54 protein-coding genes (2 of these 54 running past the window's edge) are annotated in these 56,937 nt (G+C 61.8%); 28 read left to right on the top strand and 26 right to left on the bottom strand.

The window, feature by feature from the left end; translation table 11 throughout:
• The 9 genes from AC3WS7_RS13570 to polA all read right to left on the bottom strand — a co-directional run.
• Positions 1-1,301 carry the 5' end (the start) of an efflux RND transporter permease subunit gene (locus AC3WS7_RS13570; RefSeq protein ID WP_492656723.1) on the bottom strand. The gene continues 1,804 nt to the left of window position 1, outside the view, so the window shows 1,301 of its 3,105 coding nt (coding positions 1-1,301); it begins with the start codon at positions 1,299-1,301; the stop codon falls past the left edge of the window.
• Positions 1,302-1,313: 12 nt separating this feature from the next.
• Positions 1,314-2,537 (bottom strand): efflux RND transporter periplasmic adaptor subunit, encoded by a 1,224-nt coding sequence (locus AC3WS7_RS13565; RefSeq protein ID WP_492656722.1) that lies wholly within the window; start codon positions 2,535-2,537, stop codon positions 1,314-1,316.
• A 44-nt stretch (positions 2,538-2,581) separates the two neighbouring features.
• Positions 2,582-3,988, bottom strand: a complete 1,407-nt coding sequence (locus AC3WS7_RS13560) for an efflux transporter outer membrane subunit (protein ID WP_492656721.1) — start codon at positions 3,986-3,988, stop codon at positions 2,582-2,584.
• Positions 3,989-4,016: 28 nt separating this feature from the next.
• A complete protein-coding gene (locus AC3WS7_RS13555) occupies positions 4,017-4,727 on the bottom strand; it encodes a CerR family C-terminal domain-containing protein (protein ID WP_492656720.1) in 711 nt (236 codons plus the stop codon).
• 81 nt (positions 4,728-4,808) lie between these two features.
• Positions 4,809-5,222: a hypothetical protein gene (locus AC3WS7_RS13550; protein ID WP_492656719.1), complete on the bottom strand. Its 414-nt coding sequence runs from the start codon at positions 5,220-5,222 to the stop codon at positions 4,809-4,811.
• Positions 5,212-6,030 carry a ZIP family metal transporter gene (locus AC3WS7_RS13545; protein WP_296470337.1) on the bottom strand — a complete coding sequence of 273 codons (819 nt, stop codon included), beginning with the start codon at positions 6,028-6,030 and terminating at the stop codon, positions 5,212-5,214. The genes AC3WS7_RS13550 and AC3WS7_RS13545 overlap by 11 nt, the downstream gene beginning before the upstream one ends.
• A complete protein-coding gene (locus AC3WS7_RS13540; protein ID WP_492656718.1) occupies positions 6,027-6,929 on the bottom strand; it encodes a dienelactone hydrolase family protein in 903 nt (300 codons plus the stop codon). The genes AC3WS7_RS13545 and AC3WS7_RS13540 overlap by 4 nt, the downstream gene beginning before the upstream one ends.
• 94 nt (positions 6,930-7,023) lie before the next feature.
• Positions 7,024-8,844, bottom strand: a complete 1,821-nt coding sequence (locus AC3WS7_RS13535) for a methyl-accepting chemotaxis protein (protein WP_492656717.1) — start codon at positions 8,842-8,844, stop codon at positions 7,024-7,026.
• A 68-nt stretch (positions 8,845-8,912) separates the two neighbouring features.
• A complete protein-coding gene (gene polA, locus AC3WS7_RS13530) occupies positions 8,913-11,726 on the bottom strand; it encodes a DNA polymerase I (RefSeq protein WP_492656716.1) in 2,814 nt (937 codons plus the stop codon).
• A gap of 143 nt (positions 11,727-11,869) precedes the next feature.
• Between polA and AC3WS7_RS13525 the strand changes: the two genes are divergently transcribed.
• From AC3WS7_RS13525 to AC3WS7_RS13510, 4 genes are all read left to right on the top strand, one after another.
• On the top strand, positions 11,870-12,865 hold the full coding sequence (locus AC3WS7_RS13525) for a homoserine kinase (protein WP_492656715.1): 996 nt from the start codon (positions 11,870-11,872) through the stop codon (positions 12,863-12,865).
• A complete protein-coding gene (locus AC3WS7_RS13520; protein ID WP_296470352.1) occupies positions 12,862-13,656 on the top strand; it encodes a BPSS1780 family membrane protein in 795 nt (264 codons plus the stop codon). Before AC3WS7_RS13525 ends, AC3WS7_RS13520 begins: the two co-directional genes overlap by 4 nt.
• A complete protein-coding gene (locus tag AC3WS7_RS13515; protein ID WP_492656714.1) occupies positions 13,637-14,395 on the top strand; it encodes a FecR domain-containing protein in 759 nt (252 codons plus the stop codon). Before AC3WS7_RS13520 ends, AC3WS7_RS13515 begins: the two co-directional genes overlap by 20 nt.
• Before the next feature lie 148 nt (positions 14,396-14,543).
• On the top strand, positions 14,544-16,760 hold the full coding sequence (locus tag AC3WS7_RS13510) for a PhoX family protein (protein WP_492656713.1): 2,217 nt from the start codon (positions 14,544-14,546) through the stop codon (positions 16,758-16,760).
• A 118-nt stretch (positions 16,761-16,878) separates the two neighbouring features.
• On the opposite strand, the gene AC3WS7_RS13505 is transcribed toward AC3WS7_RS13510, so the two are convergent.
• A complete protein-coding gene (locus AC3WS7_RS13505) occupies positions 16,879-17,199 on the bottom strand; it encodes an antibiotic biosynthesis monooxygenase family protein (protein WP_296470361.1) in 321 nt (106 codons plus the stop codon).
• Between the two features lie 16 nt (positions 17,200-17,215).
• Positions 17,216-19,648 carry a UvrD-helicase domain-containing protein gene (locus tag AC3WS7_RS13500; RefSeq protein WP_492656712.1) on the bottom strand — a complete coding sequence of 811 codons (2,433 nt, stop codon included), beginning with the start codon at positions 19,646-19,648 and terminating at the stop codon, positions 17,216-17,218.
• A gap of 190 nt (positions 19,649-19,838) precedes the next feature.
• On the opposite strand from AC3WS7_RS13500, the gene AC3WS7_RS13495 reads away from it, so the two are divergent.
• Together AC3WS7_RS13495 and AC3WS7_RS13490 are read left to right on the top strand one after the other, a co-directional pair.
• Entirely contained in the window at positions 19,839-20,816 is a 978-nt protein-coding gene (locus AC3WS7_RS13495; protein WP_492656711.1) for a GMP reductase, read from the top strand.
• 107 nt (positions 20,817-20,923) lie between these two features.
• A complete protein-coding gene (locus tag AC3WS7_RS13490) occupies positions 20,924-21,793 on the top strand; it encodes an NAD(P)-dependent oxidoreductase (protein WP_296470370.1) in 870 nt (289 codons plus the stop codon).
• Positions 21,794-21,864: 71 nt separating this feature from the next.
• Here the strand turns inward: AC3WS7_RS13490 and AC3WS7_RS13485 are convergent, their stop codons facing one another.
• Positions 21,865-23,796, bottom strand: coding sequence for a DEAD/DEAH box helicase (locus AC3WS7_RS13485; RefSeq protein ID WP_492656710.1), 1,932 nt, complete (start codon positions 23,794-23,796; stop codon positions 21,865-21,867).
• A 231-nt stretch (positions 23,797-24,027) separates the two neighbouring features.
• On the bottom strand, positions 24,028-24,609 hold the full coding sequence (gene orn, locus AC3WS7_RS13480; RefSeq protein WP_296470376.1) for an oligoribonuclease: 582 nt from the start codon (positions 24,607-24,609) through the stop codon (positions 24,028-24,030).
• A 36-nt stretch (positions 24,610-24,645) separates the two neighbouring features.
• On the opposite strand from orn, the gene AC3WS7_RS13475 reads away from it, so the two are divergent.
• The 3 genes from AC3WS7_RS13475 to rsgA are packed head-to-tail and all read left to right on the top strand — an operon-like array spanning position 24,646 to position 27,213.
• Positions 24,646-25,935 carry a M48 family metallopeptidase gene (locus AC3WS7_RS13475; protein WP_296470379.1) on the top strand — a complete coding sequence of 430 codons (1,290 nt, stop codon included), beginning with the start codon at positions 24,646-24,648 and terminating at the stop codon, positions 25,933-25,935.
• Between the two features lies 1 nt (position 25,936).
• Positions 25,937-26,275, top strand: coding sequence for a 4a-hydroxytetrahydrobiopterin dehydratase (locus AC3WS7_RS13470; RefSeq protein WP_492656709.1), 339 nt, complete (start codon positions 25,937-25,939; stop codon positions 26,273-26,275).
• A gap of 8 nt (positions 26,276-26,283) precedes the next feature.
• Complete coding sequence (gene rsgA, locus AC3WS7_RS13465; protein WP_492656708.1) at positions 26,284-27,213, top strand: ribosome small subunit-dependent GTPase A; 930 nt, start codon at positions 26,284-26,286, stop codon at positions 27,211-27,213.
• Between the two features lie 10 nt (positions 27,214-27,223).
• Here the strand turns inward: rsgA and AC3WS7_RS13460 are convergent, their stop codons facing one another.
• The 6 genes from AC3WS7_RS13460 to rpsP all read right to left on the bottom strand — a co-directional run bounded on the left by AC3WS7_RS13460 (position 27,224) and on the right by rpsP (position 31,046).
• Positions 27,224-28,144: a cobalamin biosynthesis protein gene (locus AC3WS7_RS13460; protein ID WP_296470388.1), complete on the bottom strand. Its 921-nt coding sequence runs from the start codon at positions 28,142-28,144 to the stop codon at positions 27,224-27,226.
• 13 nt (positions 28,145-28,157) lie between these two features.
• Complete coding sequence (locus tag AC3WS7_RS13455) at positions 28,158-28,835, bottom strand: CoA pyrophosphatase (RefSeq protein ID WP_492656707.1); 678 nt, start codon at positions 28,833-28,835, stop codon at positions 28,158-28,160.
• Between the two features lie 96 nt (positions 28,836-28,931).
• A complete protein-coding gene (gene rplS / locus AC3WS7_RS13450; protein WP_296470393.1) occupies positions 28,932-29,303 on the bottom strand; it encodes a 50S ribosomal protein L19 in 372 nt (123 codons plus the stop codon).
• 115 nt (positions 29,304-29,418) lie between these two features.
• Entirely contained in the window at positions 29,419-30,165 is a 747-nt protein-coding gene (gene trmD, locus AC3WS7_RS13445) for a tRNA (guanosine(37)-N1)-methyltransferase TrmD (RefSeq protein WP_492656706.1), read from the bottom strand.
• Between the two features lie 11 nt (positions 30,166-30,176).
• On the bottom strand, positions 30,177-30,740 hold the full coding sequence (gene rimM, locus AC3WS7_RS13440; protein WP_492656705.1) for a ribosome maturation factor RimM: 564 nt from the start codon (positions 30,738-30,740) through the stop codon (positions 30,177-30,179).
• 54 nt (positions 30,741-30,794) lie between these two features.
• On the bottom strand, positions 30,795-31,046 hold the full coding sequence (rpsP, locus tag AC3WS7_RS13435) for a 30S ribosomal protein S16 (protein WP_094479784.1): 252 nt from the start codon (positions 31,044-31,046) through the stop codon (positions 30,795-30,797).
• 118 nt (positions 31,047-31,164) lie between these two features.
• Here rpsP and AC3WS7_RS13430 point away from each other — a divergent pair, with 118 nt between their 5' ends.
• Positions 31,165-31,698: a GNAT family N-acetyltransferase gene (locus tag AC3WS7_RS13430; protein ID WP_296470404.1), complete on the top strand. Its 534-nt coding sequence runs from the start codon at positions 31,165-31,167 to the stop codon at positions 31,696-31,698.
• A complete protein-coding gene (locus tag AC3WS7_RS13425) occupies positions 31,695-32,168 on the top strand; it encodes a hypothetical protein (protein ID WP_492656704.1) in 474 nt (157 codons plus the stop codon). Before AC3WS7_RS13430 ends, AC3WS7_RS13425 begins: the two co-directional genes overlap by 4 nt.
• Here AC3WS7_RS13425 and AC3WS7_RS13420 read toward each other — a convergent pair.
• From AC3WS7_RS13420 to AC3WS7_RS13390, 7 genes are all read right to left on the bottom strand, one after another.
• Positions 32,149-33,159, bottom strand: coding sequence for an inorganic phosphate transporter (locus tag AC3WS7_RS13420; RefSeq protein WP_296470409.1), 1,011 nt, complete (start codon positions 33,157-33,159; stop codon positions 32,149-32,151). The two genes, AC3WS7_RS13425 and AC3WS7_RS13420, sit on opposite strands and share 20 nt — an antisense overlap.
• A gap of 19 nt (positions 33,160-33,178) precedes the next feature.
• On the bottom strand, positions 33,179-33,826 hold the full coding sequence (locus AC3WS7_RS13415) for a DUF47 domain-containing protein (protein WP_296470413.1): 648 nt from the start codon (positions 33,824-33,826) through the stop codon (positions 33,179-33,181).
• A 93-nt stretch (positions 33,827-33,919) separates the two neighbouring features.
• Positions 33,920-34,288: a DMT family protein gene (locus tag AC3WS7_RS13410; protein WP_296470416.1), complete on the bottom strand. Its 369-nt coding sequence runs from the start codon at positions 34,286-34,288 to the stop codon at positions 33,920-33,922.
• A gap of 76 nt (positions 34,289-34,364) precedes the next feature.
• Entirely contained in the window at positions 34,365-36,950 is a 2,586-nt protein-coding gene (acnB, locus tag AC3WS7_RS13405; protein ID WP_492656703.1) for a bifunctional aconitate hydratase 2/2-methylisocitrate dehydratase, read from the bottom strand.
• A 65-nt stretch (positions 36,951-37,015) separates the two neighbouring features.
• A complete protein-coding gene (locus tag AC3WS7_RS13400) occupies positions 37,016-37,591 on the bottom strand; it encodes a hypothetical protein (protein WP_492656702.1) in 576 nt (191 codons plus the stop codon).
• Between the two features lie 14 nt (positions 37,592-37,605).
• Positions 37,606-38,670 (bottom strand): HpcH/HpaI aldolase/citrate lyase family protein, encoded by a 1,065-nt coding sequence (locus tag AC3WS7_RS13395; RefSeq protein WP_492656845.1) that lies wholly within the window; start codon positions 38,668-38,670, stop codon positions 37,606-37,608.
• Between the two features lie 76 nt (positions 38,671-38,746).
• Positions 38,747-39,736, bottom strand: a complete 990-nt coding sequence (locus AC3WS7_RS13390) for a malate dehydrogenase (protein ID WP_296470425.1) — start codon at positions 39,734-39,736, stop codon at positions 38,747-38,749.
• Between the two features lie 188 nt (positions 39,737-39,924).
• Here AC3WS7_RS13390 and AC3WS7_RS13385 point away from each other — a divergent pair, with 188 nt between their 5' ends.
• The 17 genes from AC3WS7_RS13385 to trpB all read left to right on the top strand — a co-directional run.
• Positions 39,925-40,731 (top strand): GntR family transcriptional regulator, encoded by an 807-nt coding sequence (locus AC3WS7_RS13385; RefSeq protein ID WP_492656701.1) that lies wholly within the window; start codon positions 39,925-39,927, stop codon positions 40,729-40,731.
• A gap of 105 nt (positions 40,732-40,836) precedes the next feature.
• Positions 40,837-41,280: a succinate dehydrogenase, cytochrome b556 subunit gene (gene sdhC / locus AC3WS7_RS13380; protein WP_296470430.1), complete on the top strand. Its 444-nt coding sequence runs from the start codon at positions 40,837-40,839 to the stop codon at positions 41,278-41,280.
• Between the two features lie 23 nt (positions 41,281-41,303).
• Positions 41,304-41,669, top strand: coding sequence for a succinate dehydrogenase, hydrophobic membrane anchor protein (gene sdhD, locus AC3WS7_RS13375; protein ID WP_296470433.1), 366 nt, complete (start codon positions 41,304-41,306; stop codon positions 41,667-41,669).
• Between the two features lie 27 nt (positions 41,670-41,696).
• Complete coding sequence (gene sdhA / locus AC3WS7_RS13370; RefSeq protein ID WP_296470434.1) at positions 41,697-43,487, top strand: succinate dehydrogenase flavoprotein subunit; 1,791 nt, start codon at positions 41,697-41,699, stop codon at positions 43,485-43,487.
• Positions 43,488-43,525: 38 nt separating this feature from the next.
• Entirely contained in the window at positions 43,526-44,230 is a 705-nt protein-coding gene (locus AC3WS7_RS13365) for a succinate dehydrogenase iron-sulfur subunit (RefSeq protein WP_310341583.1), read from the top strand.
• A 21-nt stretch (positions 44,231-44,251) separates the two neighbouring features.
• A complete protein-coding gene (locus AC3WS7_RS13360) occupies positions 44,252-44,530 on the top strand; it encodes an FAD assembly factor SdhE (RefSeq protein WP_492656700.1) in 279 nt (92 codons plus the stop codon).
• Between the two features lie 10 nt (positions 44,531-44,540).
• Complete coding sequence (gltA, locus tag AC3WS7_RS13355) at positions 44,541-45,851, top strand: citrate synthase (RefSeq protein WP_296470437.1); 1,311 nt, start codon at positions 44,541-44,543, stop codon at positions 45,849-45,851.
• A gap of 239 nt (positions 45,852-46,090) precedes the next feature.
• Entirely contained in the window at positions 46,091-47,026 is a 936-nt protein-coding gene (locus AC3WS7_RS13350) for a LysR family transcriptional regulator (RefSeq protein WP_296470440.1), read from the top strand.
• Between the two features lie 33 nt (positions 47,027-47,059).
• Positions 47,060-48,508: a 3-isopropylmalate dehydratase large subunit gene (leuC, locus tag AC3WS7_RS13345; RefSeq protein WP_296470524.1), complete on the top strand. Its 1,449-nt coding sequence runs from the start codon at positions 47,060-47,062 to the stop codon at positions 48,506-48,508.
• 22 nt (positions 48,509-48,530) lie between these two features.
• Positions 48,531-48,659 carry an entericidin A/B family lipoprotein gene (locus AC3WS7_RS13340; RefSeq protein WP_094479754.1) on the top strand — a complete coding sequence of 43 codons (129 nt, stop codon included), beginning with the start codon at positions 48,531-48,533 and terminating at the stop codon, positions 48,657-48,659.
• On the top strand, positions 48,656-49,306 hold the full coding sequence (gene leuD / locus AC3WS7_RS13335) for a 3-isopropylmalate dehydratase small subunit (protein ID WP_492656699.1): 651 nt from the start codon (positions 48,656-48,658) through the stop codon (positions 49,304-49,306). Before AC3WS7_RS13340 ends, leuD begins: the two co-directional genes overlap by 4 nt.
• An 83-nt stretch (positions 49,307-49,389) precedes the next feature.
• Positions 49,390-50,460: a 3-isopropylmalate dehydrogenase gene (gene leuB, locus AC3WS7_RS13330; protein WP_492656698.1), complete on the top strand. Its 1,071-nt coding sequence runs from the start codon at positions 49,390-49,392 to the stop codon at positions 50,458-50,460.
• 297 nt (positions 50,461-50,757) lie between these two features.
• Positions 50,758-51,888 carry an aspartate-semialdehyde dehydrogenase gene (gene asd, locus AC3WS7_RS13325; RefSeq protein WP_492656697.1) on the top strand — a complete coding sequence of 377 codons (1,131 nt, stop codon included), beginning with the start codon at positions 50,758-50,760 and terminating at the stop codon, positions 51,886-51,888.
• Between the two features lie 173 nt (positions 51,889-52,061).
• Complete coding sequence (locus AC3WS7_RS13320; protein WP_492656696.1) at positions 52,062-54,680, top strand: motility hub landmark protein FimV; 2,619 nt, start codon at positions 52,062-52,064, stop codon at positions 54,678-54,680.
• A 39-nt stretch (positions 54,681-54,719) separates the two neighbouring features.
• Positions 54,720-55,502 carry a tRNA pseudouridine(38-40) synthase TruA gene (gene truA, locus AC3WS7_RS13315; protein WP_492656695.1) on the top strand — a complete coding sequence of 261 codons (783 nt, stop codon included), beginning with the start codon at positions 54,720-54,722 and terminating at the stop codon, positions 55,500-55,502.
• Positions 55,499-56,209 carry a phosphoribosylanthranilate isomerase gene (locus AC3WS7_RS13310; protein WP_296470459.1) on the top strand — a complete coding sequence of 237 codons (711 nt, stop codon included), beginning with the start codon at positions 55,499-55,501 and terminating at the stop codon, positions 56,207-56,209. The genes truA and AC3WS7_RS13310 overlap by 4 nt, the downstream gene beginning before the upstream one ends.
• A gap of 86 nt (positions 56,210-56,295) precedes the next feature.
• Positions 56,296-56,937: the 5' portion of a tryptophan synthase subunit beta gene (gene trpB / locus AC3WS7_RS13305; RefSeq protein ID WP_296470462.1), read on the top strand. The gene runs 618 nt beyond the window's last position; the window shows 642 of its 1,260 coding nt (coding positions 1-642); it begins with the start codon at positions 56,296-56,298; the stop codon falls past the right edge of the window.

Raw genomic sequence — 56,937 nt, 5'->3', positions numbered from 1 at the left:
ATCACGGCCAGGCCAATTTCGTCAGCCGCCTCCATCGCGGCCTGGTAGGGGGTCTTGCCCATGCGCAGGTGGCGCTCGATGTTCTCCACTTCCACGATCGCATCGTCCACCAAAATACCGATCACCAGCGACAGCGCCAGCAGCGTCACGATGTTGGTGGTGAAACCCATGTAGTTCATGCCGATGAAAGCCGGAATGGCCGACAGCGGCAGCGCCACGGCGGACACCAGCGTGGCGCGCCAGCTGCGCAGGAAGAACCACACCACAATCACCGCCAGCACCGCACCTTCGTACAGCATGGTCATGGAGGCATCAAACTCTTCCTGCACCGGGGTCACAAAGTCGAAGGCCTGGGTCAGCTCCAGATCGGGGTGCTGCGCCTTCAGGTCGGCCAGTGCCTTGGTCACTGCAGCGCCCACTTCCACTTCACTGGCGCCCTTGCTGCGGGTGATCTCGAAACCCACCACCGACTTGCCGTTGAGCAGTGCCAGGCTGCGCTGCTCGGCCACCGTGTCTTTGACGGTGGCCACTTCGTCCAAACGCACCCGTTTGCCGCTGGACAGGCTCAGCTCCAACTGCGACAACTCTTCCACCGTGGCCACCGTGGCCAGGGTGCGCATGGGTTGCTCCGATCCGCCCAGGTCGGCACGGCCGCCCGCGCTCTCGGTTTGCACCTGCTTGAGCTGGCGTGACACATCGGCCGCGGTGGCGCCCAGCGCCTGCAGCTTGAGCGGGTCCAGTGCCACCTGCACTTCGCGCGTGACACCCCCCACACGGGCCACCGAGCCCACACCGCGCACACCCAACAGAGCACGCGAAATGGTGTTGTCCACAAACCAGCTCAGCGCCTCATCGTCCATATTGCTGGAGCGGATGGTGAACGCCAGGATGGGCGCGCCCGACAGGTTCATCTTGCTCACGATGGGGTCGCGCACATCGCTGGGCAAATCGCTGCGCACGCTTTGCACCGCGCTGCGCACATCGTCCACCGCTTCTTGCGTGGGCTTCTCCAGGCGGAACTCGGCAGTCACCGAGACACTGCCATCCCGCACGCTGGTGTAGATGTTTTTCAGGCCCTGCAGCGGCGCAATGGCGTTCTCCAGCTTGCGCGCCACTTCGGTTTCCAGCTGCGCCGGTGCGGCACCGGGCAGGCTGGCAGACACGGTGACGGTGGGCAGCTCCAGGTCGGGGAACTGCTGCACCTTCATGGCGTTGAAGGACATGATGCCCGCCAGCGTCAGCAGCACAAACAGCATGACCGCCGGTATCGGGTTTTTAATCGACCAAGCAGAAACATTCATATGTTTTGCTCCTTATTTGCTAGCTGCTTGCGCAGGTTTGGCGGGGGCTACAGCCTCTTTTTGCTTGGAAACTGCCTTGGGCGCCTCCACCACCTTGACCAAGTCGCCCTCGCTCAGGAAGCTGCCGCCAGTGGCGACCAGCTTGTCCTCGGGCTTCACGCCACTCTGCACTTCAATCTGGTCGCCCACCACGCGGCCGGTCTGCACCTTGAGCTGGGCAATGCGATTGTCCGGGCCCACACGGTAGACGTAACTGAAACCATCACGCACCACCACGGCGGTCTGCGGCACGGTCAGCGCGCCGGAGCTGCCCAACTCAAACTCGCCCCGCGCATACATGCCGGGCTTGAAGGCTCCTGGAGCCGTCTTGCCACCGACCACAGCGCTGCTCAGGTCCACATAGACCAGGCCGTTGCGCGTCGCCGCGTCCACCGTGGGTGCCAGCATGCGCACGCGGCCCTTGACCTGCGCCCCTGTGGGCGAGGTGACCACCACGTTGGTGCCCACTGTGATGCGCCCCAGCTCGGCCGAGGTCACCTCCCCGCGCCACTCCAGGCGGCCCTGGCGGATCAGCTTGAACATCTCGGTGCCCGCCCCCACCACGGAGCCCACCGAGGCGGTGCGTGAGGAGATGGTGCCGCTGTCGGGGGCCAGCAGCTCGGTGTGCTTGAGGCGCAGCAGCTGCGCATCCAGCTGGGCCTTGGCCGACTCGACGCGCGCCTTGGCGGTGAGTTCGGCGGTGAGGTACTGGTTGACCTGTTGGGCGCTGAGTGCGCCGGTGCCCTGCACGGCACGGGCGCGGTCCGCGTTGGCCAAAGCTTCGGCTGCATTGGCCTGCGCTTCGGACACGGCTGCACGCGCCAGCGCCACGTCGGCCTGCACACTCTCGGCCGCAAAGGTGGCCAGCACCTGGCCCTTGCGCACGTTGTCGCCCACGGCGGCGTGCAGCTCCTGCACGCGCAGCCCGTTCACCTCGGTGCCCACACTGGCCTCTTGCCAGGCGGCCACGCTGCCGTTGGCGGCCAGCTTGATGGGCAACATCCCGCTTTGCGCCTGGATGGTGGTCACGGTGAGGGAAGGCTTGGCCACGGCACTGGCGCCAGGCTTGGCTGCATCCGCATCGGCTGCCTGGCTGCGGGTGGCAAACAGGCCCAAACCGGCCAGGGTGATCAGGCCGGCAGCCATCAGACCCAGGGTCAGGGGTTGGAAGGGAAGGCGGTTCATCAGACGGTTCATGGTGTGGTCTCGCTACAAATCAATCAAAGAGGGGGTTGCGTGGTTCAGTTGCCGGGCTCAAAGCCGCCGCCCAGCGCGCGGTACAGGGCCACCCACGCGCGGTTGCGCTCCAGCGCCAGCGCCAGCTGGGCCGACTGGGACGCCAGGGCCGAGCGGCGTGCGTCTTCCAGCTCCACCAGGCTGGCCAAGCCTTGGCCGTAGCGGCCTTCGGTGGCGGCCAGCGATTCGGCATACCCGCGGGTGGACACCTCGGCGTCCTGCTTGCGGGCGTCGGTGCTTTGCAGGTTGACCAGCGCCTCTTCCACCTCGCGCACGGCCTGGCGCACCTTGGCGCGGTACACGGCCACGGCCTGGGTGTAGTTGGCCTCGGCGGCCACCACATTGGCCTTGCGCGCACCGCCATCAAAAATCGGCAGGGTCAGCGCCAGCGGACCAAAGGACCAGGTGTCCAGATTGGTCTCAGTGCCCATGCTGCTGTAGCGCAGGGCCCCCACATTGCCGCTCAGGGTCAGGCGCGGGTAACGCTGGGCCTTGGCACTGCCCACCTGGGCACTGGCCACCACCACATCACGCTCAGCGGCAAACACATCGGGGCGCTGGGTGAGCGTCTGGGCGGGCACGCTTGCTATGGAAACAGGAGCTGCTTGCGCAGGTTTGGTGAGGGCTGAGGCCAGTTTTTGCTTCAAATCCACCTCGGGCACACCGGTCAGCGCCACCAGCGCCTTGGTGTCAATTTCGCAGGCGGCGGTTTGCTGCGTCACACGGCTGCTGCCATCGGCCGCACTGGCGCGGGCCAGGGCCGCCACAGACGGCGCGGTAAAGCCGGCCGTGGCACTGATGCCGGCCAGGCGGGCTGTCTCTTGGCGCGAGGCGGCGTCTTTGCGGGCCACCTCCAGCTGCTGGTAGCAGGTGGACAGGCTGTAGTAGGTGTTGGCCACCTCGGCGGCCACCGCCACGCGGGCATCGTGCCACTGGGCCTGGGTGCCCTGGAGCTGGGCGTCGGCGGCCTTGCTCACCGCGCGGTTGGCTCCTACCAGATCGAGCTCCCAGGCGGCTTGCAGACCAATGGTCTGCGTGGTGGCCACCGGCACATTGGGTTGGCTCACACCACGGCTGGCCGCCACGGAGGCATCCACCTTGGGCAACAGCGCGGCGCTGGCGGTGGTGCGCTGGGCCCGTGCGGACTCCACGCGGGCCATCGCCTGGGCCACCGAGGGGCTCACCGCCTGCGCGGCTTCAATCAGCGCCACCAGCACCGGGTCGCCCTGCTGCTGCCACCACTGGGACAGGCTGCCCACGGTGCCCTGGTGCGGCAGCGGCGCCTGCCACTGCGCGGTGACCGGGGCCTCCACCTGGGTGGCGGGCATGGTGATGGCGCAACCGGTCAGCGCCAGAGTCAGGACGGACAGCGTGGCCAGTCCAGGAACGCGTCGGGAATGGGGCAAATGCATGGTTGTGGGAGCTAGTAGGTAAGAGAAATCAGGACTGGGCAGGCACAGGCGGCAGGGCACGGCGCTGGCGCTCGCCCGCCACCATGGCCAGGGCGGCCTGCAGCATGTGGTCTGCATAGGCATCAATGGCTGCGGGCGAGCCAATCAGCGCGGGGCGGATGGCCTGGATGACGTCGCTGCCCACATGCAAGATCATGCCCAGCCCGACGATGGAAAACGCCAGGCGGTGCACATCGTCGTCGGCCTGTGTGACACCCAGATGGCGGCACAGCATCTGCACCAGCGCCATGTGTGCGGGCTTGATGTTGTTGTCGATCTCGGCCTGCCACAGGCCCGTGGGCTCCAGCATTTCACGGATGTGCAGCTTCATGCAGTTCTGCATGGCCACGCCGTTTTTCATGGGTTCGGTGAAGGTGTTGAGCATCGCGCGCAGCGATTCCGCCAGGCTTTGCGCGGGATGGTCGATGCTGGCGGGCTCCACGCTGGGGTTGCTGCGTGGATCGGTAAAGACCGCGCGGTACAGGCCGGCCTTGTCACCAAAGTAGTAGCTGATGGACGCCACATTGACCTGGGCCGCCAGCGCGATCTCGCGGGTGGAGGTCTTGGCAAAGCCTTTGTCAGCAAACAGCACCAGCGCAGCATCCAGCAAGCGGGTGCGGGCCTCTTGCCCATCGCTGCGCAGGGGCTTGGCCAAGGCAGCGGCGGGCAGGCCGGATTCGGGGTGGGGGACTGCGGACATGCCGCGGATTGTAGTGAGTTAAATCAAACGTTTGATTTAACTAGGCCCAAAAACCCATTTCAAAACGGGGTTTTGGGGGCTTCAGCAGGCGTAGGACTCGCGAAAACGGGCCTCGCCCCCGAAGCGGCATTGCCAGGCCTGTGCCGTCAGCTCCAACACTGCACCGTTGGCAAACCGCAGTTCCAGATGGTTGGGCACCATGCGCACCACTGGCAAGGGGATGGACAGCAGGGACTGCCCGTCTTGGGTCAGGCGCCCTTGCGCGATGCGCCCCGCAGCAAAGCCGTCCCACTGCTGGACCTGGGCCTGGTGCAGGTCCAGGATCACCCCTTGCGCGTAGCCCCAGGCCGATGGGGCCTCACCCGGCTGCGCGCCAAGGGCACGTGCCGTCACGGCGGACAAATGCAGCGTCACCCGGTCCGCATGCTGGTGTGCCTCGGAAACCTCACTCTCGCTGAGCTGCCACTCCCACATCAGCGAACCATCAATGTGCATGTGCCAGGCCACTCACCACGGTGACCAGCGCGATACCCGCCATCAGCCAGGCAATCTGGGCCGTGGTTTCACGGGCGCTCAATCGCTTCTGCAACTGGGGGATCAGGTCGGCCAGGGCCACATAAATGAAACTGCTGGAGGCCACGACCAGAAAAAACGGCAGGTAGTCCTGCAACTGCTCCACCAGCCAATACCCGCTGAGCCCGCCAATGGCGGTAACCGCCCCGGCCAGCGACACCTTGGTCAGCGCTGCACGGCGGCTGGCCGTGCCAGCCCGCAGCACCACCAGGTCCCCCATGTGGTGTGGCACCTCATGGGCCAGCACCGCCAGCGAGGCAATCACGCCCAGCCGCATGTCGGCCATAAACGCAGAGGCAATCAGCACCCCATCGCCAAAGCAATGCACGCTGTCGCCCGCCAAGACAGCCCAGGTACCCGCCATGGACCGTTCGGGCTGCGCCGGGCGGTGGGCATGTGCGTGCCCGTGGTGCAGATGGCCATGGTCGTGCCCATGGCCATCATCGGTGTGGTGGTGTTCATGGCCGTGGTGCCAGAGCTCGGCCTTGTCCAGTAAAAAGAAGAAGACCAGCCCCACCAGCAGCACCAGGAACAGGTCCCGCGCACCGGCCTGGCTCTCAAAGGCTTCCGGCAGCAAATGCATGAAAGCGGTGGCCATCAGGGCGCCGGCTGCCAGGCTCAACATGTGCTGGGTATAGCGCCCCAGTGCCCCAAAACTCAGGGCGGCAGCCAGCCACACACTTCCTATGCCGGCCGCCAAGGTGCCCATCAAAATCGCAATCAGAGTCAAGCCACGCCCTTTGTCTTGAACCAGGCCAGCGCGCGGGCAAAACCGTCTTCTGCCGCATCTTTGCGGTAACTGGGGCGGTAATCAGCATGGAAGGCATGGGGCGCTTGCGGGTAGACCACAAACTCCGAAGCCTGTGCTGCTGCATTGCCCTTGGCTGCGGCCAATGCTTCTTTCATTTCATTCACCGTGGTCAGCGGAATACCGCCATCCTGCCCGCCATACAAACCCAGCACCGGCGCCTTCAATGAAGCAGCCAGCTCCAGCGGGTGCTTGGGATTGACCGCATTGCTGGCACCGACCAAACGGCCGTACCAGGCCACACCGGCCTTGACGTTTTTGCTGTGCGCGGCATACAGCCAGGTGATGCGACCGCCCCAGCAGAAACCGGTGACAGCGACCTTCTTCACGTTGCCACCGTTCTCACCCGCCCAGGCCACTGCCGCGTCCAGATCACCCATCACCTGGTCATCCGGTACCTTGGACACCACTTCAGCCAGCAACTTGCCGATGTCGGTGTACTTGGCAGCGTCGCCTTGGCGGGCGTACAAATCGGGAGCGATAGCGAGATACCCTGCTTTGGCGAAGCGGCGGCAGGTATCGGCGATGTACTCGTGCACGCCAAAAATCTCTTGCACCACCAGCACGATGGGCAGGTTCTTTTTGCCCTCGGGGGCAGCGTAATAAAACGGTACGGTGGAGCCATCCACATCAAAAATGCCCTCCCCCGCGGCAAGACCGGTGGCCGGTGTCTTGATGGCGGTCTGCGCCTTGATGGGCATGGCAGTGGCGGCGTACCCCACCCCCAATGCAGTTTTCAGGGCGGTGCGACGGGTGGCGCCGGCTTCGGTGGAGCTGCCAGGCAGCAGGGAGTTGACTTGGCTCTTCAAAGCATCAAACACGGAATTCTCCTCGGGTTGTAAAGACGCAACCCGCAGTGTAGGCACAAGCCCAAATCGGATGCACTGTGCGGGTCTTTGGCGGACCCGCGCAAGCTCAGAAAGTTTCCCAGTCGTCGTCACCTCCGGCTGGGGTGACGCGGGTCGTGGTCTGGGGCACCACCTTGGCAGTGGTGTTGACCACGGGCGGTGGAGTGCGGGGTGCGGGCTTCTTGGCAGGAGCCCCCTTGGCGACCACCGGCTTGGGTGTCGCGGCACGTGCCGCGGGGCCGGCATCGCTACCGCCCCGACGCTCGGGGCCTTTGAAGGGGGGCACCTTGGGCGTCGCCGATCGCACGGGCACCGCGGCCAGCTCCACCCCATGCGCAGACACAGCCCCCACCTTGAACACGGCCACGGCCTGCTTCATGCGGTCGGCCTGCTCGCGCAGGCTTTCCGCCGCCGCAGCACTTTCTTCCACCAGCGCGGCGTTCTGCTGCGTCATCTGGTCGAGGTTGCCAATGGCTTTGTTCACACCGGCAATGCCTGAGCTCTGCTCGTTCGCTGCCGCGGTGATTTCGCCAATCACATCGGCCACGCGGCGCACACTTTGCACGATCTCCTGCATGGTGGCACCGGCATCGGTCACCAGCTTGGTGCCCGACTCAACCTTCTCCACCGAGGTGCCGATCAGGCCCTTGATCTCTTTGGCCGCTTCGGCGCTGCGCCCAGCCAATGAGCGCACTTCACTCGCCACCACCGCAAAACCACGGCCCTGCTCACCCGCACGCGCGGCTTCCACGGCTGCGTTCAGGGCCAGGATGTTGGTCTGGAAGGCGATGCCATCGATCACGCTGATGATGTCGCTGATCTTCTTGCTGCTGGCGTCAATTTCCTGCATGGTGCTGACCACCTGGGTCACCACCTCACCGCCGCGCTGGGCCACGCTAGAGGCACTGGCGGCCAGCGCGCTGGCCTGACGGGCGTTGTCGGCACTTTGCTGCACGGTGATGGTCAGGCCATCCATGCTGGAGGCCGTGGCCTGCAGATTGCTGGAGGTCTGCTCGGTACGCTGGGCCAGGTCGTTGTTGCCGGTGGCAATTTCGGCGCTGGCAATGGCGATGCTGTCGGTGCTGCTGCGCACCTGCGACACCATGCCGGCCAAAGACTCGTTCATGGTGCGCAAAGACACCAGCAAGGTGCCAAATTCGTCGGCACGGTTGGTGGAGATCACCGAGCTCAGGTCGCCCTGGGCAATACGCGCTGCCAGGTCATTGGCCTGGGCCAGGGGCTCGCGGATCGAGCGCACCAGCCAAGCCGTGCCCGCGAAGATCGCCGCAACAATCACCGCCAAGCCCACCATGATGCCCAGACTATTGGTGCCCCGGCGTCGCTCGGTGTCTTCTTTGGCGTCATGCAGCTGCTTTTTCTGCAACTCCACCATTTCTTTCTGGGCCGCAATGTAGGCAGACATGGCGGGAAGGTATTGGCCGTTCATGATCTTCAGGGCCTCGTCGGGATTGCCGCCGGTCTTGGCATCGCGGGCCTTGGTGCGCAGTTCAATCACTGATTTGCGCAGATCGCCTATTTTTTTCATCTGCGCCTTGTCCGCCTCGGTCAAGGGCATGCCTTCGATTTTCTTCTGCAACTCGCTGATCTGGGCCGAGGTCGCGTTGATGGGCTCTTTGAACGACTCATTCACCGCGTTGCCCTCTGCCAGCATGATGGCCTGGTTGCGCGCCGCGTTGGTCATGGTCAAACCATTCCACTCTGTGGAGATTTGCACCAACTCTTCCATCTGGGACTGTTTCGCTCGCCCCTCGGACAGAATGTTTGCGCTACGCAACAGCCCCACGATGGCTACCGCACAAATGCCGACAATCACCAGCAGGATAAATGCCCACAACTTGGTGGCAATCTTCAGTCCATTGAGTCCCATACGTCGACCTCTTTAGTTTAGTTATCCATATCCATGCGACAGGGGGCGTCGCCAGCCGATCGTCTACCTTAATGGGCCTGATCCCAATTAGGGCCAACCCCAACTTCAGCCAGCAGTGGCACCTTGAGCGCCGCCACCCCGGCCATCAGGCGGGGGATCTCCGTCTTGAGCCAGTCCACCTCGGCCTCCGGCACCTCAAACACCAGTTCATCATGCACTTGCATGATCATCTTGGTGCCCCTATTTTGCGCATCCAATACTTGCTGCACCTTGACCATGCTCAATTTGATCAAATCGGCTGCCGTGCCCTGCATGGGCGCGTTGATGGCAGCCCGCTCCAGCCCCGCCAACTGCGCCCCCTTGGCGGACTGGATACCCGCCAGTTGCAGGCGCCGGCCAAACACCGTTTCCACATACCCCTGCTCTTTGGCCAGCGCGCGGGTGGACTCCATGTACGCCTTGACGCCCGGATAGCGCTCGAAGTAGCGCGCGATGTAGTTTTTGGCCGCCGTGTTGTCGATGCCCAGATTGCGCGCCAGACCAAATGCACTCATGCCGTAGATCAGGCCGAAGTTGATGACCTTGGCGTAGCGGCGCTGCTCGCTGCTTACCTGGTCCACCGGCACCCCAAACACTTCGGCAGCGGTGGCGCGGTGCACGTCCAGTCCGTCGTGGAACGCTTTGAGCAAGGCCGCATCGTCGCTGATATGCGCCATGATGCGCAGCTCGATCTGGCTGTAATCGGCACTGGCAATCACCTTGCCCGGCGCCGCCACAAAGGCTTCACGCACGCGCCGACCTTCTGCGGTGCGGATCGGGATGTTTTGCAGGTTCGGATCATTGCTGGAGAGGCGCCCGGTCACCGCCACGGCCTGTGCGTAGTGCGTGTGCACGCGGCCTGTGCGCGGGAGCGCCAGCAGGGCCAGCTTGTCGGTGTACGTCCCCTTGAGCTTGGACAGGCTGCGGTGCTCCAGCAGCTTGGCCGGCAGCGGGTAGTCTTCGGCCAACTTCTCCAACACCTCTTCGTCGGTACTGCGCGCACCGGTCGCGGTTTTCTTGACCACGGGCATGCCCAGCTTGTCAAAGAAAATTTCGCCCAGCTGCTTGGGGCTGCTGAGGTTGAACGGTTGCCCTGCAATCTCGTAAGCCTCGGTCTCCAGCTGCAAGATGCGCTGGCCCAGTTCATGGCTTTGGGTGGCCAGTGTGGGGGCATCAATCAGCACCCCATTGCGTTCGATGCGGTACAGCGCTTCGCTGCTGGCAATCTCGAGTTCGTAGATGAACTTCAGCTTGTCATCAGCCTCGAGCTGCGGCCACAACGCCAGGTGCACGTCCAGCGTCTGGTCCGAGTCTTCGCAGGAATACTCGGAAGCCTTGGCGATGTCCACCTGGTCAAAGCCGATCTGGTGGGCACCCTTGCCACACAGGTCTTCAAAGCTGATGCCACTGCGACCCAGGTGGCGCTCGGCCAGGCTGGACAGACCGTGCGGCATGTGCACTTCCAGCACATAACTTTGCAGCATGGTGTCGTGCACATACCCCTGCACCTCGATGCCATGGTTGGCGAACACGTGGCGGTCGTATTTGATGTGCTGGCCCAGTTTTTTGGCCAGCGGGTTTTCCAGCCAGGGCTTGAGTTTGGCCAGTACCTCGTCGCGGTTCAGTTGCTCGGGTGCATCGGGGTAGCGGTGGGCCAAGGGAATATAGGCCGCGTGGCCAACTGCCAGGCTGAAGCTGATGCCCACAATCTCGGCGCGCATTTCGTCCAGCGAAGTCGTTTCGGTGTCCAGCGCCACCAGCTCGGCCGCCTGCAACTTGGCCAGCCAGGCATCAAACGCCTCCCAGGTCAGCACGGTGTCGTAGTTCAGGTTGCTGGCGCGGGGGGCGGGTTCTGCCGCGGGATCGGTGGGTTCGTCAAACAGGCCCGGCGCAGCGGTGGACGCTTTGGCAGCTTTGGATGGCTTGGCCGCAGGCGCAGGTGCATCCCCGCCACCACCGCCCAGAGACTTGGCCAGGCCCTTGAAGCCATATTTCTCATAAAAAGTGACCAGAGCCTCCGTATTCTCTGCGCCAACAGCTATCGAATCCATAGCAGGCAGATCGGGCAGCCAGTCTTTCAAATCACAATCGGTCTTGATGGTCAGCAGGCTGCGGCCCGTGGGCAGCCAGTCCAGCGTCTTGCGCAGGTTCTCGCCCACCACACCGCCAATCTTGTCCGCGTTGTCCACCACGGCCTGCAGCGAGCCGTATTCCAGCAGCCACTTCACCGCCGTCTTGGGGCCCACCTTGGGCACACCCGGCACGTTGTCCACGGTGTCGCCGACCAGGTTCTGGTAGTCCAACATCAGGTGGGCGGGAATGCCGAACTCCGCCTGCACGCCGGCCAAGTCGCGGCGTTTGCCGTTCATGGTGTCGATGATGGTGATGTGTTCGTTGACCAGCTGGGCCAAGTCCTTGTCACCGCTGCTCACGATCACCTCGATGCCCTGGTTGGCCGCGGCAACCGCCAGCGTGCCAATCACGTCGTCGGCCTCCACGCCGGGCACGTCCAACACGGTCCAACCCAGATGACGCACAACCTCGTGAATGGGCGCAATCTGGCTGCGCAAATCGTCGGGCATGGGGTCGCGGTGCGCCTTGTATTCGGGGTAGATCGCGTCGCGGAAGGTGGGGCCCTTGGCGTCGAACACGCAGGCCACGTAATCGGCCGGCACTTCCTTGCGCAGGCTGTTCATCATGTTGATCATGATGCGGATGGCACCGGTCTTTTGCACCGTGCCGTCAGGCAGCTTGATGCTCATGGTCTCGCCACCGGCAAAAAAAGCGCGGTACAGGTAGCTGGAACCATCGACCAGCAGCAGGGTTTTACGGGTTTCACTCATAAAGCTATTGTGCCCCCACGCTCCGCCGCTGCGCGGGTCGCTGCCCCCCAAAGGGGGCTAATTTTGCTTGGGGCGGCCCTGCGCAAAATTGACCTTCGCCCGCGACAGGTGGGGGGCTCGTTGCCCCACCCTACAATGCGCCCATGGCGGTTTACACAGAGGTCTCCTTCGACGAGGCCAGCACTTTCCTCACATCCCTCAAGCTCGGCAACCTTCAATCCCTGGAAGGCTGCGCGGGGGGTATTGAAAACACCAACTACTTCGTCACCACCGACCAGGCGCCCTATGTGCTGACCCTGTTCGAGCGGCTGAGCGCAGAGCAATTGCCGTTTTACCTGCGGCTCATGAAGCACCTGGCCTTCCACGGCATTCCGGTGCCCGACCCGGCCGCCAACCGCGATGGCGACGTGCTGCACAGCCTGAACGGCAAGCCCGCCGCCGTGGTGAACCGCCTGCGGGGCAAGAGCGAGCTGGCCCCCGGCGTGGAACACTGCCGCCAGGTCGGCGCCATGCTGGCACGCATGCACCTGGCCGGGCGCGACTTCAGCATGCAACAGCCCAATCTGCGCGGCCTGTCCTGGTGGAACGAGACCGTGCCCGTGGTGCTGCCACATCTGGAAGCCGCCCAGGCCCAGCTGCTGCAGGCCGAGCTGGCCTACCAGAACCACATTGCCGAGGGCAGCGCCTACACCGGCCTGCCGCGCGGCGCCATCCATGCCGACCTGTTCCGCGACAACGTGATGTTTGACAGCAGCAGTGGCGCCCCGGTGCTGAGCGGCTTTTTTGACTTCTACTTTGCCGGCACCGACGCCTGGCTCTTCGACTTGGCCGTGTGCCTGAACGACTGGTGTATCGACCTGCCCACCGGCGTGGCCGACCTGGAGCGTTCTGCCGCATTTGTGCAGGCCTACACCCACGTGCGTCCGCTGAGCGCGCAGGAGCGTGAGCTGCTGCCCGCCCTGCTGCGCGCCGGTGCCCTGCGTTTCTGGATTTCCCGCCTCTGGGATTGGTATTTGCCGCGAGAAGCTTCCATGCTCAAACCCCACGACCCCACCCACTTCGAGCGCGTACTGCGCCAGCGCGTGGCCCAGCCCCTGACCCTGGCGCAGTTGGAACAGCACATGGCGGTGGCCGCATGAAGCTGCGCATCGTGCCGGCCCGACAGGGCGCGGTGTGGGTGAAGATGGGCATGCGCACCTTCTTCAAACAGCCGCTGGCCCTCTCGGGCCTGTTCTTCCTGTTCATGGCGGCCATGTCGGTGCTCAGCATGGTGCCGGTGCTGGGCAGCATCGTGGCCCTGGCCCTGCTGCCTGCGGCCACCCTGGGCCTGATGGCGGCCACCCAAGAGACCACCAAGGGCAAGTTCCCCATGCCTGCCGTGCTGGTCAGCGCTTTCCGCGCCGGGCAGCAACAGCTGCGCGGCATGCTGGTGCTGGGCGGGCTGTATGCGCTGGGCTTTTTGCTGGTCATGGGCCTGTCGGCGCTGGTGGACGGCGGGCAGTTTGCACGCCTGTACCTGGTGGGTGGCGAACTCAGTACCGAGCTGCTGATGCAAAGTGACTTTGAGTGGGCCGCCCTGGCTGCCATGGCGCTGTACCTGCCTTTGTCGCTGCTGTTCTGGCATGCCCCTGCGCTGGTGCACTGGCACAGCATTTCTCCCGTCAAGAGCCTGTTCTTCAGCTTTGTGGCCTGCATGCGCAACTTCTGGGCCTTCGCAGTATTCGGCCTGACCTGGCTGGCAGCCTTTTTGGGCATGGGCCTGGCGGTGGCCATTGTTTCTGCGCTGCTGGGGAGTCCACAACTGGTCGGCGCCCTGCTGTTTCCCATGGGCATGGCCATGGCGGCCATGTTCTTCACTTCGCTCTATTTCACGTTTGACGACACCTTTGAAGTCAGCCCAGGAGACCCGCATGACCCAGCACACCCTTGACGGCCGCAGTGACAGCGAAGTGCTGTGGTTCCAGCGCCGCGGCTTTTTGCAGGCCGCCGCTGCGTGGACCAGCATGGGCGGCTTTGCTGCCGCGCACGCCCAGTCGCGCAGCAATGTGGTGGAACTGGTGGGTGACGCTACGGTGAATGGTCGGCGCCTGTTGTCCCAGCAAGGTGTGCAAAGCGGCGATGAAATCGTCACCGGCCCGGGCTCCCGCCTGGTGTTTGTGATTGGCAACTCGGCCTTCCATGTGCGGCAAAACTCCCGCATGACGGTAGAGCGTGGTGCCAGCCTCAACGCCGTGAGCCTGCTGCGCCTGGTGACCGGTGCCGTGGTCAGCGTCTGGGGCAAAGGCAGCAACCGCCAGATCGTCACCCCCACCATGACCGCCGGTATCCGCGGCACCGGCGTCTACACCGAGATTTTTGAGAACCAAGGCGGACGCAGCTACTTCTGCAACTGCTACGGCACGGTAGACATGTCCTCGGGCAACGACAGGACCGTGAGCCGCTCCAACTACCACCAGGCTTTCTGGGGTGAAGTACAGCCCAAAGACGGCCGCAGCCTGACCCCAGCCAAAGCCCTGAACCACACCGACGAAGAGCTGGAGTTTTTGGCCCAGCTGGTGGACCAGCGTACCGCCTGGCAGGTACTGGGCCGCAAAGGGGTGAAGGACGGCAAGGGCTACATGGACGAAAAGCCCGACCAGCCCCACCCGGCCGAGAGTCTGACCCGCTAAAGCGCCCTGTGGCCCCACAGGGTTTGGCCTTGCGAGCGGCGGCCTTGCAAGATACCGAAGCAGCACCCCGCCAGCGCGCCCCACTGTCACACAGCTGAAACATCACCGACGCATGCTACGCAGGCTTGTTTAACTTGAGGCCTCTTGCATGACCGACACCACCCGCTCCTCCAGCGACTTCTTCAACAACGAAGACTCCAACACCACCGCCAATCCGCATATCGACCACATCATGACCGCCCGCCTGAACCGCCGCGGTCTGCTGCTGGGCGGCATGGGTGCAGCAGCCACCTCGCTTTTCGGCGCTGGTGCGCTGACCGGCTGCGCCACGGCATCGACCGGTGCAGGCACTGCGGCTGGCATGACAGCCCCCCTGTCCTCCTTGGGTTTTGCTGCGGTGGGCAAGAGCCTGGCCGACAAAGTGGTGGTGCCTGCGGGCTACAACGTGCAAGTCATCTATGCATTGGGTGACCCACTCAAGGCCAGCACTGCCGCCTTCAAGAACGATGGCACCGACACCGACTGGGACAACCGCGCCGGTGACCACCACGACGGCATGGAGTACTTTGGCCTGGACGCCAACGGCAAACCTTCTGCCAACGGCACCACACGCGCTGTGTTGGCCGTGAACCACGAAGCCACCACCGACCAGAAACTCAGCTCTTTCTTCATCCACAGCAACGGCGGCACCAGCACCCTGCCCCGCCCGGCCTCCGAAGTGGACAAGGAACTCGCCATCCACGGCCTGTCCGTGGTGGAAGTGGCGGCAAACAATGGCCAGTGGACCTACAAGCCGGCCTCCAACTACAACCGCCGTGTGACCACCATGACCGAGGTGCTGATCGCTGGCCCGGCCAAGGGTAGCGAGCACCTGGTGACCCAATTCAGCCCCGACGCCACCCGCGCCCGCGGCACCCTCAACAACTGCGGCACCGGCAAAACGCCCTGGGGCACCTTTGTGTCGGGCGAAGAAAACTGGTTTGGTTACTTCCACCGCGATGCCAAGGACGACGAACGCCGCGGCAAGAAGGACAAGCAGGTTGCGGGACTGGTGCGTTATGGCCGCCCTGCGGGTGCCGCCAGCCGCCACGGCTGGGAGAGTGCAGGCAGCGCAGACAAGTACGTGCGCTGGAACAACGGCGCCCTGGGTGCCAACGCCAAAGCCGACTACCGCAACGAGATGAACACCTTTGGCTTCGTGGTGGAAATGGACGCCTACGACGGCAGCCAGCCCGTGCGCAAGCGCACCGGCCTGGGCCGCTTTGCCCACGAGAGCGTGAGCTTTGCCAAGGCCGTGGCCGGCCAGCCTATCGTGGCCTACATGGGTGACGACTCCCGCGGCGAATACATGTACAAGTTTGTCTCTGCCGCCAAGTGGGATGCCGTTGACGCCAACGCCAGCAACCGCATGGCCGTGGGTGACAAGTACCTGGACAAGGGCACGCTGTATGTCGCCAGCTTCAGGGACGACGGCACCGGCAACTGGATCGAGTTGTCCATGAACAACCCCGTGGTGGTGGCCAACCCTGACTTCGAATTCAAGTCCGATGCCGACGTGGCCATCTTCACGCGCCTGGCCGCTGATGGCGTGAGCGCGACCAAGATGGACCGTCCTGAGTGGGGTGGCATCAACCCCCGCACCGGCGATTTCTACATGACGCTGACCAACAACAGCAACCGCACCGTGGACGGCGACATGGGCGCCGATGCGGCCAACCCGCGTGTCTACAGCGACATGAAGGGCAGCAAGGAAAGCAAGGGCAACGTCAACGGCCACATCATCCGTGTGGCGCAGGCCAACCCGGCTGATACCGCGTTCAAGTGGGACATCTACCTGTTTGCCTCGGAAGCCGATGCCGACAAGTCCAAGGTGAACCTGTCCAACCTGACCGACGAGAACGACATGTCCGCGCCCGACGGCTTGGCCTTCAGCCAGGCCACCGGCCTGTGCTGGATCCAGACCGACGACAGCGCCTACACCGACAAGACCAACTGCATGTTGCTGGCCGGCGTTCCCGGCAAGGTGGGTGACGGCGGCAAGAAAACCCTGGCCTACAAGCGCCCCGATGGCAGCGAAAAGCGTGTGGACACCTACATGGGCAAGTCGCAGTCGCCAGACATTCTCAAGCGCTTCCTGGTAGGCCCGGTGGACTGCGAAATCACCGGCCTGTGCGAAACGCCAGATGGCAAAGCGATGTTCATCAACATCCAGCACCCCGGCGAGAACACGCCCATGGCCGAGATTGGCAACCCTGCCAAGTACACCAGCCAGTGGCCTGCCAACGCCGGCTACGGTGCCGGCCAGCGCCCCCGCTCGGCCACCATCGTCATCACCAAGAAAGATGGCGGCGTGATCGGTAGCTAAGCTGTTTGCCCCGCCTTGCGGGGTGGCAACATCAGCGGGCTGCAGCAGTGCAGCCCGCTATTTTTTTGATAGCTGCTCGCGCAGACGCTGCGCGGGCTAGAGGCCGATTTGTCTCTTATCAGAGTGCGTAGTCGCGCTCCACCTTTGCAATGCGGGTCTTGAATGCCGCGTACCACTTGGCGTGGCCCAGCTGCTGCGCCACCTGGTGCTCGGCGTTGGCCTTCCAGGCGCGGATGGATTCGAGGTCTTTCCAGTACGACACCGTAATGCCCAGCCCATCACGCGCGGACTCCACGCCCAGAAAGCCCGGCTGCTGCGCGGCCAGTGCCACCATCTTGTCGGCCATGTCGCCATACCCCTCGTCCACCGCGGTGCGCAGGCTGGTGAAGATGACCGCGTAGTAAGGCGCGGGTGGGGTGTTGGCAATGTCCAGGCTCATGGGAGTCTCCAGAAAGTCAGGGTACGGGCGTGAGTTTGGCCACGCTCAGGGCCAGCCACTTGGTGCCGTGGCGGGGGAAGTTGATCTGCGCGCGCGCATCGTCGCCCGCGCCCTCCAGGGTGAGCACCGTGCCCTCGCCGAACTTGGCGTGGAACACCTTCTGCCCCTTGCGCAGGCCAGTGGGTTCCTCTTTGCGCACCACCTCTTTCTGAGGCGCAGAATAAGTGCCAAATGTGCCTCCAGCGCCCGTGGAATATGCGCGAGCAGCTCCTGAATTCGTAGCATAGCCACCGCCACCCCAGCTGTTGCCGGAGCCGCCATAGCCCCCACTGCCAAATCCCCCCCCCGTCGGCATGGCTTGCTGTTTGGGCGTGAGGTACTTGAGGCATTCCTCGGGCAACTCGTCAAAGAAACGGCTCTTGAGGTTGAAGCGCGTCTGGCCGTGCAGCATACGAGTCTGTGAGTGCGAGAGGTACAGGCGTTTGCGCGCACGCGTGATGGCCACATAGGCCAGGCGCCGTTCTTCCTCCAGGCCATCATGGTCGCTCATAGAGTTCTCGTGGGGGAACAGGCCTTCCTCCATGCCGGTGATGAACACACAGTCGAATTCCAGTCCCTTGGAGCTGTGCACCGTCATCAGTTGGATCGCGTCCTGCCCGGCAGCGGCCATGTTGTCGCCCGCTTCCAGTGCCGCGTGGGTCAGGAAGGCTTGCAGCGGCGAGAGGGTTTCGCCGGTGTCGCCGAACTCGTCAGGCACGCTGTCCAGCGCCGCACCGCTCAAGCCCTGGCTAGCCGGGCTTTGGGTCACGGCATGGGGCGCACTCACCAACTGCACCATGCCCGGTGCCTCACGGCCAAAGCCTTCCTGCATCACAAAACTCTCGGCAGCGTTGACCAGTTCGTCCAAGTTCTCCACGCGGTCTTCGCCTTCGCGCTCGTTGCGGTAGTGCTCCAGCAGGCCGCTGTTGTCCAGCATCAGCTTGATGATGTCCTTGAGGTTCAGGCCCGCAGTCTGCTCGCGCAGCACGTCCAGCTTGGCGACAAAACCCGCAATCACCGCACCGGGGCGGCCGCTCAGGGTGCTGACGGCATCGTGCAGCGAGCAGCCCGTGGCCTTGGCCTCGTCCTGCAATAGCTCCAGGCTGCGTGCGCCAATGCCACGTGCTGGGAAGTTCACCACGCGCAAAAAGCTGGTGTCGTCGTTGGGGTTCTCCAGGAGGCGCAGATAGGCCAGCGCATGTTTGATTTCGGCACGCTCAAAGAAGCGCAAGCCCCCGTACACGCGGTACGGAATGCCCGCGTTGAACAAGCCGGTTTCAATCACCCGGCTCTGCGCATTGCTGCGGTAGAGCACGGCAATCTCTTTGCGCTCCACGTCGTCGCGGATGAGTTGCTTCATCTCGTCCACCATCCATTGGGCCTCGGCAAAGTCGGTGGGGGCCTCGTACACCCGCACCGACTCGCCAGCGCCCTGCTCGGTGCGCAGGTTTTTGCCCAGGCGGCGGCTGTTGTGGCTGATGAGCGCGTTGGCGCTGTCCAGGATATTGCTGTAGCTGCGGTAGTTCTGCTCCAGTTTGATCTGCTGGCGCACCTGGAACTCACGCACAAAGTCGGTCATGTTGCCCACGCGCGCGCCGCGGAAGGCGTAGATGCTCTGGTCGTCATCGCCCACGGCCAGTACCGCGCCACCGCCCTGGTCATTGCCGCCCTGCCCTACACCGGCGATCATCTTGATCCAGGCGTATTGCAGCTTGTTGGTGTCCTGGAACTCGTCGATCAGGATGTGGCGAAAGCGCCGCTGGTAGTGCTCGCGGATCGGTGCGTTGTCGCGCAGCAGCTCGTAGGAGCGCAGCATCAGCTCACCAAAGTCCACCACACCTTCGCGCTGGCACTGGTCTTCGTAGAGCTGGTAGACCTCGATCTTCTTGCGCGTATCGGGGTCACTGGCCACCACATCCTTGGGGCGCAGCCCCTCTTCCTTGCAGTTGCCGATGAACCAGCCCAGCTGTTTGGGCGGAAAGCGCTCGGTGTCGATGCTGTACTGCTTGCACAGGCGCTTGATGGCGGACAGCTGGTCCTGCGTATCGAGAATCTGGAAGGCTTGGGGCAGCCCCGCATTCTTGTAGTGCGCCCGCAGAAAGCGGTTGCACAGGCCGTGGAAGGTGCCAATCCACATGCCGCGCACATTCACCGGCAGCATGGCTGAGAGGCGTGTCATCATTTCCTTGGCCGCCTTGTTGGTAAAGGTGACGGCCAGAATGCCGCCGGGCGAGACGTAGCCGTTCTGCAGCAACCAGGCAATGCGCGTGGTCAGCACCCGGGTCTTGCCCGACCCAGCCCCCGCCAGAATGAGCGCGTGCTCGGCCGGCAGCGTCACGGCAGCCAGTTGCTCGGGGTTGAGGTTGTGTAGCAGGGGGGAGGTGTTGCCAGGGGCGGCGAGGGAATGCATGCCCCGATTGTAGAAAGGCACAGCGCACCGCCTGTTTGGGCTCCATACAAAAAACCATATACCGCCCGCCCCCCAATCCGCCTAGAATCGCGCACCGGGCCCAAGCAATTGGGACCCGGTTTTTTTATGGCCGGGTCCGTTCCAAGCGCCCATCGTTTTGAACCTGAAACTTTGGATAGGAGCTTGGGCCATGGAAATTTTTGACTACGACAACATCCTCTTGCTGCCCCGCAAATGCCGGGTGGAGAGCCGTTCCGAATGTGATGCCAGCGTCGAGCTCGGCAATCGCAAATTCCGCCTTCCCGCAGTACCCGCCAACATGAAGACCGTGGTGGACGAGTCCATCTGCGAATGGCTGGCGCAAAACGGCTACTTCTACGTGATGCACCGCTTTGACCTGGACAACATTGCGTTCATCCAGGCCATGCACGCCAAGGACCTGTTTGCCTCCATCTCGCTGGGCGTGAAAAAACCGGACTACGCCACGGTGGACCAGTTGGTGCAATTGGGCATCACCCCCGAGTACATCACCATCGACATCGCCCACGGCCACTCCGACAGCGTGCGCGACATGATCGTCTACCTCAAGAAACACCTGCCCGGCAGCTTCGTCATCGCGGGCAATGTGGCCACACCCGAGGCCGTGATCGATCTGGAAAACTGGGGCGCCGACGCGACCAAGGTGGGCGTGGGCCCGGGCAAGGTCTGCATCACCAAGCTCAAGACCGGGTTTGGCACCGGCGGTTGGCAACTGAGTGCCGTGAAATGGTGCGCCCGCGTGGCGACCAAACCCATCATTGCCGACGGCGGCATCCGCAGCCACGGCGACATTGCCAAGAGCATCCGCTTTGGCGCCAGCATGGTGATGATTGGTTCGCTGTTCGCGGGCCATGAAGAGTCGCCCGGCAAGACCGTGGAAGTGGACGGCGCCCTGTACAAGGAGTACTACGGCTCCGCCAGCGACTTCAACAAGGGCGAGTACAAACACGTGGAAGGCAAACGCATCCTGGAACCCGTCAAGGGCAAGCTGGCCGACACCTTGATCGAGATGGAGCAGGACGTGCAAAGCTCCATCAGCTATGCCGGCGGCAAAAAGCTGATGGATATCCGCAAGGTGAACTACGTGACCTTGGGCGGTGACAACGCAGGCGAGCACCTGCTGATGTAGGCGACACGGACACGGGCTGTCAGGGATTCGACAGCCTTTGATCCCCCTCTGACACCCGCCTTGCGGCGGCTGGCGCTATTCTTGTAGCGAGGAGCACAAGAGTCACCATGAAAATAGCATTACTCGGCATCGGCCTCATGGGCTTGCCCATGGGTCGCCGCCTGTGTGAGGCCGGGCATTCGGTTCACGTCTGGAACCGCACCCGGAGCAAGGCCGAGGCGCTGGCACCGCTGGGAGCCACCATTCACACGACCCCTGCCCAGGCGGTTCACGGCGCCGAGTTGGTCATCCTCATGCTGGACCACGGTGGTGTAGTGAGCCACGTGTTGTTTGAGCTGGGTGCGGCGGCCGGCATTGCGCCCGGCACGCTGTTGGTGGACATGTCGTCCATCAAACCCATCGAAGCCAAGGACCATGCAGCCCGCCTGAGCGAGTTGGGTGTGGACTACCTGGATGCGCCCGTGTCCGGCGGCACCGTTGGTGCCGAACAGGGCACGCTGGCCATCATGGTGGGCGGCAAGGCCAGCAACTTTGAACGCGCGGTGCCGGTGCTCAAGGTGTTTGGTCGCCCGACCCATGTAGGCCCCATTGGCTCTGGGCAACTGACCAAGCTCGCCAACCAGATGATTGTGGGCGCCACCATTGGCGTGGTGGCGGAAGCCCTGCTGCTGTGCGAGCGTGGCGGTGCCGACATGGGCAAGGTGAAGGAAGCCATCTCTGGTGGCTTTGCCGACAGCCGCATCCTGCAGGTGCACGGCCAGCGCATGGTGGACCGTGACTTTGCGCCGCGCGCGCGCATGACCGTACAAATCAAAGACTTGCGTAATGCCCTGGCTACGGCCAATGAAGTGGGATTTGACGCACCGATTACCGCCTTGTTCGAGCAACTCTACGCCCAGGGCATCGACCACGGCCTGGCCGACCTGGACCATGCAGGCCTGTTTGTGGAGCTGGCCAGCCGCAATGGCATGGCCTGACACACCACACCACGTTCAGACGAAAAAAAGGCCTCTTGCGAGGCCTTTTTGACTGGGCGAACCAGGACAGATTAGTCGGTGTTGCGAGCGGGACGCTTCTTGGCGTCACGGGGCACAAACACCTTGCCGCCGTTGCCGGGCTTGGCAAAGCCGGTAGGCTTGCCGAAGGCAGGCTTGCGGGCCGCAAAGTCGCCGCGCGGTGCGCCGAAGTCACCGCGAGGGGCGCCGAAATCGCCACGGGGGGCATGGAAGTCACCGCGAGGCTGGAAGTCGCCACGGGGAGGACGTGCATCACCGCGGGGAGCGCCTTGGCCAGCAAAGCGGTCGTTGAAACCGCCCTTGCGTTCGTAGCTGAAGCCTTCTTTGGCTGCGCCACCGAAATCACGGGCACTGTCGCCAAAACCACGGCCACCGCCTTCAGGGCGTCCACCGAAACCACGGTTGCCACCACCAAAGCCGCCGCCATTGCCGCGGTTGCCACCAAAGCCACCTTCACGGGGGCCGTTGCTGAACTTGCGGTCACGGTCGCCGCCGAAGCCGCCGCCGTTGCCACGGCCAGCAAAGCTTGGGCGTGATTCTGGTGCACGCTGCTGGGGCTCCAGACCAGGAATGGTCTCGGCCTTGATCGGCTGGCGGCTGTAGGCTTCGATGTCGAAAATCTTGCGGCGATCGCGCATTTCGGCAAAGGTGATGGCCAAACCATCGCGACCGGCACGACCGGTACGACCGATACGGTGGGTGTAGTCCTCGGCCTTCATCGGCAGGCCAAAGTTGAACACGTGGGTGATGGTGGGCACGTCAATACCGCGGGCTGCCACGTCCGTTGCCACCAGGAATTGCACCTGGCCTTGGCGCAGCGCCATCAGGCGGCGGTTGCGCAGGCCCTGGCTCAGGGCACCGTGCAGGGCCACGGCGTCAAAGCCGTCTTGCTGCAGGTCGTTGGCCAGGCCGTCGCACTCGATTTGGGTGCTGGCAAAAATGATGGCCTGGTTGATGCTGGTGTCACGCAACCAGTGGTCCAGCAGCTTGCGCTTGTGCTGGGCGTTGTCGGCCCAATGCAGCACTTGCTTGATGTTCGCGTGTTTTTCCTGCGGGCTGTCGATGGTCACGCGCTGGGGTTCGCGCATCACGCGGGCAGCGAGCTGCTGAATGCGGGGGGCGAAGGTCGCGCTGAACATCATGGTCTGCTTGCGGCCAATGGTCAGCTGGTTGATTTCAGCCAGGTCATCGGAGAAGCCCAGATCCAGCATGCGGTCGGCTTCGTCCACCACCAAGAACTGGACTTGATCCAGCTTGATTTGCATGGAGCGTTGCAGGTCCAGCAGACGGCCAGGTGTGGCCACCACCAAGTTGGCGTTTTGCAGCTTGGCAATTTGCAACTGGTAAGGCATGCCGCCCACGATGTTGGCCACGCGCAGACCACGGCAGTGTTGCACGAGGTCGATCGCATCGTGTGCCACTTGCTGGGCCAGTTCGCGGGTGGGGCAAACGATCAGGGCGCCAGGGGTAGGTGCTTTGAAGTTGCGGACATTGGTGGGGTCCTTGCGCTTGGGGCGCTTGGGCGCGGGTTCACCCTTGGCCAGGGCTTCAGCGGTCAGGCGATCAAACTCGGCGCGCTCATCGGCTTCGGCTTGGGCCAGTTGGGTCAGCAGGGTGTGCAGCACGGGCAGCAAGAAGGCGGCCGTCTTGCCAGAGCCGGTCTGGCTGGACACCATCAGGTCGATGTACTTGGCAGCCTGGTCTTTGGTCGCGCCGGAGCCCATGGCCAAAGGAATGGCCTTGCTTTGCACAACGGTGGGTTGGGTATAGCCCAGGTCTTTACAGGCTTGCACCAGTTCAGGGGCCAAGCCCAATTCGACGAAGCCGTTGGGGGCCTCGACGGTTTCCACTGCGTCAGCAGCGTCCAGCTCGGCGGTTTCGCCAGTGGATTCCACGGTATTGGCGGGAACGGAAAGGTTTTCGGCAGGCGCGAATTCGCCTGTCACTTCAAAAGCGTCAGTCATATTTTTTCTCACACGCGAGCGCCGCAAGTTGTGCGACTGCTCCGTCAATGGTTAAAAAACATCAACCATCAAACGGAACCTGCTCTGCCCCGCCGTGGGGGTCTCAGTGCTGGGGGCGTATATCGCTTGGAAAAGCGAGCCCGGTGAATGAAGGGAGATGTACAAGATTCGCTGGCCGCCAACTGCGTTACCAGCGAAGCCTGCGATTATGGCATGGATTCGGGTTTCTACCTAATCCAATTTTAAAAAGTGGGTCCGGTAGTGCGCCAGTTCGTCCACCGACTCGTGCACATCGGCCAGCGCCGTGTGCTTTTGTTGCTTCTTGAAGGACTCGGCCACACCGGGCTTCCAGCGTTTGGCCAGCTCCTTGAGTGTGCTCACGTCCAGGTTGCGGTAGTGGAAGAACGCCTCCAGCTTGGGCATGTACTTCACGAGGAAGCGGCGGTCTTGGCCAATGCTGTTGCCACACATGGGCGAGCCGTTGGCGGGCACGTACTGCCCCAGAAAAGCGATCAGCGCCGCTTCGGCCTCGGCTTCGGTGGTGGTAGAGGCCTTGACCTTGTCGATCAGGCCGCTCTTGCCATGGGTACCCTTGTTCCAGGCGTCCATTTTGTCCAGTTGGGCATCGGTCTGGTGGATCACAAACACAGGGCCCTCCACGCGGTTTCCAAGGTGGGGATCGGTCACTATGACGGCGATCTCAATGATGCGGTCGACCTCAGGATCGAGGCCGGTCATTTCGCAGTCCAGCCAGACCAGGTTTTTGTCGGATTTTGCCAATACAGGGCTTGTGGGGGTGTTGGATTCAGCCATGCCGGCATTGTCGCCGATGGCCTAAACTCTCGCGCCATGACAGATGCTTCCCCCGTGCCCAACTATTCCGTGCTGATGACAGCCCTCTTTGCCCTGGCTTTGATGGCCAGCGTCATCCTCAAATTCTGGCTGGCCACACGCCAGGTGCGCCACGTGGCCCTGCACCGCGACACGGTGCCCGCCGCCTTCCAGGATCAGATCAGCCTGGAGGCCCACCACAAAGCCGCCGACTACACCATCGCCCAAGGGCGCCTGGGCTTGCTGGAACTGGCGTTTGGTACGGCCGTGGTGTTGGGGTGGACGCTGCTGGGCGGTCTGTCGTGGCTGAACCAGACGTTGTTGGAATGGATGGCCCCGGGCGTGCTGCAGCAGGTAGCGCTGCTGGCCGCGTTCATGGTGATCGGCTCGGTGCTGGACCTGCCCTTCACGCTGTACCGCACCTTTGTGCTGGAGCAGCGCTTTGGCTTCAACAAGACCACGCCCAAACTTTGGCTGCAAGACTTGCTCAAGTCCAGCTTGGTGGGCGCCATCATCGGCCTGCCGATTGCCGCCCTCGTGGTGTGGATGATGGGTGCCACGGGCGCTTACTGGTGGGTCTGGACCTGGGGCGTGTGGATGGGTTTCAATCTGCTCATGCTGCTGGTCTACCCCACCTGGATTGCGCCGCTGTTCAACCAGTTCAAGCCGCTGGATGACGCGGCGCTCAAAGACCGCGTGAGCGCCCTCATGGCACGCTGCGGCTTCACCTCCAAAGGCTTTTATGTGATGGACGGCAGCAAGCGCAGCGCACATGCCAATGCCTACTTCACCGGCTTTGGTGCCTCCAAGCGCGTGGTGTTCTACGACACCCTGCTGGCGCAGCTAAGTCCGGCCGAGGTAGACGCGGTACTGGCGCATGAGCTGGGGCACTTCAAGCACAAACACATCGTCAAGCGCATGGTGTCGCTGTTTGGCCTGAGCCTGCTGGGTTTTGCGCTGCTGGGCTGGGTCAGCCAGCAGGTCTGGTTCTACACGGGCCTGGGCGTCGTGCCCAGCATGACCGGCGCCAACGATGCGCTGGCCCTGCTGCTGTTCATGATGGTGCTGCCACTCTTGGGCAGCTTTGTCGGCCCGGTGTTTGCGCAGCTGTCGCGCAAGCACGAGTTCGAGGCCGATGCCTATGCGGTGGCCCACACCAGCGGTGCCGACCTGTCCTCCGCGCTGCTCAAGCTCTACAAGGACAATGCATCCACGCTCACACCCGATCCGGTGTACGTGAAGTTTTACTACTCGCACCCGCCCGCTTCCGAGCGCCTGGGCCGCATGCTGACCCCTGCAGGAACCTGACATGACCCAAGATTTGGAACAAAAAATGCCACCAACCCCAGTGCGCACTGCGCTGACAGCTACACAAATCATAGCAAACCTGGCCAAAGTGGAAGGCTGGAAACTGCATGGCGATGGCGCTGACGTGGCCATCGAAAAGACCTACCGCTTCGACAACTTTCTCAAGACGATGGCGTTTGTCAATGCGCTGGCTTTTATTGCCGAGCAGCAAGACCACCACCCCGAACTGCTGGTGACTTACGGCAGTTGCAGCGTGCGTTTCAACACGCATGACGTGCATGGCGTGTCACGCTCCGACTTTGAATGCGCCGCGCTGGTTGACGCGCTGCTGCCAACCTAAGGCCCGCTTTGGCTGCGCCCCAACTGGAACCCGGAATCGTCGTGGCAGGCCACGGCCGCCACGTGTGGGTGGAAACCCCCGATGGCCGCCGCCTGATCTGCCACCCACGTGGCAAGAAAAGCCAGACCGTGGTCGGTGACCAGGTGCTCTGGCAGGCCACGCAAGACGAGGGCACGATTGAGAAAGTGTTGCCGCGTCGCAACCTGTTTTACCGACAGGACGAGATCCGCACCAAGTCTTTTGCTGCCAATCTGGACCAGGTGCTCATCCTGATTGCGGCCGAACCCGAGTTTTCCGAGAGCCAACTGTGCCGCGCGCTGATTGCCGCCGAGGCCGAGAAGATCCGCCCCATCATCGCCCTCAACAAAAGTGATTTGGCCGAGCCCTTTGGCCGCGCCTGGGAGCGCATGGGTGTGTACCGCGACATGGGCTACCAAGTGGTCCCTCTCGCGCTCAAGCCCAAAGCAGAAGACATCAGTGCCACCGAACTCGATGCACTGATGCCCTTGATGCAAGGCAAGACGACCCTGGTGCTGGGACCATCCGGCTCGGGCAAAAGCACGCTGATCAACCGGCTGATTCCCAATGCGCAGGTGCTGACCAACGAGATTTCCACCGCGCTGAATTCCGGCAAGCACACCACCACCAGTACCAATCTGTACTGGGTGGATACGGCCCGAACCACGGCCGTAATCGACTCACCGGGGTTTCAGGAGTTTGGCCTCAACCACATTGAGCCCATGCACCTGGCCAGCCTGATGCCCGACATCAAGGCACATGCGCAGGCCTGCAAGTTCTACAACTGCAGCCACTTGCACGAGCCGGGCTGCGGCGTGATTTCCAAGGTCAAAGAAGGCGCTGTAGCGCATGGAATCAGCGCGAACCGCTACAAAATTTATAACGATCTGTTCGCCGAACTCTCACAGACCCGTTACTGAGTACAACGGTTTAACCGATCAGGCGTGCCACCGAGAGCAACGCCAGAAACACCATCCACATCACCACGGTGCGCCACACAAGCCCCACCACGGCACGCAAATGGGCCGGCTCTGGCACCTGGCCACTGGCGACCGGGTCGTTCTCCCCAAGGCGCACATTCACCGCACCGGCGGTGGCGGCCAACACCACGCCGTCGTTGTCCAGCGGGTGCACGGCCTCATGACGGCGCCAGCTATCCACGGCCTCTTCAAAACTGCCGACAAAGGCAAAACTCAGCGCGGTCACACGCGCGGGCAGCCAGTCGATCACAGCCCATGCACGCTGCGCCTGGCTACGCACCGCATCGCTCAGCGGAGCAGCTTCGGGCCGCGGCGTACGCTTGGCAAACACCGCCACATACTCGCTCACCCGGTAAAACACGGCACCAGCCGGCCCCAAGCCCACAGCGGTGAGCAGGGAATACCAGGCGAACACCCCAAAAACATGCCGGTGGGCACTGAGCACCGAGTGCTCAATCACATGGCGCACCATCTCGCTACGTGGCAAGGCACTGGTGTCAATACGCATCCACTGCGCCAGGGCTTCGCGCGCCGCAGTCTCATCCCCGGCAAGCAAGGCGTCACGCACCAGCGTGAAATGGTGGCTGAACTGGCGAAACCCCAGCGTGGCATACAGGATGACCACGTTCCACACCACAGCCACCGCCCAGCCCAACTGCAACACCAACAGCCAATGCACAGCCAGCACCGCCAGCGAAGGGCCCAACACTGCCAACGACCAGGCCAGCCAGCCGTGCTGGGGCCGGCCCGCATCAAAATTGCGCATGACCCAGCGCACCCAGTTGCGCACCACGTTGTGCACCGGATTGATCTGCGGCAGCGGCTTGGCCTGCTCCAACAGCAGGGCTAACAGAATGGCAATGAAACTCATGCGGCAATCATAATCAGTGCGCCTGCAGAAAACGGTACAGATTGCGCAGCATGCCAGCGGTCGCGCCCCAAATAAAGTGCTCCATCTGCCCGTCGTGGTAGGGCATGGACAGCCACTCACGCTCATGCCCTTCCCACTGCACTCGGTGGCGGCGGTGGTTGGTGGGGTCCATGAGGAACGGCAGCGGCACTTCGAAGATCCGGGCCACTTCATTCGGGTTGGCCTCTACCACCATGGCCTCGCTCACGAGCGCCACCACGGGCGTCACCACAAACGCACTGCCTGTGGTGTACGTCGGCATTGTGCCCAGCACCTCCACATGCCCGGGTTCCAAGCCAATTTCTTCCTTTGCCTCCCGCAGCGCCGTGGCCACGGCATCTGTATCCTCGGGATCTGCCTTGCCACCCGGAAAAGCCACCTGCCCGGAGTGACTGGACAAATGGCTGGTCCGATGCGTCAGCAGGACGGTCAAGGTCTTGCGCATCACCAGCGGCACGAGCACGGAGGCCGCAGTCGGCGCTCGGCTGGAGAACGCCGGCTCGGCTCGCAGCTCCGGGGTCCACGCAGTGGGTGCCGCAAAGCGGCGGCGCAAGGCGGCGGCCTGCAACGCCTCCAAAGGCACGGCAGGAAGGTGTCCATCACACCCAGCAACGGGAACCGTACGCGGGTCAAACAAGGGCGGATTGCTCACTCCATGCCACTCCAAAACAGGACATCAGGCTGGACCATGAAAAAAGCCGCCACAGGCAGATGCTGGGGCGGCTTTTGACGAAAACAGGGCGTTGAATTACGCGGCTGTCTTCTTCGCTGGCAGTTTTTCCTTGATACGTGCCGACTTGCCGCTGCGGTCACGCAGGTAGTACAGCTTGGCACGACGCACGTCACCACGGCGCTTGACTTCGATGCTGGCGATCAAAGGGCTGTAGGTCTGGAATGTACGTTCCACACCTTCTCCGCTGGAGATTTTGCGCACGATGAAGCCGCTGTTCAGGCCGCGATTGCGCTTGGCAATCACCACACCTTCGTAAGCCTGCACGCGCTTGCGAGTACCTTCAACAACGTTAACGCTCACGATAACGGTGTCACCGGGTGCGAATTCGGGAATGGTTTTACCCAAGCGAGCAATTTCTTCTTGCTCAAGAGTTTGGATCAGGTTCATGATTTCCTTCGTGATCTTGCAAGCGCCGGCACCGGAATTGGTGCCAACCAGCATCTTCCCAAAGAAGTGTGGCCTGGCCGAGCAGAGGATCGGTTAGCCCGCCATTATAGCAAGCTCAAACCTTGCCAGCCAAGAATCGCTCATCACCTTTGTCCAGCAGCCCCTGCTGGCGCGCAGCATCCAGCAAATCGGGGCGGTGCTGCGCCGTCAGCGCCAAGCGCTGCTCGCGCCGCCAGCACTCGATTTGCGCATGGTGACCCGACATCAGCACCGCAGGCACGGGCAGGTCGGCCCAGGTTTCGGGCCGGGTGTAGTGCGGGCAGTCCAACAAACCATCCAGCGCAGGATTGAAGCTGTCCTGGTGATGGCTATCGGCATCCATCAGCACACCGGGCTGCAGGCGCGCAATCGCATCCAGCATGGCCATGGCGGCCAACTCCCCCCCTGACAATACAAAATCGCCCAGACTGATTTGCCCATCGACATAGCGGTCGATGAAACGCTGGTCGATGCCTTCGTAGCGGCCACACACCAGAATGGCGCCCTCACTGGTAGACCACCGCTCCACAGCCGCGTGGTTCAGGGTTTGACCAATGGGAGAGAACAACAGCACCGGCGCTTGGTCATTGCGGCTGGCGCGTATGGCCAGCACCGCTTGCTCCAGCGGCTCGGCCATCATGACCATGCCGGGTCCACCGCCGAACGGGCGATCGTCTACGCGGCGGTAATTGCCGGTGGCAAAGTCTCGGGGATTGGTGAGCTGCACCTGCACCTGCCCGCTTTCGTAGGCGCGGCGCGTGATACCGACCTTGAGAAAGGGCGCAAACAGCTCGGGAAACAGCGTGATGACGTCAAAGCGCATACGCACGCCGATCAGTAGTCAGCGAGCCAGTCCACGCGTATGTTTTTGGCGGCAAGATCCACCGAGTCTACATACGCAGAAACAAAGGGGATCATGCGCTCCTGCGCCTTGCCATCCTGCACATACTCCAGCACCAGGACCGTTTGGGGTCCGGTGGACAGCAGCTCGCGCACGGTACCGAGCGCCTCATCCTGGCGGTTGATGACAGTCAGGCCAATGAGATCGACCCAGTAGTACTCGTCGGCGGCGGCAGCAGGAAAACTGGCACGGGAAATAAAAATGCGCGCACCACGCAAGGCTTCAGCCGTGTTTCGGTCCAATACGCCTTCGGCGCAAGCCACGACGGAGTCAGAGTGCGCCTTGACTTCCTTGACGGACAGCACGCAAGTACCGACAAAGGTTTTGACACCTTTTTCAGTAGGCAAGAGAAACCAGCGTTTGGAAGAGAACAGCGCGTCAGGATCCGCACTGTAGGGAAGAACTTTGAACCAGCCCTTGATACCCCATGCATCCGCAATGCGGCCGACTTCTACGGCGTCAGCTGGCAGATTAGCAACGTCAAGACCTGGCAACATGGTATGCAAGAAACGCTGGAACTCGCGGACTGGCCACGCGTTCCAGCTTCACCATCAAGCGGCTTTTTTAGCAGCTTGGTTGATCAGGCGTTCCACGGTAGGAGACGCTTGGGCGCCAACGCCTTGCCAGTAAGTCAGGCGATCCTGCGCAATGCGGATGCTCTCTTCGTTGGCGGTAGCGATGGGGTTGTAGAACCCGATACGCTCGATGAAACGGCCATCACGACGGGCGCGCTTGTCGGCAACAACAATATTGAAAAACGGGCGAGCTTTTGCACCGCCACGGGCGAGTCGAATGACGACCATGATTTATCCTTTGGGTGACTGACATGAATCAGCCATTTAATTCAAAGTTGAGACACGCAACTGACCACCCGGCCAGTGACACTCTGAATAGCTCTCCATTATAACGTTTTCCATTTTCATGACAAAAATTCGCCCCAGCACCGATGCCGACGTCGGCACCATCACTGCCATTTATGCCCACCACGTGCTCCACGGCACCGGGACTTTCGAGGTCACGCCCCCCACGGAAGCCGATATGGCAGGCCGGCGCGCAGACGTGCTGTCCAAAGGACTCCCCTACCTGGTGCTGGAAGATGACACAGGCGTCATTGGCTTTGCCTATTGCAATTGGTTCAAGCCCCGCCCGGCCTACCGTTTCTCGGCCGAAGACTCGATTTACCTGGCTCCGGCCGCGGCAGGCCGTGGCCTGGGGCGCCTGCTGCTGCAGGAGCTGATGGCACAAGCGGAGCGCGCTGGCGTGCGCAAACTGATTGCCGTCATTGGCGACTCCGCCAACCAGGGCTCCGTCGGCGTGCACCGCAGTTGCGGCTTCCAGCAGGTTGGCGTATTGACATCGTGCGGATGGAAATTTGAGCGCTGGCTGGATGTGGTGTTGATGGAGCGCTTCATTGGCACGGGCAACAGCACCCCCGCAGCGGATGTCAGCGCATGAAAAACAAAACCATTGCAGTTTGGCTGACCTTGCTGCTGGGCTCTTTGGGCCTACACCGTCGCTATCTGCTGGGGCGATTTGATGCACTGGCCCTTCTGCTCCCGATTCCTACCCTGCTGGGGTGTTATGGAGTATTGCGGGCCCGCACCCTCGGTGTTGATGACCAATGGAGTTGGGTGCTGATGCCCCTGCTGGGTTTCACACTGGCGGGCTGCGCGCTGGCCGCGATCGTTTACGGATTGATGTCTGCCCAGCAGTGGAACAGGAGGTTCAACCCGCAGGCCGCCGAAGATGCCGCAGAAGGCAGCAGCACCTGGCTCACCGTTATTGGCTTGGGTGTCGCCTTGATGCTGGGCACCACGGTGCTGATGGCCAGCCTGGCGTTCAGCATTCAGCGTTACTTTGAGTACCAGATGGAACAGGCCAGCAGCCTGTCCCAAACCAGCACCCTTAAAAAATCTGCAGACTGACCCAATAGGCAATCGCTGCCACAAAAGCCGCTGCAGGAATCGTCAGTACCCAGGCCCACACAATATTGCCTGCCACGCCCCAGCGCACTGCGCTGGCGCGCTGGGTGGAACCCACGCCCACAATCGCCCCCGTGATGGTATGCGTCGTCGACACGGGGATGCCCAAGGCCGTCGCCAAAAACAAGGTCATGGCACCACCGGTTTCCGCACAGAATCCGCCCACGGGCTTGAGCTTGGTGATTCTCTGGCCCATGGTCTTCACAATGCGCCAACCGCCAAACATGGTGCCCGCACCAATGGCCATGTAGCAGGACACGATGGTCCAAGTCGGGGGAGAACTGTCAGATGCGGCCACATACCCCGTGGCAATCAGCATCATCCAGATGATGCCAATCGTTTTTTGTGCATCGTTACCACCGTGACCCAGGCTGTAGGCCCCGGCGGACAGCAGTTGCAAGCGGCGGAACCATTTGTCCACGCGGGATGGCCGCGAACGCCGAAACACCCACGCCACGATCACCATCATCACCGAGCCCAGGGTAAAGCCCAGCAAGGGAGAGACGAATATGAAGGCCACCGTCTTGATGATGCCCGAAGACACCAGAGCGCTGGCACCCGCCTTGGCAATCACGGCGCCCACAATACCGCCGATCAGCGCATGTGAGGAGCTGCTGGGGATTCCGTAGTACCACGTGATCACATTCCAGGTAATTGCCCCCACCAGGGCACCAAACACCACATGGGTGTCCACCACGCCCGGCTGAACAATGCCTTTGCCCACCGTGGCCGCCACACTGAGGTGGAAGATAAAGATGGCAACGAAGTTGAAGAAGGCGGCAAACAACACGGCTTGCCCCGGCTTGAGTACGCCCGTGGAGACGACCGTTGCAATAGAGTTGGCTGCGTCGTGAAATCCGTTCATGAAGTCAAACAGCAGTGCCAGCGCCACCAGCAATACTATGACCCACAGGGCTGCCTGTACGTTTTCCATAGTGATTCCTGCCGCGAAATCAGGAGTTTTCGAGGATGATGCCCTCGATCACATTGGCTACATCTTCACACTTGTCGGTAATGGTTTCCAACAATTCGTAGATCGCCTTGAGCTTGATCACCTCGCGCACATCGGACTCCTCGCGAAAGAGCTTGCTCATGGCAGTCCGCATCACACGGTCTGCATCGGACTCCAGCCGGTCGATTTCCTCGCAAGTCTTCAGGGCCGCTTCGGCCGTATTCTGGTCGGCAATATGGCCCAACAACTTGACGGCATCGCGCAAGCGCTCACAGCACTTGACGCTCAAATCGGTCAGACGGGTGATTTCTTCCGTCATGTGGCGCACGTCATACAGCGCCATGGTTTCCGCAGAATCCTGGATCAAATCGGCCACATCGTCCATGGTATTGATCAGGGAGTGGATCTGCTCACGGTCGATGGGGGTGATGAAGGTGATATGGATCGCCTTGTTGCACTCGTGGGTCACGCGGTCAGCGGCACGTTCGGCATCGTCCACCTCCTGGTTGTACTTGGCACGCAAGTCCAGGTCGTTGTAGTTGGCGACCAACTTGGAGAAGGCCTGCGCCGCTTCGACGATGCGGTCTGCATGCTGGTTGAACATCTCAAAAAAATTGCCTTCACGGGGCAACAACTTTCCAAACAGCATGGCTGGCTCCTAACGAATGAATATGTCGGTTTTGTGACTAAAACTGGGCTGCGCGGAGTGTAACCGCCCGTAACCCGACGGTATCGGACGCGTTCAAGGGGTCCGAAAAATAAAATACACAGCGCCTACCATGCACAAACCCGCCCAGACAAAATCCATTTTGAAGGGTTGTTTCAGGTAGACCATGGCGAACGGCAAGAACACCAGCAAGGTGATGACCTCCTGCATGATTTTGAGCTGCGCCACCGAAAAACCGGCCTGCTGAAAGCCTATCCGATTGGCGGGCACCTGCAGCAAATACTCAAACAGGGCAATGCCCCAACTCACCAGCGCTGCGGTGTACCAGGGCACCGTCGCCAAACTTTTCAGATGGCCGTACCAGGCGAAGGTCATGAACACATTGCTGGCAATCAGCAACACGATGGTTTGCCAGGACAGAGGAATGGAGGACAGAAAACTCATGGCCGCCATTATCCTGCGCCATGCAAAAAGCCCCGCAGCTTGCACTGCGGGGCTTTTTCGCGGTAAACCGTCGCGCTTACGCGTTCACGGTCGCTGCGGACTCGGTGTAGTCCTCAATCTTGTCGAAGTTGAGGTACTGGTACACCTTGTCGCTGGCCGCGGTCAGCACACCCATGTCGGCCAGGTACTCGGCCTTGGTGGGGATACGGCCCAGCTTGGAACAGATCGCCGCCAACTCAGCCGAGCCCAGGTACACATTGCTGTTCTTGCCCAAGCGGTTGGGGAAGTTGCGGGTGGAGGTGGAGAACACGGTGGCGCCCTCTTTCACCTGCGCCTGGTTGCCCATGCACAAGCTGCAGCCTGGCATTTCCATGCGTGCACCAGCACCACCCAGCACGCCGTAGTGGCCTTCGTCACTCAGTTGCTTGGCGTCCATCTTCGTGGGCGGAGCGATCCACAGCTTGACCGGGATATCGCGCTTGCCTTCCATGAGCTTGGAGGCGGCACGGAAGTGGCCGATGTTGGTCATGCAGGAACCGATGAACACTTCGTCGATCTTGGCGCCAGCCACGTCGGCCAATGTTTTCACATCGTCCGGGTCGTTGGGGCAGGCCACGATAGGCTCATGGATGTCGGCCAAGTCAATTTCGATGACGGCAGCGTACTCGGCATCGGCGTCGCCCTTGAGCAACTCGGGGTTCTTCAGCCAGGCTTCCTGTGCGGCAATGCGGCGGGCCAGCGTGCGGGCATCCGAATAGCCATTGGCAATCATCCACTTCATCATGGTGATGTTGCTGTTGACGTACTCGATGATGGGTTCCTTGTTCAGGTGCACGGTGCAACCGGCGGCAGAGCGCTCGGCAGACGCATCGGACAGCTCGAATGCCTGCTCCACCTTCAGGTCTGGTAGACCTTCAATTTCCAAAATGCGGCCCGAGAAGATGTTCTTCTTGCCCTTCTTCTCGACGGTGAGCAAACCGGCCTTGATCGCGTACAACGGGATCGCGTTGACCAGGTCACGCAAAGTCACGCCGTTTTGCATCGTGCCCTTGAAGCGCACCAGCACGGACTCAGGCATATCCAAAGGCATCACACCGGTAGCCGCAGCAAATGCCACCAGACCGGAGCCAGCGGGGAAGCTGATGCCGATGGGGAAACGGGTGTGGCTGTCGCCACCGGTGCCCACGGTGTCAGGCAACAACAAACGGTTCAACCAGCTGTGGATCACGCCATCACCAGGGCGCAGCGAGATGCCACCGCGGGTGCTGATGAAGTCGGGCAGCTCGTGGTGCATCTTCACGTCCACGGGCTTGGGGTAAGCGGCGGTGTGGCAGAAGGATTGCATCACCAGATCGGCGCTAAAGCCCAGGCAAGCCAGGTCTTTCAGCTCGTCGCGGGTCATGGGGCCGGTGGTGTCTTGCGAACCAACCGAGGTCATCTTGGGTTCGCAGTAGGTACCGGGGCGCACGCCCTGGCCTTCGGGCAGACCGCAGGCACGGCCAACCATCTTCTGCGCCAGGCTGAAACCCTTCTTGGTGTCTACCGGGTTCTGCGGCAGGCGGAACAGTGTCGAGGGAGCCAGGCCCAGGGCTTCACGGGCTTTGGCGGTCAGGCCACGGCCGATGATCAGGGGAATGCGGCCGCCGGCGCGCACTTCGTCAAACAGCACATCGCTCTTGACCTGGAAGGATGCGATTTCCTTGCCGTCCTTGAACGCCTTGCCGTCGTAGGGACGCAGTTCGACCACATCGCCCATGTTCATGGCGTTGACATCCAGCTCGATGGGCAAAGCGCCAGCATCTTCCATGGTGTTGTAGAAGATGGGGGCAATTTTGGTGCCCAGGCAGACTCCGCCGAAACGCTTGTTGGGCACGTAGGGAATGTCTTCACCGGTGAACCACAACACGGAGTTGGTGGCGGACTTGCGGGAGGAGCCGGTACCGACCACGTCACCCACATAGGCCACCAGGTTGCCACGTGCGCGCAGGTCTTCGATGAACTTGACCGGGCCGCGCTTGCCATCTTCCTCGGGGGTGATGCCGTCGCGCTTGTTCTTCAGCATGGCCAAAGCGTGCAGCGGGATGTCGGGGCGGCTCCAGGCGTCGGGCGCGGGCGACAGGTCGTCGGTGTTGGTCTCGCCGGTCACCTTCAGGATGGTGACGGTGATGGACTGGGGCACTTCGGGGCGGCTGGTGAACCACTCGGCATCAGCCCAGCTTTGCAGCACGGCTTTGGCGAAGGTGTTGCCTTTGTCGGCCTTTTCCTTGACGTCATGGAACTGGTCAAACATCAACAGGGTTTTCTTCAGGCCTTCGGCGGCCTCGGCAGCCACTGCGGCGTCGTCCAGCAGGTCGACCATGGGGCTGATGTTGTAGCCACCCAGCATGGTGCCCAGCAGCTCGGTGGCGCGGGCGCGGCTGATCAGTGCACACTTCTCGGTGCCGTGGGCTACAGCAGCCAGGTAACTGGCCTTGACCTTGGCGGCATCGTCCACACCGGCGGGCACGCGGTGGGTAATCAGGTCCACCAGAGTCGCCTCTTCGCCCGCGGGCGGGTTCTTCAGCAGCTCAATCAACTCGCCAGTCTGCTTGGCAGACAGGGGCAGTGGGGGGATGCCCAGCGCGGCGCGTTCGGCCACATGGTCAAGGTAGGCTTTTAACATCATCTTCTCCTTCAGTAACAATAAAATACCGCGCCAGCCCTTATGGAATATGCGCGGACAGCTATTTAATTAGTAGCAGTCTGAACCAGACCGGACTGGGGATCGGCAGGTTTGGCAACGACTGCAGACGGCAGGGGTTCAAGCAAATTAGGGGCCGGTGAGCGCGCCATCGCGTCCGCCACCACCACCTGCTCGGCATTCATGCAGGCATCGGCCAGGCGTCGGCCCTGCTTTTGGTCCATCAACATGGACTTGTTGGCCAGTTGCAGCCACACGGCGCCGCTGGCCGCGTCTTCCAGGCGGATCGCGCCAGTGCTCGTCAACACGGGCGCCATGTGGAATTTCTGCCGCCCGTGCTCCAGCACAAAGCGGCCTGGCACCGTCTGGTGTGCGGAAACGACTACGTGCGCGCCCAACTCACAAGGCACCGACCCCAGCACTACGCGCTGGGCCACCGCCAAATGTTCAGCCGACAGGGCAAGCTGTGGCTCCGCGGACTGCACCGCTGCAACAGGGGGCAACTGGCGGGCAAGCTTGGCTTTCACCGACGGCTTGCTGCGCTTCGGGAGAGGCTCTGCCGCCTGCGCAGCGCCGCAGCACATGCCTGCTGCCATCAAACCCAAGACCAATGACTTCAACATACAGGACTCCTGCGTCAATGCAAACCGGGTGAAAAATACGAAAGCACGGCGGGTGGCAGCGCACGCCCGGTCTGGTGCGCACGTTCCAGCACCTGCCAGAAATAGCGGTAGCTGGCCCGGTCATGCAGCTTGCCATCCACGGATATCGGCGCCCACTCCGCACGCTGCGCTTCTTGCACGATGTGTGCGGCCAGGGCCACCTCCTCTGCATCGGGCGCAAGGGCCTCCACGATGGGGCGAATCTGGTCCGGGTGGATGCTCCACATGCGGGTGTACCCCAGGGCAAGCGACGCGGTGCATGCTGCGCGCTGCAAGGCGGCTTTATCCTTGAACTCGGTCACCACACAATGGGACGGCACCTTGCCGTAGGCGTGGCAGGCACTGGCAATGTCCACTTTGGCACGCAGCACCAGCGGGTGGTGAAACTGGTCCAGCGTGGAGCTGTCGTCTACCGAGCGAACGCCCATAGCCGACGACGGGATGGCACCGCCATGGCTGGAAACAAAATCCATGAGCCCAAAGCTGATGGACTGCACGCGCGGGTGGCCCGCAATCTCAAAGGCGCGGTGCACGGCAGCGGGCGACTCAATCAGCACATGCAAGGGCAGCCGCGCGACGCCCGACGCCGTGGCCGCATCCATCGCGGCAACGGCCCGATCCACGTCCCATACCGACTCCACCTTGGGCACCATGAGGTAGCTCAGTGAAGCCCCGGCCAGGCCCACGACAGTGTGCACATCGGCCGCAAACTCCGCATGGTCGACCGCATGCACCCGTACCCCGATGCGGCGGCGCAGGCCTCTTGCTATTAAATTAGGAGCTGCTTGCGCAGCATTGGCGAGGGCTACGACCATATTTGCATGGTCATCTTCCCCTCCCACAGGGGCACCATCCTCACAGTCCAGGGTCACATCAAAGACGCACGCCCCGAACTCCTCGGTCATTTCGGCCTGCAGTTGCAGGCTTTTGACCATCCGTGCTTCGACACCGCTGTAGTGGTCGCAGACAGGCAATACACCTGCTGCGCCCTGGGCACCGAGAAGAACGTCGCGGGGGTGTTGAGCCCCCGCGCTTGCCATTGCGTGTGCTGCGCTGCCCGCCAAGGTGGCGGTGCTTGCTTGGGGGAGCCCAGCGCTGCGCACGGTCAGCCCTGCTTTACTTCAGCAGATGGGCAACGCCAGCTTGCTCTTCTTGCAGCTCTTTGAGCGTCACGTTGATGCGCTCTTGCGAGAACGCGTCAACGTCCAGACCTTCGACCAGCTTGTACTCGCCACCTTCACAAGTCACGGCAAAGCCGAACATGGTGTCCTTGGGAATGCCGTACTGGCCATCCGAAGGAATGCCCATCGTGACCCACTTGCCATTGGTGCCCAGGGCCCAATCACGCATGTGGTCGATGGCAGCGTTGGCAGCGGAGGCAGCGGACGACACGCCACGTGCAGCAATGATGGCAGCGCCACGCTTGCCCACGGTGGGCAGGAAGGTGTCTTTGTTCCAGACTTCGTCGTTGATCATGGCCTTCACGCTTTCACCGTTGATGGTGGCGAAGCGGTAGTCGGCGTACATGGTGGGAGAGTGGTTGCCCCACACGGTCATTTTTTCGATATCGGCCACGGCCTTGCCAGTCTTGGCGGCGAGCTGGCTCAGGGCACGGTTATGGTCCAGACGCAGCATGGCGGTGAAGTTTTTGCGTGGCAGGTCGGGCGCACTCTTCATGGCGATGTAGGCGTTGGTGTTGGCGGGGTTGCCCACCACCAGCACCTTCACATTACGGCTGGCCACGGCATTCAGCGCCTTGCCTTGTGCAGTGAAGATTTCGGCGTTCACGGCCAGCAGCTCGGCGCGTTCCATGCCGGGGCCGCGGGGGCGCGAACCGATCAGCAGTGCGTAGTCCACATCCTTGAACGCGGCCAAAGGATCGCTGTGCGCTTCAATACCCACCAGCAGGGGAAATGCGCAGTCTTGCAGCTCCATGATCACGCCTTGCAGGGCTTGCTGGGCTTTCTCAACCGGCACTTCCAGCAGGCTCAGGATGACGGGCTGGTCCTTGCCCAGCATTTCGCCAGAGGCGATGCGGAACAGAATGGCGTATCCAATTTGGCCTGCTGCGCCGGTAACGGCAACGCGGACGGGTTTCTTGCTCATGGTAAAACTCCAGGAAGTGTTGGGAAAACGGCGTGGGACCAGCGCATTTCGCAATCCGTATTGCGCTGCAGAATGCGCGGGAGTTTACCCCCGATTTCTGCGCTGCGTCAATTTGTCTTATGTCTTATATAAGATATGATTGGACATAATTTCGAGACTGACTCGCAGCTGACGCAACCCTTCTCACCATGGCCGCAATTCCCCCCACTTCGAGCGACAACGCGGCCCCCGCAGATGCCGCAACGGGCGCGGTCGGCAGCCCCTCCGTCACCCCGGCATTCAGCCCTCTGTACCAACAGATCAAGGTGCTGATGCTGCAAAGCCTGCAGAGCGGCGAATGGAAGCCCAGCGCCGCCATCCCCAGCGAATTGGAACTGGCCGCCCGCTTCAAGGTCAGCCAGGGTACGGTGCGCAAGGCCATCGACGAACTGGCCGCTGAAAACCTGCTGGTGCGCCGCCAGGGCAAAGGCACCTTTGTGGCCACCCATGCCGAGCACCATGTGCAGTACCGCTTTCTCAAGCTGTTTCCTGACAACGGTGACCCCAATAGCGAAGGCCCGGCCCAGCGCAAAATCATCGATTGCAAACGCCTGCGTGCCTCGGCCGAAGTGGCGCGCGCATTGGCACTTCGCCCGGCCGATGCCGTGCTGCAAGTACGGCGTGTGTTGTCGTTTGCCGGCGTGCCCACGATTCTGGAAGACCTGTGGTTGCCCGGCACCCCTTTCAAAGGGCTGACGGCAGAACGCCTTGCAGGCTACGACGGGCCGATGTACGCCCTGTTTGAAACCGAGTTTGGCGTGCGCATGGTGCGCGCCGAAGAGAAAATTCGCGCCGTACTGCCGGACGCGGACCAATGCAAGCTGCTGCACACAACGGCACAGACGCCGCTACTCAGCGTGGAGCGCACGGCTTATACCTACAACGACACCCCCATGGAGATGCGCCGCGGCCTGTACCTGACCGACACACACTACTATCGAAATGCGCTAAATTGACCCCTCCCACCGTGCAAGACCAATGTCAGATTGGTGCGGTGCAATAGAATTTTGGCTGGCAGCGCCAAAATTACAAACCAGTTACCACCACAAGAAAGCCCATCCATGACTGAGCTCGCCTCCGCAAGTAAACGCCCTCGGCCCGAATTTCGCAACATCAACGCCCTGTCAGATCTGCCCACCTACCGTCTGCCCCCTGCAGGCTGGGTGTCCATCCTGCATCGCATCAGCGGCGCCATCATGTTCATCCTGATGCCTTTCATCATCTGGATGTTCGACACTTCCATTTCCTCGGAAATCTCGTTCGCCAAGTTCACCAGCGTATTCAACGTGGGCGTGGGCTTCGTACCTGGCTGGTTCTTCAAGCTGATCGCCCTGGCCATCATCTGGGCCTATTTGCACCATTTCATCGCGGGCATGCGCCACGTGTGGATGGATGTCAACCACGCAGTAAGCAAAGAGTTCGGGCGCTCTTCAGCGATCGTCACGCTCAGCCTGGGCACAGTCCTCACGCTGGTCTTGGCCGCCAAGCTGTTTGGCCTCTACTAAACAACAAAAAAGGAAATCACAAAATGGCAGTGAATTACGGTTCCAAGCGTGTCGTCGTTGGCGCGCACTATGGCTTGCGGGACTGGTTGGCGCAGCGCGTCACCGCCGTCTTGATGGCTCTCTTCACCCTGCTGGTGCTGGTGCAGGTGCTGTTCACAGCGGGCCCCATTGGTTACGACACATGGGCAGGCATCTTCTCCTCCCAGTGGATGAAGGTTCTGACCTTCTCCGTCATCCTGGCCATGCTCTACCACGTCTGGGTTGGCATCCGCGATATCTGGATGGACTACATCAAACCCGTCTCCATCCGCCTGTCCCTGCAGGTGTTCTCCATTGTCTGGCTCGTCGGCTGCGCCGGCTGGGCCATCCAGGTCCTGTGGCGTCTCTGATCCCCCTTCATAACAGGCAATCCATTCATGTCCTACCAAGTTTCCAAACGCAAATTTGACGTTGTTATCGTCGGCGCCGGTGGCTCCGGCATGCGCGCGTCCCTCCAGCTGGCCCGCGCCGGTCTGAACGTCGCTGTGCTCTCCAAAGTGTTTCCCACCCGCTCGCACACCGTGGCAGCGCAAGGCGGCATCGGTGCCTCCCTGGGCAACATGAACGACGACAACTGGCACTACCACTTCTACGACACCGTCAAGGGTTCCGACTGGCTGGGCGACCAGGACGCCATCGAATTCATGTGCCGTGAAGCGCCCAAGGTCGTCTACGACCTGGAGCACATGGGCATGCCGTTCGACCGCAATCCCGATGGCACGATTTACCAGCGTCCGTTCGGCGGCCACACTGCCAACTATGGCGAAAAAGCCGTAGAACGCGCCTGCGCCGCAGCGGACCGCACCGGCCACGCCATGCTGCACACCCTGTACCAGCAAAACGTCGCAGCCAAGACCAGCTTCTTTGTGGAGTGGATGGCGCTCGACCTGATCCGTGACGCCGAAGGTGATGTGGTCGGCGTAACCGCGCTGGAAATGGAAACCGGCGACATCCACATTCTGGAAGCCAAAACCACGCTGCTGGCCACCGGTGGCGCTGGCCGCATTTTTGCGGCCTCCACCAATGCCTTCATCAACACCGGTGACGGCCTGGGCATGGCGGCACGCGCCGGCATCCCGCTGGAAGACATGGAATTCTGGCAGTTCCACCCCACCGGCGTGGCCGGTGCCGGCGTGCTGCTGACCGAAGGCTGCCGCGGCGAAGGCGCAATTTTGCTCAACAGCAATGGCGAACGTTTCATGGAACGTTATGCGCCCACGCTGAAAGATCTGGCCCCACGTGACTTCGTGTCCCGCTCCATGGACCAGGAAATCAAGGAAGGCCGTGGCTGCGGTCCGAACAAGGACTACGTGCTGCTGAAGTTGGACCACCTGGGTGCCGACACCATCCACAAGCGCCTGCCTTCGGTGTACGAAATCGGCGTCAACTTCGCCAACGTCGATATCACCAAGGAACCCATCCCCGTGGTGCCCACCATCCACTACCAGATGGGCGGCATTCCCACCAACATCAATGGCCAAGTGGTGGTGCAAAACGGCGACGTGCACAACCAGGTGGTCAACGGCCTCTACGCCGTGGGTGAATGTTCCTGCGTATCGGTGCACGGCGCCAACCGCCTGGGTACCAACTCCCTGCTGGACTTGCTGGTGTTTGGCCGCGCGGCCGGCAACCATATCGTCAACTACATCAAAACCAGCAAAGCCCACAAGGAACTGCCCAAGGACGCGGCAGACCGCACCCTGGCGCGCGTTTCCCGTCTGGACAATGCGACCAACGGCGAATACGCCCAGGATGTGGCCAACGACATGCGCGCTTCCATGCAGCAACACGCTGGCGTGTTCCGCACGCAAAAGAGCATGGACGAAGGCGTGGTCAAAATCGCCGCCCTGCGCGAGCGTGTCAACGCCATCAACCTCAAGGACAAGTCCAAGGTGTTCAACACCGCGCGCATCGAAGCGCTGGAAGTCGAGAACCTGATTGAAGCTGCACAGGCCACCATCGTGTCGGCCGCTGCACGCCATGAAAGCCGCGGCGCCCACACCGTGGACGACTACTCAGACAGCGCCGAGCACCCCAACGGCCGCAACGACAAAGAGTGGCACAAGCACACGCTGTGGTACAGCGAAGGCAACCGCCTCTCCTACAAGCCAGTGCAAATGAAACCACTGACCGTAGACTCCGTCGAACTCAAAGTCCGTACGTTCTAAACCGTAGCCCTTCAGCGACTTACAGCGAGATACAGACAATGACCAAACGCACTTTTTCCATCTACCGCTACGATCCGGACAAGGACGCCAAGCCTTACATGCAAGACATCGAGGTTGAACTCGATGGTCATGAGCGCATGCTGCTCGACGCCCTGATGAAGCTCAAGGCGGTGGACCCGACCATCTCCTTCCGCCGCTCCTGCCGCGAAGGTGTGTGTGGCTCCGACGCCATGAACATCAACGGCAAGAACGGCCTGGCCTGCCTGACCAACATGCTGACCTTGCCCGGCAAGATCGTCTTGAAGCCCCTGCCCGGCCTGCCGGTCATCCGCGATCTGATCGTCGACATGACCGACTTCTTCAAGCAGTACAACTCGATCAAGCCCTACCTGATCAACGACACCGTACCGCCCGAGAAAGAACGTCTGCAGTCCCCCGAAGAGCGTGAAGAGCTCAACGGCCTGTACGAATGCATTTTGTGCGCGAGCTGCTCCACCTCCTGCCCCAGCTTCTGGTGGAACCCCGACAAGTTCGTGGGCCCTGCCGGTTTGCTGCAGGCCTACCGCTTCATTGCGGACAGCCGTGACCAGGCCACCGGCGAGCGCCTGGACAATCTGGAAGACCCGTACCGCCTGTTCCGCTGCCACACCATCATGAACTGCGTGGACGTCTGTCCCAAGGGCTTGAACCCCACCAAGGCGATTGGCAAGATCAAGGAAATGATGGTCCTTCGGACCGTCTGACCTTTACCCGGTGAACCGCACGTGAGCGAAGCACTGATTGACGAACGGGCCCTGAGCAAGCTGCAGTGGCGATGCCGCCGTGGCCTGCTGGAGAACGACCTTTTCATTGAGCGCTTCTTCCTGCGCTTCAGCACCACCCTGACGGTGGGCCAGGCTGATGCATTGGGTGCGCTGATGGATCTGAGCGACAACGACTTGTTGGACGTGCACTTGGCACGCAAGTCGCTGGCCCAGGTAGACGCCCAATTGGACCGCGCGGACGTGCACGAAGTTTTAAAAATGTTGAGAGAACCTCTCTGAAAGGCGAAAGATGAAACTAGCTGACAACAAAGCCACCCTGTCGTTCAGTAACGGCAGCCCCAGCGTCGACCTGCCGGTGTACCAAGGCAATGTAGGCCCCGATGTCGTGGACATCCGCAAGCTCTACGCACAAACCGGCATGTTCACCTACGACCCGGGCTTTTTGTCGACTGCATCCTGCCAGTCTGCCATCACCTATATCGATGGCGACAAGGGTGAATTGCTGTACCGCGGTTACCCGATTGAGCAGTTGGCCACCAACTGCGACTTCATGGAAACCTGCCACCTGCTGCTGTACGGCAACCTGCCCAACGCTGCCGGCAAGGCCGACTTCACCAAGCGCGTGACCAACCACACCATGGTCAACGAGCAGATGCAGTTTTTCCTGCGTGGCTTCCGCCGCGATGCCCACCCCATGGCCATCATGACCGGCCTGGTGGGTGCCATGTCGGCCTTCTACCACGACAGCACCGACATCAATAACCCCGAGCACCGCGAAATCTCGGCCATCCGCCTGATTGCCAAGATGCCCACGCTGGTCGCCATGGCCTACAAGTACAGCGCTGGCCAGCCCTTCATGTACCCCAAGAACGACCTGAGCTACGCCGGCAACTTCTTGCACATGATGTTTGCCACCCCGTGCGAAGAGTACAAGGTTAACCCCGTGATCGAACGTGCGCTGGACCGCATCTTCATCCTGCACGCTGACCACGAGCAAAACGCCTCCACCTCCACCGTGCGCCTGTGCGGTTCGTCTGGCACCAACCCATTTGCAGCCATTGCGGCTGGTGTGGCCTGCCTGTGGGGCCCTTCCCACGGTGGCGCCAACGAAGCCTGCCTGAACATGCTGGAAGACATCCAGAAGATGGGTGGCATCAGCAAGGTCGGCGAATTCATGAACCAGGTGAAAGACAAGAGCTCTGGCGTCAAGCTGATGGGCTTTGGCCACCGCGTGTACAAGAACTACGACCCCCGCGCCAAACTCATGCAAGAGACTTGCAAGGAAGTGTTGACCGCCCTGGGCCTGGAAAACGACCCGCTGTTCAAGCTGGCCATGGCCCTGGAAAAGATTGCCCTGGAAGACGACTACTTCGTCCAGCGCAAGCTCTACCCCAACGTGGACTTCTACTCCGGCATCGTGCAGCGCGCCATCGGCATCCCCGTGAGCCTGTTCACCGCCATCTTCGCGCTGGCCCGCACCGTGGGCTGGATCGCCCAGTTGAACGAGATGATTGGCGACCCCGAGTACAAGATCGGCCGTCCCCGTCAGCTCTTCACCGGCTCGGTGAAGCGCGACGTGCAGCCTATTGGCCAACGTTGATTGCTGGCAGCCCTGACGGCTGCCCAAGACATCAACCCCGCCGCCATCCCTGGCAGCGGGGTTTTTTTATGCCAAATAGGCCCCTAGCCCTTGTGGAATATGCGCAAGCAGCTACTTTTTTAATAGCAAATTCGCCATAACACGCCCCGACACAAGACATCGCAAAGCACGATGTCAAAGCTGCCATTTACGTAAGAAAATATACCAATTACATCGCAAATGGCGATGCCACCTAACCCATGCCCCCCTCAAGCCCCAACCTTGCCCGCCGTCTGGACCTGACATCGCTCCAGCTGTTTGTGGCTGTCTGCGAGCTGGGCAGCATTGGCAAGGCAGCGGAGCGGGAGTTCATTGCGCCCTCCGCGCTGAGCAAACGGCTCAGTGACCTCGAAGCTGCACTGGGCACAGCGCTCCTGCACCGGCATTCCCGCGGCGTACACCTCACGCCCGCCGGGCAAAACCTGTTGCACCATGCACGCAGCGTGCTGTTCAGCCTGGAGCGCATGCAAACCGAGCTGGCCGAATACGCCAACGGCGCGCGCGGCCAGGTGCGGGTGCATGCCAGCATTTCGGCCACCGTGCAGTTTCTGCCCGAAGACCTGGGCGCCTTCGTGCGTGCGCACCAGGGCATCAAGATTGACCTGGAAGAGCATCTGAGCAGCGAAGTGATTCGCGCTGTGCAGGAGGGGGCGGCCGACTTTGGGGTGTGCAACACAGCGGATGGCGTGGGTGAGTTGCAGACCCTGCCCTACCGGCAGGACCAGCTCGTACTCATCGTGCCCACCGGCCATGTGCTGGCGGCGCAAAACACCGTCGCGTTTGCAGACACCCTGGCCTTTGACCATGTTGGCCTGCACTCCAACAGCTCCATCTACGTTGCCATGCGCCAGGCCGCGGCCGCACTGGGCCAGAGCATCAAGCTGCGCATTCAGGTGACAGGGCTGGATGCCATGGGCCGCATGATCCACAACGGCCTGGGCGTCGGCGTGATGCCACTGCGCGCGTTCATGCTGATGCACAGCACGGGTGAGCTCACCGCCGTGCCCTTGGGTGATGCTTGGGCAAACCGCCGTATCGAGCTGCTGGCCCGCGACTTCTCCACCCTGCCGCGCACCGCACGCCTGCTGGTAGACCACCTCACCGCCATGACGCCGCAAGGGGTCAAGGCCACCTAAAATTGAAGTTCTGAAGGAAGACCTATGACCACCGTGGCACGCACGCTGTACGACAAACTTTGGGACGACCACGTCGTCCACACCGAAGAGGACGGCACGTCCATCCTCTATATCGACCGCCACCTGGTCCACGAAGTGACCAGCCCCCAGGCCTTTGAAGGCCTGCGTGTCGCCAACCGCAAGGTCTGGCGCGTCAGCTCTATCGTGGCCACGGCCGACCACAACACCCCCACCACCGGCTGGGAGCTCGGCTACGACGGCATCACCGATCCCACCAGCAAAGAGCAGGTGACCACGCTGGATGCCAACATCAAGGAATTCGGCTCAGCCGCCTTCTTCCCCTTCCTGTCCAAACGCCAGGGCATCGTGCACGTCATCGGGCCTGAAAACGGCGCCACCCTGCCCGGCATGACGGTGGTCTGCGGTGACTCGCATACGTCTACGCACGGCGCCTTTGGTGCGCTGGCCCATGGCATCGGCACCAGCGAAGTCGAGCATGTGATGGCGACACAAACGCTGCTGGCCAAAAAAGCCAAGAACATGCTGGTCAAAGTCGATGGCACGGTTGCCCAGGGCATTACCGCCAAAGATATTGTGCTGGCCATCATCGGCAAGATCGGTACCGCAGGCGGCACCGGTTACACCATCGAATTCGGCGGCGCTGCCATCCGTGCCCTGAGCATGGAAGGCCGTATGACGGTCTGCAACATGGCCATCGAGGCAGGCGCACGCGCTGGCCTGGTGGCCGTGGACGACAAGACGATTGATTACGTCAAGGGCCGCCCCCTGGCCCCCGGCGCCAACGCCGCCAGCCCCGAGGCTGCGGCCGTGGAATGGGACCAGGCCGTGGCATTCTGGAAGACGCTGCATTCCGATGCTGGCGCGCATTTCGACACGGTCGTTGAATTGGATGCCAGCCAGATCGTGCCCCAAGTCACCTGGGGCACTTCGCCCGAAATGGTGCTGGGCATTGATGCCCGCGTGCCCGATCCCGACAAGGAAAAAGACGCCAACAAGCGCGGCGCCATCGAACGCGCCTTGACCTACATGGGTTTGGAACCCGGCAAGGCATTGGACGACCTGTTTGTCGACAAGGTGTTCATTGGCTCCTGCACCAACAGCCGCATCGAAGACATGCGCGAAGCCGCAGCGGTGGTGAAGCGGCTGGGCCAAAAAGTGGCCAAAAACATCAAGCTGGCCATGGTGGTGCCCGGCTCCGGCCTGGTCAAAGACCAGGCGGAGCGCGAAGGCCTGCATGAGATTTTCAAGGCTGCCGGTTTTGAGTGGCGCGAACCTGGTTGCTCCATGTGCCTGGCGATGAACGCAGACCGCCTGGAACCTGGCGAGCGCTGTGCCTCCACCAGCAACCGCAACTTCGAAGGCCGCCAGGGAGCCGGAGGACGTACCCACCTGGTGAGCCCAGCCATGGCGGCTGCAGCGGCCATCCACGGCCACTTCGTCGACATTCGCAAATTCTCCTGACCTTCTTCACGAGGAATCCATCATGAAAACCATTGTTTACGCTGTGTGCGCATCGGCCCTGTTGTTGCTGACCGCCTGCAATACCGTCAAAGGCATGGGCCAGGACATCCAGAAGGCCGGCGAAAAAATTGAAGGGGCAGCCAAAAAATGAACAAATTCACCCTCCACAAGGGCCTGGTTGCGCCCATGGACCGCGAGAACGTGGACACGGATGCCATCATCCCCAAGCAATTCCTCAAGTCCATCCGCAAGACCGGCTTTGGCCAAAACCTGTTTGACGAATGGCGCTACCTGGACGCCGGCTTTCCCGGCCAGGACCCCACCAGCCGCAGACCCAACCCCGACTTTGTGCTGAACCAGCCGCGCTACGCGGGCGCCTCCATCCTGCTGGCGCGCAAGAACTTCGGCTGCGGCTCCAGCCGCGAACACGCGCCGTGGGCGATTGACCAATACGGCTTTCGCGCCATCATCGCGCCCAGCTACGCCGATATCTTTTTCAACAACTGCTTCAAGAATGGCCTGCTGCCCATCGTGCTGAACGAAGCGCTGGTGGACCAGTTGTTCAATGAAGCACTGGCTTTCCCGGGCTACCAGCTCACCATCGACCTGGAGCGCCAGGTGATCGTCAAGCCCCAGGGCGAAGAGATTGCCTTTGACGTACAGGCCTTCCGCAAATACTGCCTGCTCAACGGCTTCGACGACATTGGTCTGACCTTGCGCCACGCCGACAAGATCAAAGCCTTCGAAGCCCAACGTTTGGCACAAAAACCTTGGCTAGCCCGCACCATGACTGCGTGAGCAGCTATCAATAGTGAAGCATTTTGGGGCCACCCACTCGCGCAGCGACGTGCGCTGACCCTGACGAAGAAAGAAAGTAATTTATGAAGATCGCAGTATTGCCGGGTGACGGCATTGGTACCGAAATCGTGGCCGAAGCCGTGAAGGTGCTCAAGGCCCTGGACCTCCCGCTGGAAATGGAAACCGCACTGGTTGGCGGCGTGGCCTACGACGCCCATGGCCACCCCCTGCCCGAAGCCACCCTGAAGCTGGCCAAAGAAGCCGACGCGGTGCTGTTCGGCGCCGTGGGCGACTGGAAGTACGACAAGCTGGAGCGCCAGTTCCGCCCCGAGCAGGCCATTCTGGGTCTGCGCAAGAACCTGGGCCTGTTCGCCAACTTCCGCCCCGCCATCTGCTACGAGCAACTGGTCGGTGCCTCCAGCCTCAAGCCCGAGCTAATTGCGGGCCTGGACATCCTCATCATCCGTGAGCTGACGGGCGACATCTACTTTGGCCAGCCGCGTGGCCGCCGCATCGCCACCGATGGCCACTTCCCCGGTGCGGAAGAAGCCTTCGACACCATGCGCTACAGCCGCCCCGAGATCGAGCGCATTGCGCACGTGGCCTTCCAGGCCGCCCAGAAGCGCAGCAAGCGCGTGACCAGCGTGGACAAGAACAACGTGCTGGAAACCTCGCAACTGTGGAAAGACGTGATGGTCGAAGTGGGCCAGCAGTACCCCGACGTGGAACTGGACCACATGCTGGTGGACAACGCCGCCATGCAACTGGTCAAGGCCCCCAAGAAGTTCGACGTGCTGGTCACCGGCAATATGTTTGGCGACATCCTGTCCGACGAAGCGTCCATGCTGACCGGCTCCATCGGCATGCTGCCCTCGGCCAGCCTGAACAGCGCCAACCAGGGCCTGTATGAGCCCAGCCACGGCAGCGCGCCCGATATCGCCGGCAAAGGCATTGCCAACCCGCTCGCCACCATCCTCTCGGCGGCCATGATGCTGCGCTTCAGTTTGAACCAGGAAGCGGCAGCCCAGCGTATTGAAGCAGCGGTGCAAAAAGTACTGGCACAGGGCTACCGCACTGCCGACATCTACAGCGAAGGCAGCTCCCGCGTCAGCACCAAAGAAATGGGCGATGCCGTGGTGAAGGCTCTGGGATAAGACACAGGTGCAGGGCTAACACCACGTTGTTGCCCTGCCACCCTCAAAAACCATTTCAGTCCGCGCGGAGCAAAAAATTCTGGTTTTGGGGCTACAATCCTCCCATGTTTGCCGCCAGCCCCTTCTCCTCGAACATTGCTTTTGCCACCCAGGCGAGCAAGGCCGCGCGCGCAACCATCTCCAAAACCACGACCATTAAAGGCTGATCCAGCCCGGTTCGTCGTGCGCCCTCCCGGCCAGACGAGCCGGGCAAACAGCCAGCGTGGCACTGTTTGTTAACTTTGAAAGGGCGTTGATATGAGCAAGTTGGTAGGTTTGGTCGGCTGGCGCGGCATGGTCGGCTCGGTGTTGATGGACCGTATGGAGCAGGAAAAGGATTTCGACCTGATCGAGCCCCTGTTCTTCTCCACCTCCAACGCAGGCGGCAAAGCCCCCGCGTGGGCCAAAAACGAAACCACGCTGCAAGACGCCTTCAATATCAACGCGCTCAAGCGCTGCGACATCATCATCACTGCTCAGGGCGGCGACTACACCAGCGAGGTGTTCCCCAAGTTGCGCGCCGCGGGCTGGAATGGCCACTGGATCGACGCGGCCTCCACCCTGCGCATGGAAGAAGACGCGGTCATCATCCTGGACCCTGTCAACATGCCCGTCATTCAAGACGCATTGACCAAGGGCGGCAAGAACTGGGTAGGCGGCAACTGCACCGTGAGCTGCATGTTGATGGGCGTAGGCGCGTTGTACAAGGCCGGTCTGGTCGAGTGGATGAGTACCCAGACTTACCAGGCCGCATCTGGTGGCGGTGCGCAGCACATGCGCGAGCTGCTGACCCAGTACGGCACCCTGAACGCCGAAGTCAAAGCCCTGCTGGACGACCCCAAGAGCGCGATTCTGGAAATTGACCGCAAGGTCATCGCCAAGCAGCGCGCCCTGACCGGCGCCGAAACTGCCAACTTTGGTGCGCCCCTGGGCGGCTCGTTGATCCCCTGGATCGACAAGGACCTGGGCAACGGCATGTCGAAGGAAGAATGGAAGGGCATGGCCGAAACCAACAAGATCCTGGGAATGGGCGAAGGCTTCGGCTCGTCCGCCATCCCTGTGGACGGCTTCTGCGTGCGCGTGGGCGCCATGCGCTGCCACAGCCAGGCGCTGACCTTCAAGCTGAAGAAAGACGTCCCCGTGGCAGACATCGAAGCCATGATCGCCGCCGACAACCAGTGGGTCAAAGTGGTCCCCAACACCCGCGAAGCCACCATCCAGGACCTGACACCTGTAGCGGTCACTGGCACCATGACCATCCCGGTCGGTCGCATCCGCAAGCTGGCCATGGGCCCGGAATACGTCGGTGCCTTCACCATCGGCGACCAGTTGTTGTGGGGCGCTGCGGAGCCTTTGCGCCGCATGTTGCGCATCCTCTTGGACGCGTAACACCCCGTTACAGCTCGTTGTCGACAGGCAACACAAACCTCCGTGGCGGACAGCGAAGTCGCCCGGCTTTCAAAGTTAAAACGTTTCTTAGCTTGTCAGGCTAATACATTGATGCTATTGTACTTTTTACGTTTTGAGAGTCGGGCTGCTTCGCCTGAAAACGGATAAGTAAATTGCCGCTCGACCGAGCACCGGAGGCTAATAAATTGATTGCTAAGTCACATCGTTGGCAAAAGACCGCTCTGGCGGCTGCAGCCGTTGCGCTACTCGGCTTGTCGGGAACCGGGGCCCATGCGCTTTCGCTCGGTCGCCTCACGGTTCAGTCAGCGCTGGGCGAGCCTTTGCGTGCCGAAATCGACATCCCCGAAATCACCGCCGAAGAGGCCGCATCGCTCAAAGCGGGCGTAGCTTTGCCGGATGCTTTCGTCGCAGCAGGATTGGATTACAGCCCGGCCATGTCAAGCCTGCAGGCCACCTTGCAACGCCGTTCCGATGGCCGTGCTTACCTGCGACTGAGCAGCGAGCGAACCATCAACGATCCTTTTGTGGACCTGATTCTGGAAGCCACTTGGTCGCAAGGCCGCATCGTGCGCGACTACACCCTGCTCTTTGACCCACCTGCACTGCGCAAAACCCCTGCCGCCCCCACGCTAGCGCAGGTGCCCACGGCGCCTGTGGTCACCGCACTGCCCAAAGCCACTGCGACCACACCGGCAGCCACAAGTACCGAATCCGCCCGCACCACCAGTCCGGCAAAAACTGCGCCCCCAAAAACGGCCGCACCTGCTACACCGCCGCCGATGGACGCCAGTGGCGATTCTGTGACCGTGAAGAAAGGCGACACAGCCAGCAAAATTGCAAACAGCATCAAGCCAGCAGACGTCTCGCTGGACCAAATGTTGGTGGCCTTGCTGCGGAGCAATCCCGATGCATTTGTCAATGACAACCTGAATCGCATTCGTGCGGGCGCAGTTCTCAACATTCCCAAGGCAGAACTGGCGCAAAGCGTGTCACCGGCAGAGGCCTCCAAGCTGGTGGTCGCACAAAGCAAGGATTTCAACGACTTCCGCCGCAATTTGGCAGCCAACGCACCAACAGCGGCAGTAGCTGCAGCAGACCGCAAAGCCAGTGGCGCGGTAGAAGCAAAAGTGGAAGACAAAAAGCCCGCCAGCCCTACCCCCGACAAGCTCACGCTGTCCAAGGGCTCTGTGCAAGGCAAGGCCAATGACGCACAAATTGCCAAAGACCGCGAAGCCCAAGAAGCGGCAACGCGGGCGGCCGAGATTTCCAAGAACATCAGCGAATTGAGCAAAATTGGCGCAGCGGCAGCCCCGGCAGTGGGCAGTTCCGCACCCGCACCCGCGCCTGCATCCCCAGCACCGGCCGTGGCCGTGGCGGGACTCCCCGCTCCGGCGGCCTCTTCACCTGCGGCAATTGCCGCCGCCTCGGCCCCCGTGGCGCCACCCGTCGCCGAAGCTGCGTCTGCCCCACAAGCCACAGCGTCCGCACCGGTTAAGCCCAAGGCAGCGGTGCCTTTGCCCGTTCCTGAAGAGCCGGCCTTGCTCGACGAGTTGCTCGCTGACCCGCTGGTTCCGGCCGGAGCAGCTGGCCTGATTGCTTTGCTGGGTGGTTACGCTGCCTACCGCATTCGCCAGCGCAAGAAAAACTCGGCCCAGGTTGACAGTGCTTTTCTCGAAAGCCGTTTGCAGCCGGACTCCTTTTTTGGCGCCAGCGGTGGACAGCGTGTCGATACTAACCAAAACGACCCCTCCAGCGCCTCCTCCATGGTGTATTCCGCCAGCCAACTGGATGCCGCGGACGACGTCGACCCAGTGGCCGAAGCCGATGTGTACCTGGCCTATGGCCGCGACCTGCAAGCGGAAGAAATTCTCAAGGAAGCTGTCCGGACCAACCCTGGGCGCTTGGCCATCCACACCAAGCTGCTTGAGATTTTCAGCAAGCGCCGCGACACGCGCAGCTTTGAAAGCACCGCGGCCCAAGCCTACAAACTCACCGGCGCCAACAGCCCGGACTGGACCCGCATTTGCGAAATGGGCTTGGCAATTGACCCGAGCAATCCGCTGTACCAGCCAGGCGGTGCCCCCGCTTCGGCAGGAGGCACACCAGCTGCTGCTGCAAGCAACTCCAGTTTTGGCAACAGCACCATCCCCCAGTCAGCCCACGCAGCATTGAGCGATGCAGGGACACCAGGCGTGGACTTGGATTTGGACCTTGACTTCTCCTTGGACGATGAACCCGCACCCAGCGCCATCAGTGATGTGACGGGTGGAACCATGGTAGCGCCCGCCGACAGAACCGTCAAAATGGAAACGCCGGCGCAGGACAATGCCTTGGACATGGACTTTGACCTGCCTGACGCGTCGGCATATGTGGCCGCACCAGCGCCCGTAGCATCCATGCCAGAGATTTCCTTGTCGCTGGACGATTTGGAAACACCCATGCCCGACGATCTGTCGCAGGGACTCAAGTTTGAAGCCACCGGCCCTGTCCCTGTGGCCCCCCAGGCAAGCCCTACGCAAACCGCAGACACAGGACTGATGGAGTTCGATCTGGGTTCCCTGTCGCTGGACCTGGAATCCTCGGCGGATGGCCCCACAGAAGCACCAGATACCGTGGGTGAAGACCCCTTGGAAACCAAGCTGGCGTTGGCCGAAGAATTCATCTCCATTGGGGATGAAGACGGGGCCCGTGCACTGATTGAAGAAGTGGTATCGGAAGCCAGCGGCGACATGCGCGCCAAAGCCCAACGTGCCCTGGCCAAACTGAGCTAAGCCCCTGCGGGGTTTGGCGCATCGCAGGATCCAGAGCTTGTGCGGATTGCGTTAGGCGTTAGCTACAACGGTGGGGCCTACCAAGGCTGGCAAAGCCAGTCATCGGGCCTCACCATCCAAGACAAACTGGAGGCCGCGCTGGGCAAGTTCACTGCCCAGCGCGTGTCTACCTTGTGCGCCGGCCGCACCGATGCAGGCGTGCACGGCCTGATGCAGGTGGTGCACTTTGACACCGCCCTGGACCGCGACACTTACGCTTGGGTGCGTGGGACCAACGCCAACTTGCCACGTGACATTGCGGTGCAATGGGCCGTCAAAACCACCGATGCCTTCCATTGCCGCGCCTCGGCGCTGTCACGGCGCTATGCTTATGTGTTGCTTGAATCCCAGATACGGCCCAGCGTAGAGTACGGCCGTGTGGGCTGGACGTTTGGCAGCCTGGATTTGGACGCCATGCGCCAGGCTGCCAACACCCTGCTCGGAGAACACGACTTCACCTCCTTCCGCGCCTCGCAATGCCAGGCGCTGACGCCGGTAAAGAATGTCCTGGACATCAGCCTGAACAAGCGCGGGGCCTACTGGCGCATCGAGTTTGAAGCCAACGCATTCCTGCATCACATGATCCGCAACATCATGGGATGCCTGGTGCAGATTGGCCAGGGCAAAAAGCCGCCGGAATGGATGGCTGAAGTGCTGGCCGCACGCGACCGCCGCGCCGCCGCCCCCACGTTTTCGCCTGACGGCCTGTACTTCCTGGGCCCGCGCTACGACGCGAAGTGGGGCATGCCGGAGCGCACAGCTGCGTATGATGCGTTGCCATGAGCACGCCTGACATCCACGCTACACGCACCCGTATCAAAATCTGCGGTCTGACCCGCGAGCAGGACGTGGACGCTGCCGTTGCGGCGGGCGCTGACGCGATCGGTTTTGTGCTGTACCCCAAGAGCCCGCGCGCGGTAAGCCCGCAGCGTGCCGCTGAATTGGCCAAACGCCTGCCTCCGTTCATCACCCCCGTACTGCTCTTCGTCAATGCAAGCGCTATAGAAATAGGAGCTGCTTGCGCAATAGTGGCGGGGGCTACAGCCCAATTTCATGGTGATGAAAGCCTAGCAGACTGCCTGGCCGCAACTGGCAATGGGGCCCGCCCCTTTCTGCGCGCAGCGCGTATTCCGCTGGGGGATGACGCGGCCCGCTTCGACCTCGTACAATTTGCACAAGACTTTTCAAAAGCCCAGGCCATTTTGCTGGACGCCCATGTGGACGGCTACGGTGGTGGGGGCAAAACATTCAATTGGTCACTTCTTCCTCCAAGCGTCAACGCTCACCTCGTCTTGAGTGGTGGACTCACCAGTGCAAACGTGGGCGATGGCATCACGTCGATACGGCCGCGCTGTAAATCGCTGGCTGTGGACGTGAGCTCCGGCGTGGAAGCCGTCGACGCTCAGGGCAAGCCTCGCAAAGGCATCAAAGACCCCGCGAAGATTTTCCAATTCGTTGCCGCCGTGCGCGCAGCGGATCAGCAATCCTAAAAATCCAACCGTTCAGGCTGGGCTATTGAAGCCCGGCAATCCCTTCGACAGGCTCAGGGCGAACGGTTCTTGTGAGAATTTGAACCATGTACGACTACCAACAACCCGACGCCAAAGGCCACTTTGGCAAATACGGTGGCAGCTTTGTCTCTGAGACCTTGACGCACGCCATCAATGAGCTCAAGGACGCTTACGCCAAATACCAGCATGACCCCGAGTTCCTAGCGGAATTCCAGTCCGAGCTGGCGCACTTCGTCGGTCGCCCCTCTCCCGTGTACCACGCAGCCCGCATGAGCCGCGAAATGGGTGGTGCACAAATCTTCCTGAAACGCGAAGACCTGAACCACACCGGCGCCCACAAGATCAACAACACCATCGGCCAGGCCATGCTCGCCAAGCGCATGGGCAAGCCCCGCGTAATTGCCGAAACCGGCGCTGGCCAACATGGTGTGGCCACCGCCACCATCTGTGCCCGCTACGGACTGGAATGTGTGGTCTACATGGGCAGCGAGGACGTGAAGCGCCAAAGCCCCAACGTTTACCGCATGAAACTGCTGGGTGCCACCGTCGTGCCCGTCACCAGCGGCAGCAAGACCCTGAAAGACGCGCTGAACGAAGCCATGCGCGACTGGGTCGCCAACGTGGACAACACCTTCTACATCATCGGTACCGTGGCGGGCCCGCACCCCTACCCCATGATGGTCCGCGACTTCCAGAGCGTCATCGGC

It is taken from the genome of Rhodoferax sp. EU05-FHT12H12, from assembly GCF_058791215.1.
This window is presented reverse-complemented; position numbering and strand designations above follow the sequence as displayed.

What these genes read in the sequence shown, in the direction of transcription:
- AC3WS7_RS13565 (WP_492656722.1), bottom strand. Translation starts at nt 2,537, where the DNA reads ATGAACCGTCTGATGAACCGCCTTCCCTTCCAACCCCTGACCCTGGGT.
- AC3WS7_RS13560 (WP_492656721.1), bottom strand. Translation starts at nt 3,988, where the DNA reads ATGCATTTGCCCCATTCCCGACGCGTTCCTGGACTGGCCACGCTGTCC.
- AC3WS7_RS13555 (WP_492656720.1), bottom strand. Translation starts at nt 4,727, where the DNA reads ATGTCCGCAGTCCCCCACCCCGAATCCGGCCTGCCCGCCGCTGCCTTG.
- AC3WS7_RS13550 (WP_492656719.1), bottom strand. Translation starts at nt 5,222, where the DNA reads ATGCACATTGATGGTTCGCTGATGTGGGAGTGGCAGCTCAGCGAGAGT.
- AC3WS7_RS13535 (WP_492656717.1), bottom strand. Translation starts at nt 8,844, where the DNA reads ATGGGACTCAATGGACTGAAGATTGCCACCAAGTTGTGGGCATTTATC.
- polA (WP_492656716.1), bottom strand. Translation starts at nt 11,726, where the DNA reads ATGAGTGAAACCCGTAAAACCCTGCTGCTGGTCGATGGTTCCAGCTAC.
- AC3WS7_RS13525 (WP_492656715.1), top strand. Translation starts at nt 11,870, where the DNA reads ATGGCGGTTTACACAGAGGTCTCCTTCGACGAGGCCAGCACTTTCCTC.
- AC3WS7_RS13520 (WP_296470352.1), top strand. Translation starts at nt 12,862, where the DNA reads ATGAAGCTGCGCATCGTGCCGGCCCGACAGGGCGCGGTGTGGGTGAAG.
- AC3WS7_RS13515 (WP_492656714.1), top strand. Translation starts at nt 13,637, where the DNA reads ATGACCCAGCACACCCTTGACGGCCGCAGTGACAGCGAAGTGCTGTGG.
- AC3WS7_RS13510 (WP_492656713.1), top strand. Translation starts at nt 14,544, where the DNA reads ATGACCGACACCACCCGCTCCTCCAGCGACTTCTTCAACAACGAAGAC.
- AC3WS7_RS13505 (WP_296470361.1), bottom strand. Translation starts at nt 17,199, where the DNA reads ATGAGCCTGGACATTGCCAACACCCCACCCGCGCCTTACTACGCGGTC.
- AC3WS7_RS13500 (WP_492656712.1), bottom strand. Translation starts at nt 19,648, where the DNA reads ATGCATTCCCTCGCCGCCCCTGGCAACACCTCCCCCCTGCTACACAAC.
- AC3WS7_RS13495 (WP_492656711.1), top strand. Translation starts at nt 19,839, where the DNA reads ATGGAAATTTTTGACTACGACAACATCCTCTTGCTGCCCCGCAAATGC.
- AC3WS7_RS13490 (WP_296470370.1), top strand. Translation starts at nt 20,924, where the DNA reads ATGAAAATAGCATTACTCGGCATCGGCCTCATGGGCTTGCCCATGGGT.
- AC3WS7_RS13485 (WP_492656710.1), bottom strand. Translation starts at nt 23,796, where the DNA reads ATGACTGACGCTTTTGAAGTGACAGGCGAATTCGCGCCTGCCGAAAAC.
- orn (WP_296470376.1), bottom strand. Translation starts at nt 24,609, where the DNA reads ATGGCTGAATCCAACACCCCCACAAGCCCTGTATTGGCAAAATCCGAC.
- AC3WS7_RS13475 (WP_296470379.1), top strand. Translation starts at nt 24,646, where the DNA reads ATGACAGATGCTTCCCCCGTGCCCAACTATTCCGTGCTGATGACAGCC.
- AC3WS7_RS13470 (WP_492656709.1), top strand. Translation starts at nt 25,937, where the DNA reads ATGACCCAAGATTTGGAACAAAAAATGCCACCAACCCCAGTGCGCACT.
- AC3WS7_RS13460 (WP_296470388.1), bottom strand. Translation starts at nt 28,144, where the DNA reads ATGAGTTTCATTGCCATTCTGTTAGCCCTGCTGTTGGAGCAGGCCAAG.
- rplS (WP_296470393.1), bottom strand. Translation starts at nt 29,303, where the DNA reads ATGAACCTGATCCAAACTCTTGAGCAAGAAGAAATTGCTCGCTTGGGT.
- trmD (WP_492656706.1), bottom strand. Translation starts at nt 30,165, where the DNA reads ATGCGCTTTGACGTCATCACGCTGTTTCCCGAGCTGTTTGCGCCCTTT.
- rimM (WP_492656705.1), bottom strand. Translation starts at nt 30,740, where the DNA reads ATGTTGCCAGGTCTTGACGTTGCTAATCTGCCAGCTGACGCCGTAGAA.
- rpsP (WP_094479784.1), bottom strand. Translation starts at nt 31,046, where the DNA reads ATGGTCGTCATTCGACTCGCCCGTGGCGGTGCAAAAGCTCGCCCGTTT.
- AC3WS7_RS13430 (WP_296470404.1), top strand. Translation starts at nt 31,165, where the DNA reads ATGACAAAAATTCGCCCCAGCACCGATGCCGACGTCGGCACCATCACT.
- AC3WS7_RS13425 (WP_492656704.1), top strand. Translation starts at nt 31,695, where the DNA reads ATGAAAAACAAAACCATTGCAGTTTGGCTGACCTTGCTGCTGGGCTCT.
- AC3WS7_RS13420 (WP_296470409.1), bottom strand. Translation starts at nt 33,159, where the DNA reads ATGGAAAACGTACAGGCAGCCCTGTGGGTCATAGTATTGCTGGTGGCG.
- AC3WS7_RS13415 (WP_296470413.1), bottom strand. Translation starts at nt 33,826, where the DNA reads ATGCTGTTTGGAAAGTTGTTGCCCCGTGAAGGCAATTTTTTTGAGATG.
- AC3WS7_RS13410 (WP_296470416.1), bottom strand. Translation starts at nt 34,288, where the DNA reads ATGAGTTTTCTGTCCTCCATTCCTCTGTCCTGGCAAACCATCGTGTTG.
- acnB (WP_492656703.1), bottom strand. Translation starts at nt 36,950, where the DNA reads ATGTTAAAAGCCTACCTTGACCATGTGGCCGAACGCGCCGCGCTGGGC.
- AC3WS7_RS13400 (WP_492656702.1), bottom strand. Translation starts at nt 37,591, where the DNA reads ATGTTGAAGTCATTGGTCTTGGGTTTGATGGCAGCAGGCATGTGCTGC.
- AC3WS7_RS13395 (WP_492656845.1), bottom strand. Translation starts at nt 38,670, where the DNA reads ATGGCAAGCGCGGGGGCTCAACACCCCCGCGACGTTCTTCTCGGTGCC.
- AC3WS7_RS13390 (WP_296470425.1), bottom strand. Translation starts at nt 39,736, where the DNA reads ATGAGCAAGAAACCCGTCCGCGTTGCCGTTACCGGCGCAGCAGGCCAA.
- AC3WS7_RS13385 (WP_492656701.1), top strand. Translation starts at nt 39,925, where the DNA reads ATGGCCGCAATTCCCCCCACTTCGAGCGACAACGCGGCCCCCGCAGAT.
- sdhC (WP_296470430.1), top strand. Translation starts at nt 40,837, where the DNA reads ATGACTGAGCTCGCCTCCGCAAGTAAACGCCCTCGGCCCGAATTTCGC.
- sdhD (WP_296470433.1), top strand. Translation starts at nt 41,304, where the DNA reads ATGGCAGTGAATTACGGTTCCAAGCGTGTCGTCGTTGGCGCGCACTAT.
- sdhA (WP_296470434.1), top strand. Translation starts at nt 41,697, where the DNA reads ATGTCCTACCAAGTTTCCAAACGCAAATTTGACGTTGTTATCGTCGGC.
- AC3WS7_RS13365 (WP_310341583.1), top strand. Translation starts at nt 43,526, where the DNA reads ATGACCAAACGCACTTTTTCCATCTACCGCTACGATCCGGACAAGGAC.
- gltA (WP_296470437.1), top strand. Translation starts at nt 44,541, where the DNA reads ATGAAACTAGCTGACAACAAAGCCACCCTGTCGTTCAGTAACGGCAGC.
- AC3WS7_RS13350 (WP_296470440.1), top strand. Translation starts at nt 46,091, where the DNA reads ATGCCCCCCTCAAGCCCCAACCTTGCCCGCCGTCTGGACCTGACATCG.
- AC3WS7_RS13340 (WP_094479754.1), top strand. Translation starts at nt 48,531, where the DNA reads ATGAAAACCATTGTTTACGCTGTGTGCGCATCGGCCCTGTTGTTGCTG.
- leuD (WP_492656699.1), top strand. Translation starts at nt 48,656, where the DNA reads ATGAACAAATTCACCCTCCACAAGGGCCTGGTTGCGCCCATGGACCGC.
- leuB (WP_492656698.1), top strand. Translation starts at nt 49,390, where the DNA reads ATGAAGATCGCAGTATTGCCGGGTGACGGCATTGGTACCGAAATCGTG.
- asd (WP_492656697.1), top strand. Translation starts at nt 50,758, where the DNA reads ATGAGCAAGTTGGTAGGTTTGGTCGGCTGGCGCGGCATGGTCGGCTCG.
- AC3WS7_RS13310 (WP_296470459.1), top strand. Translation starts at nt 55,499, where the DNA reads ATGAGCACGCCTGACATCCACGCTACACGCACCCGTATCAAAATCTGC.